Below are 57,671 nucleotides of genomic sequence, written 5' to 3' on the forward strand. Positions count from 1 at the left end.
GTGGCAGATGTGGAGGAAGAAATTATGATTTCTCAAAACACAAAAATAAATACTCCTGCCTATAAAGCGGGCCTTGAAAAAGGCGATATTGTACTAGGCATTAATGAAACTTTTGTAGAGAACTCAGCTGCGTTAGCAATGCTTTTAGATTCTTATAAGGTGGGGGATACTATTTCAGTTAACTTTATAAGAAATGGCACAAAACGCGCTGTAAAACTTCAATTAGCTCAGAATCCTGCTTACCAGATATATTCAATAGAAAAAGAAGGTAAAACCTTAACAAGGCAACAGCAAGAAGCCAGAGCTGCTTGGTTAGATGCAAAATAAAGTTGGTATGCAAAAGACACCTTCCGTTTGCTATAAATGCGTTTCTATTGCTGACGAGATTCAGCAAATTCTAGATCTTCAAAATGAGAATCATTTTTCATCTGTTTCTTCAAAAGATAAAGAAGAAGAAGGTTTTTTAACTGTACGGCATGATTATAGGTTGTTGGACGATATGAATAAATCTTGTCCACATATTATTGCAGTTACAAAAGAAAAGGTCATTGGATATGCACTTTCCATGCTTCCATCTTTTGGTAATCAAATTCCAATTTTACAGCCAATGTTTAATCAATTAACTTCCTTACTTCCAGACTATAAGATGGAGGTTGCTGATTTTGTGATTATGGGACAAATATGTATCGCAAAGGAATATAGGAAACAGGGTGTTTTTAGGGGATTATATAATCGTATGATTGAAGAATTAAATGGAAATTACCTCGGACTTATTACAGAGGTTAATATGAAAAATACGCGTTCACTTAATGCACATTATGCAGTAGGGTTTAAAACTCTTTTAAAACATCATGCTAACGGTCAAGATTGGAATCTGATTTGGATGCGGTTTTAGTAGTATTTATCCATTTGTGATTGTTGGCATTAGTAGCATCCAGTAAATCAAGCTCTAGTTTTCTAGCAATGTCTTTTGCAGTTTTAATTGCCAACTCTTTAGAATTCTGACGTATCACTCTAATTTTTTTATTAGTGTTGTACCAAACATTAATATCAATAGATGAACTGCCATTTGATAAAGGTTGTTTAAAAACAGAAACATAGTTAAAATCATTAATTGAGATCCACTTTCCATATTTTATAAACCCTAGAACATATGCAATTTTAAATTGTTTTTGAGAAATGTCAAAATGTATAAGCTTATTCATGGAGAAAGCAGTACCAAATACAATAAGTGTAGCTGCGGGGGCAAGCATTTGTAGATGCTGATTTAATTGTTTGCCTTTAAGGTCTGCATGCAGGTTTGATACAAAAACATAGAAAATATAAAAGGCTACGGTAAAACATAAAGATGCGATAAGCAATTGCCATATCGGGCGTCTCCCTGCCAATGTTATTACTTTTGAACCTTTCATTAGTCAATAATAAAAAAAGTATCAGAATTTTCCAGCACTTTTTCTGTATTTTTATAAGAGTAATTATTTTAATCTGCTGCAATAATCAACTTGTTATCTTACGATCTACTATTTTTTTAAAGAGGGGTATGTTTTTACAAAGCATCAAGGTCGTTTCAAAGTTTAAATTCGGATAAGATTTGCTTTCAGACGCCAAAGAAAAGTGTAGCATTTGATAAAATCTAATATGCTCAGATCTAACCGCTGCAACTATAGCACTTGCACATATTCGGTCCGCCTCTTTAATAACATTCTTATATAAATGAAACCTCGCTTCTATACCTCCCCTTTTTTGAAAGTTGGGAGCGATAACAAACTTGTTGGCTTCTATTAACGGGGTATCGTAACCCACATGATTACCTATTTCTTTCTCAAATATTTGCATAGCGGGTAAAGGAATGTTTCCCCCAGGTATGGTTGTGCATGCTCGAATGGATCCTATTAATTCATTTCCATAATAAGTAAGGAATCAGCTATTGTGAGGCATAGAGTCATATGAATCCATAAATTTGCTAGACTCGTTTTCTTCAATATACCCTTTTGCCTTATAGCTTTGATATCTCAGCTTAAATACTTGGTCAAGTAAGTGTTTTTTTGTGGCTCGTATGCTATGATATTTTTTCAAAAATGGTTTGGCTTTCTTTGGAGGTTGTATTTAGCTTTAAATCTGGTGGGGAAATGTAAGGATGAGATTTATTGGTCAGAAATATGTTTAAAAAAAAGTGCCGGAATTTTCCAGCACTTTTTATATATTTTAATAAGAGTAGTTGTTTTAATCTGCTAAAATAATCACCTTATTATCTTTCATTTCAATAGTTCCGCTTTGAATAGCAAGTAGGGTAAGATTTGCATCTACTTGTTGAAACTTAGCAGCAATATCTTTTTTCAAAGAAATAGCTCCGTATATTTTCACGTTTCCAGCGCCTAAAAGTGATACAATGGGAGCGTGATTATTTAACATTTGAAATTCTCCATTAATGCCAGGCACTGCTACTGATTGTACTTCTCCGCTAAAAAGTGTTGCTTCTGGTGTTACTATTTCTAACTGCATATTCAAAAGATTTAAAAGAATATTCTTATTAGGCTTCTGCTAACATTTTCTCTCCGGCTTCTATTGCCTCTTCAATAGTTCCTTTAAGGTTAAACGCTGCTTCTGGAAGGTGATCTAATTCACCATCCATAATCATATTAAATCCTTTAATAGTATCTTTAATATCTACTAAAACTCCTGGAATACCTGTAAACTGCTCAGCTACATGAAAAGGCTGTGACAAGAAACGTTGTACACGTCTAGCGCGGCTCACAGCAAGCTTATCTTCTTCAGACAGTTCTTCCATACCAAGAATGGCAATAATATCCTGTAGTTCTTTATATCGTTGTAAAAGTTCTTTTACGTTTTGAGCACACTCATAATGTTCTTTACCTAAAATCTCGGCTGAAAGAATTCTAGATGTAGAATCTAATGGATCTACCGCTGGGTAGATACCTAATTCTGCAATTTTACGAGAAAGTACGGTGGTCGCATCAAGGTGGGCAAAAGTAGTTGCAGGAGCCGGGTCAGTTAAATCATCCGCAGGTACATAAACCGCTTGAACAGAAGTAATAGAACCATTTTTAGTAGAAGTAATTCTTTCCTGCATGGTTCCCATTTCTGTGGCAAGCGTAGGCTGATAACCTACCGCCGATGGCATACGACCAAGAAGTGCAGATACTTCTGAACCTGCTTGGGTAAAACGGAATATATTATCTACAAAGAAAAGTACATCTTTGCCTTGTCCATCTCCTGCTCCATCACGAAAATATTCTGCAATGGTCAATCCTGAAAGTGCTACACGTGCTCTTGCTCCAGGAGGTTCATTCATCTGTCCAAATACAAAAGTAGCTTTAGACTCTTTCATAGCCTTTTTATCTACTTTTGAAAGATCCCATCCACCTTCTTCCATAGAATGCATAAAATCGTCTCCATATTTAATAATACCAGATTCAAGCATTTCTCTCAAAAGATCATTTCCTTCACGGGTACGTTCTCCTACACCAGCAAAAACAGACAAACCACCATGTCCTTTAGCAATATTATTAATAAGCTCTTGAATCAATACTGTTTTACCTACACCAGCACCTCCAAAAAGACCAATTTTACCTCCTTTGGCGTAAGGCTCAATAAGATCAATTACTTTAATACCTGTAAATAATACTTCGGTAGAAGTTGATAAATCTTCAAATTTAGGAGCTTCTCGGTGAATTGGTAATCCATCTTTCCCAGATTTTGGAAGGTCTCCAAGACCATCAATAGCATCTCCAATTACGTTAAATAGCCTCCCGTAAACATCTTCGCCAATAGGCATCTGAATTGGATTGCCAGTAGAAAGCACTTCTACACCCCTACTTAAACCATCCGTAGAATCCATAGAAATAGTTCTTACGGTATCTTCTCCAATATGGGATTGTACTTCAAGAATTAGCTTGGTGCCATCTGCATTAATAATTTCAAGGGAATCGTAAATTCTAGGAAGATCTTCACTGGAAGTAAAAACAACATCTACTACCGGACCTATAATTTGAGCAACTTTACCTGTAACTTTTGACATTACTTAAGTATTTAATTTTTAGCTTAATGAATGCTTAAAAATGTATTCGTTCAGAGTACCTGATACGCTTCTTTTTAGCGGTGCAAAGATATGTTTTTATCTTTAATTTTAAAGTTCTTTTTTCTTTTTTTTGTGAATAAAAAAGACCTCTGGAAGTCAAAGCTTTCAGAGGTCTAATATGCGTTTTATGTTTATTTAGCTATTGCAGTGTTACGGGATAGACTGTATTGTAATCTCCTGCTTTTACAGCTGGTAAATTAGATCCGTAGGTGGTGTTAATAGCGTCCATAAATTGGTTGGCTATAAATGCATAGCCTCTGGCTGTAGGGTGTACACCGTCTAAAGAGAAAGCGTTTCCAAAAACCAAACTTCCATTTAGATTGAATTCGTCAAAAGTGATACCGGTAGTGCCAATGGCCTTAAGAAGTGCATTTGCATCTACAAAAGCAAGTCCAGCTGCATCTGCTTGACTTTTAATAATTACATTATAGGCGTCTATGGCAGTTGTTACTGCAATCTGCTCAGAAAGAAGTAAAACATTTTGATCTTCTAAAGGATATGTTACACCAATAGTATTAAAGGGTGCAGGGATACCTGGTTGTGTACCTCCAATAATTGAAGAGGTTGGTAAGGTAATTAAATCTGTAGCTGTTGCATGGCGAGCACGACCGTATAATGCACCCATAAGTTCTGCCTGCTCTTGAGGTACACCATTTTGTTGTAAAGCACCACTTATTTGTTGTCCGTAGTCAAATAAGGTTTTATCTGTAATAAGCAAAGGATTAGGCTCAGATGAGCTTAACAGCATTAAACGATCTCCTTCTCCTAATTGGGTTAATATACCCATTACAGGCCCTAGTAACTGTGCATTTAATTGTCCTGCTGTGGCAGCATCTACAGGTACCGGATTGAAGGGAACGGTGGTGAAATAAGGTATAGTGCTTACGTCTGGTACATTCGCTACTACTCCGCCAGCACCATTTGCTGTAAGTGCCGTAATATAACCGGCATAAATCTGACCAAACACTCCGGGATCTGTAATATCATTAGACCCATATGCAGCTACATTTATATCACCAGTTCTGTCTACTCCAGTTCCTCCGGCAGTAGCATATCCTAGCACATCATTATTACCAGTCCATAATGAAAAGAAGCTTGGGTTTTGTGCAAGGGCATCTGCAATAATCGTTGCATCGGGAGTAGAAGCAAACCTAACGAAATAAGGATTTGCAGTGTTTGCTAAAACCCCTGAAACATTTCCATAACCAGGTGCGCCTAGGTGATAACTCTTAGAACCAGGAACCCCCATATTATTAAAGGGACCTGTTAATACATTGAAAACATCTGTACTTGGGCTTCCTGGAAGGCGTTGCGGTCCGGCACCATTAAAAAACAATCTATTTTCTAAAATTTGCGTACCATTAATAAGAACTCCTCCAGTGTTATCTGCCATTAAAGGCTGTATAAAACTCCCGCCTCCAGCCAAGGCAAACTGCGCTGCCATAATACTGGGCATAGAATTTTGTTGTCCGGCTATAAAAAGCGCTCCATCTGTGTAACCAGCTGTTAAAGAATTACCTATGGCAATAAAATTTGAGAAATCTGCTGTACCAGCAGTTATAGGCTCTTCCATAATGGTATCTGTACCATCATCATCAGATTCGCAGGCTATCATCCCAAAAAAAGCGAGAAATAACCAGATATAATTTTTATTCATCTTCATGTGTTTTTGTATTGTATATCTTTAAACTGCTATTTAGTTATTGATAGTGAGTGAGATGTAAAACTGTGAACCAATACTACCTGTACCAAATGCGGTAAAATACTCATCTCCAGTAATATTAGTTGCACCAGCTTTGATAATAGACTTAAGACTTGGGATAGTATAATTAATTTGTGCATCAAGTACCGAAAAAGAAGGTACATCTCCATCAGCAAAGGTAGCTTGCCAGAAATAGCTGTCACTCCATCTATAGCTTAACTTAAAGCCAAAGTTTTCAAATAAAGCATTATTTCCAAAACTTGCTTTTACCTTGTGTTTAGCAGTATTGAAACTGGTTCTGAAATCTGGAGCAGAAGCCTGATCAAAATCTTGCTCCGTAAACGTATAATTCGCTTCCAAATCAAAATTATCAAAGATTTTAGTGCTCACTCCAATAGTGGCACCATACGATTTTACATCTGCATCAGAATTGGTATAGGTTTGATACGCTCTAAAATCCCCTTGACTCAAAGCTAATAATGACAAACTATTATCCCCAACAGTACCATAAAGTGGCACAAGAACGGTTTCGTTAGCTATAAAATTATCGTAAATATTATAATAGGTACTAAAGTCTATTATTACTTTATTGAACTGTCCGCGATACCCAATCTCAAAAGATTGTACTTCTTCTGGTTGCACCAAGCCTATGTCTGAGGCTACTGGAGCTCCCGTACTTACAGAATTTAGTGTAAAAGAATTTTCATATGCAGCTCTACCTAAGATAGTTGCTGTGGAGTTGCCTCCGTTTGCCGCCACATTGTTTACCGGAAAAGTTCTTACATCTCTATCTAAATTAGATTCTGCAGAACCTACGAGTATAGCTCTACCAGCATCAAGGCCAATAAATAAATCTTGAGTAGTAGGATTTCTAAAACCTGTTTGATAGGAAGCACGTATATTATGATTTTTCTTTTCTCCAGCTGTATATCCAAGAGACATACGTGGTGAAACATTCCCATCAAATAATTCAGATTTATCATATCTAATAGATCCCGTAAATTTTAAGCGATCTTCTAAAAATTTCTTCTGTATTTGAGTATATGCACCTATTTCAGAATAGGTAATAGGGCCATCTCCATCTGTGAAAATTGTTCCAAAGGAATTAAGGGAATATTCTCTAAATGATCCCCCAACCTGGATATCAGCAAAATTTTCTGTTAGGTAACTAAAGTTATAATTAACATCCACATGTTTTAACTGCGATGCATCCTTAAATTGAGATCCTCTTGATAAGTCTGGATCTGTGGTTACTTGATTAAATACTTGATTAAATTCTGTTGTTCCTGGTAATAATCTTCCAGTATCTGCAGTTTGACGTGCCAGTGCATGTGCCTGCTGAGGAGACGCTCCTCCCAAGGTAGATTGAATGAAGGCGCCGGCATATTCTCCAAACCAAGTATTATCATCCTTCCAAGATCTATTGATATTAATTCCGGTAAATCTCATATCGTAAGAGTCACCTGCATCTTCATCCGTAATATATCCCCTTACAAAGAAATTATCGTTCTTAAATTCTAGTTTGTGTTGCTGAAGGAAAAAATTCTTGATATTATATCTGTTAGCACCTTGATAAAGTGTAGACCCTCTACCTATTTTACCTACATAGATAATTTCAAAATCATCAGCGAATGGTCTGTAATGCAAAGCAAAATCTGCTTTAACACTTTCTGCATTATAATTAGTAAGATCTGTCTCTGCATACCCAGTACGACTCACATTTTCATCAGGTAACAAATTGGAAGCTCCGGTTGGAATAAGACCAAGGGTTTCTATTGCCTGTCCTACGGCTCTAATATTGGTACTTACTTCATCACCATAAATATTTAGTCCGTCATAATTTGGATTCTCTCTAGTAGCACCTGGATTTAAAACATCAACTTCACTAACTGCAAACCAATCTGTTCCTCTTAAATAGGAGAAGTTTGCTTTGGCAGCGAATTTGTCTGAGAATTTATGAGCAAAACGAACTCCTAAATCCCAAAACTCATTATCCCCGGCTGCTTCTTGTGAAGTTAAACCTGTCTTTGCATAAGCACTTACGCCTTGAAAGTCAAAAGGACTTTTACTACGCATAAATAAGATTCCGTTAAAGGCATTCGCTCCGTACAAGGCAGAAGATGCTCCTGGCAGCAGTTCAACACTACTAACATCCAGCTCTGTCATACCCAGTAAATTTCCAAGTACAAAATTCAAAGCGGGTGCTGCGTTATCCATTCCATCTACCAGTTGTACAAAACGGTTGTTTGCAAAAGTGGCAAAACCTCTAGTGTTTATAGATTTAAAGGTTAAACTATTGGTGTTTATGTCAACGCCCTTAAGGTTTTCAAGTCCATCATAAAAATCCACCGAAGATGTATTTTTAATTTCTCTTAAACCAAAACGTTCTACAGAGACCGGAGATTCAAAAATTCTTTCTGGAGTTCTGGAAGCAGATACTATAATTTCATCTAATTGTGTCTCTTGCTCATTTAGGGTTATGTTTAAACTTTGATTATTACGGGTAACCTCTGCTGTTGCAGAATTATACCCTAAACTTGTTATGCTAAGTGAAAAGGGAGGTACCTCAGAAGTGCTAAGGGTAAAAAGTCCATCAAAATCAGTTACAGCCCCAACTGCTTTGCCGGTAATCACTACATTAGCTCCTGGGACAGGCTGGCCATTTTGATCCACTACCTTACCGGTTATGGTTGTCTGTGCGTAGGAAAATAATCCTGTAAACAAGACAAAAGCAAATAATATTGTTCTCATCATTTTATTCGATTAGTAAATTTGATGTGACAATATACTGAAATTTACGAATCGTATAACAGGAATATCAAAAAAATATGAAAATGATAATTATTCTACGGTCACTGATTTTGCGAGGTTTCTAGGTTGGTCTACATCACACCCTCTCATTACGGCAATATGGTAAGACATTAATTGTAAGGGAATTGTAGTAACTAATGGGGTAAGGGATTCTAAGGTTTCGGGTACTTCTATTACGTAGTCTGCAATCTCTTTAATAGTTATATCACCTTCCGTTACAATCGCAATTATTTTCCCTTTTCTGGATTTTATCTCTTGAATGTTGCTTACTATCTTATCGTAATGCCCTTTTTTAGTGGCAATAACCACTACTGGCATTTGCTCGTCTATGAGGGCAATAGGGCCATGTTTCATTTCTGCAGCTGGATAACCCTCTGCATGTATATAAGAGATTTCTTTAAGTTTAAGGGCACCCTCTAGTGCTACTGGAAAATTATATCCTCTGCCCAAGTATAAGAAATTGGGAACATCTTTGAAGATAGCAGCTATAGATTTAACATGATCATCAAGGGTAAGTGCTTTTTCTATTTTATTAGGAATTGCTTCTAAGCCTGAAAGGTAGTTGTGAATTTCTGATTTTGAAAGTGTACCTTTTGCCTGAGCCAGTCTCAAAGCAATTAGTACCAATACTGTAATTTGCGTAGTGAAAGCTTTGGTAGACGCTACACCAATTTCAGGACCTGCATGTGTATATGCTCCTGAATGTGTTTCTCTAGCAATAGAAGAACCTACGACGTTGCATACACCAAAAACAAAAGCCCCTTTTTCTTTAGCGAGTTTTATAGCAGCTAGGGTATCTGCTGTTTCTCCAGACTGTGAAATGGCAATGAGTATGTCTCCTTCTCCAATAACGGGATTGCGATATCTAAATTCTGACGCATATTCCACTTCAACTGGCACTCTTGCAAGATCTTCAAAAATGTATTCTGCTACCAAGCCTGCATGCCAGGAAGTACCACAAGCAGCAATAATAATTCTTTTGGCGTTGAGGAATTTTTCAATATGGTCATCCATTCCTGCCATTTTTATAATCCCTTGATTAGCCTTAAACCTACCTCTATAGGTATCGCGAATAGCATTTGGCTGCTCAAAGATTTCTTTTAGCATAAAGTGGTCAAAACCACCCTTTTCAATTTGCTCTAAGTTTAATTTTAGTTCTTGGATGTATGGATCTACTAAGGAATCATCCTTAATTTTTCTGATTTTAATTTTTCTTCCAACGCGAAGAATCGCCATTTCTTCATCCTCCAGATAAATAGCATTATTAGTATATTCAATAAATGGTGAAGCGTCTGAAGCGATAAAGAATTCATCTTCACCTATTCCTATTGCTAGAGGACTGCCTAATCTTGCCACTACAATTTCATCCGGCTTAGATTTGTCAAAAAGTGCAATCGCATAGGCGCCAACTACCTGATTAAGGGCAATCTGCACTGCTTTTCCTAATTTTACCTTTTCATTTTTCTTTACATCCTCAATAAGATTCACCAAAACCTCTGTATCTGTGTCAGACTTAAAGGTATAACCACGTTTGGTAAGTTCTTTTTTTAAAGGCTCGTAATTTTCTATAATTCCATTATGAACAATGACAAGGTTCCCAGAATTTGAAAAATGTGGATGAGAATTTACATCATTTGGTACACCGTGGGTAGCCCAGCGGGTATGCCCCATTCCTAAACTTCCCGAAATAGGCATATTTTTCTCTGCTAAATCTACCAAGTCTTGAACCTTACCTTTTGTTTTTGATAATTGAATGGTATCATCTTTGTAGATAGCTATCCCGGCACTGTCATAACCTCTGTATTCAAGACGTTGAAGACCTTTAACAATTAATGGGTATGCTTCCCTATGGCCAATATATCCTACAATTCCACACATATTGTAATTGGTTTAAATTATGATTTAGCGATTTAGTTTTCTATCTCCGTGTAATAGATTTCTAACTTAAGCTTTTTGTCTTCATCTTCGGGTTCTGTAACAGCACTTCCAAAAAGTACGGTTCCAAAAGGATTAATAACAGAGGATTGCGGAATCCTGATATCTTCATTAGGGTTTACTGTAGCATTTGATAAAGTTGCTACATTAATATTAGAGGTTACAGAAAGTCCTAGCCTCACATTGGTTGAATCTTTTCGCACTACATTATTAATGTGTTCGGTAAGCCTGATTTTGTATCGAACACCATCGCCTTCATCATTTTTTTCAAGAATACCACCATAAGTAGTTCTAGATCTAATTGGGTTTTGATCTTGTGTTAAATCAAACTGATAATCTAACAAAGGTAAATTGTCATCAAGGTTGTACAAATAAATTCGGAAGGGTTCATTTACACCATTTACGGCATCTAAAGCTTCTCTATCAACATAAAAGATAAGATTCGCCTCATTAATCAACCAATTATTCTGTCTGATGGCCTCTAGATTTTCGGTCCCTTCATTATCAAATAATCTTATTTCTGCGATATTGCCGGCACCTCCTCTTAAAAATATTTGAGAAGCTTCTTCGGTTTCATCAACTGGAAATGGATCATTTTCAAAAATATTTACCCTGTTTCCCGTTAGGCTTAGAGAAAAAGAGTCTTCTGCAGTCTCAATTTCGTCATCTGTGGTTTCAGAAGTTCCTTGGGTAACCACTCTATCATATTCATATTGAATTTCTACGCTGGCAGAACCTAAATCAAAAAGCGCCAAAAGATCATCTGTATTGACTGTGCTAATTACCAACCCTCTTAAAAACTCCCGAAAGTTTACATTGTTGTCTAATTCAATATCACCTTCCTTATCCAAAATATTTTCTTGAAAGAACTGTGGGTCTAATTCTACACGAATTCTGGGACTTAGGCGCGCTTCTACCGTAAGAGACTCATCTACGTCTTCTGTATCTGGATCATCTTCGTTAAAGATTAATATTTCTTCTGGGTTAAGCACATAAGAATCATTGTATAAATTAGCTCCTAAAAACCCAGAGAATTGCATATTAGAAAAGTACTCCTGTGGGTTTTCAAAATTACTAGATGGATCTAAATCACGCAGGTAAAAGGTGAGCTCATCTACTTTTAAAGTAAATGGAGTCTCTCTTTCTCCGTAAATAGAGTCTATTTCAAACTTTCTGGGAAAGATATCTCTAGGGGTGTCATCATCTTCCGCATCATTAATACCATCACCGTCGGTATCTGGATTTAATGGGTCTGTTCCATTACGACTTTCTTCAATATCTGTAAGACCATCACCATCTGAGTCAGAATCTGGGTCGTCAGGAATAGTATCAAAACGATCTATCAATCCGTCTCCATCACTATCATTAAGGGCACTATTTTCTGTAAAAAATGGTAGATTTAAATATACCTTAGTTACCCGTTCATTCTCATCTATTGTTAAAGGGTCTGAGTCTGCTGCATTTTCATCTTCTTGATCTTGCCTTATTCTTCCAAATAGAGGATTCTGAGTTGAAAGAGATAATTGAGATACAATAGAAGAAGAAGCCTGTTGATAAAAATTATTGCTCAATCTACCTAACTGATATACTGGTAAACCGTCTGTTCTGGAAGCGATAACTTCCTTATTATATGCATAGGCCTCAAAAACAGCTTTATCTGTTTCAAAATTACCGCCACCTATGATATTCGTTCCAATTTCATTGAAATCATCATCACAGGAAAACACCACTCCAGCCAACATTAACACAGGTAATAACCTGAGCGCTCTTTTGCCAATTAATTTCATAAGAATCACTAAGATTTAAACTAAGACTTTACTATCGTAGAATTGAGTATACGCATCTTCAAACTCATAAATAGAAATGAAAGGTAATACTGGTTTATCCAACCCAGCAATATGCGTTCCTAATTCTTCTGGGATTTCTTCCGCAGCCAGAATAATGCCGTCAGAGTTATTCACAGCCATTTTCATAAGATTGGCATAGTCAGGAGTTTCTAAAGCCTGAATATCTTCGGTATCAATACCGTCAAATTTAATTTTATTCATCATTTCTTTATCCAAAGTACCATCAAAATCCTTGCCATAAACAGAGGTTACGATTTTACTTTCGGCAAATAAAGGTTCATCCTTGTAATATTTTTTTAGGTATAGAGGTACCAAGGCTGCCATCCATCCATGAATATGAATGATATCTGGTGACCAATTTAGTTTTTTTACGGTTTCTACGACACCTTTGGCAAAAAATATGGCTCTTTCGTCATTGTCGGGAAATAAATTTCCGTCCTCATCAGAAAAGGTAGCTTTGCGCTTGAAATACTCTTCGTTATCAATAAAATAAACTTGTATTCTTTCTTTAGGAATAGAAGCCACCTTAATAATTAGTGGCATATCCATGTCATTGACTACCAAATTCATTCCAGATAATCTAATTACCTCGTGCAGCTGATGCCGTCTTTCATTAATATTTCCAAATCTAGGCATAAAGATTCTAATCTGTCCACCACGATCATTAACCATTCGTGGACTCTCGTATGCCATTAAAGAAACCTCATTTTCGGGTAGATATGGCACCATTTCTGATGCAACAAATAACACCTTCTTATCCGTCATATAATTCAGTTTGTATTATTCACTCTTAAACTTAAAACATGCAAAATTACAAAAATAATGCCTAATTACTTTAAATTATATAAGTTTGCACGCTGTTAATTTTTCGTGAATGAAAATTATTCAACAAAAGCACATACTCAACGAAGCCTTAAAAGGCTATAGATCACAAGAACGTTCTATTGGTTTAGTCCCTACTATGGGGGCTTTACATGAAGGGCATGAATCTTTAATACGTACCTCTTTGTCTAATAATAAGGTAACGGTTGTGAGTATTTTTGTAAACCCCACTCAATTTGATAATAAAGAAGATTTAGCGAAATATCCGCGCACATTGGAAATTGATGTGAAACGAATTCATCAAATAGATCCTAATATTCTGGTATTTGCACCAAGTATTGAAGAGATTTATGAGGATGATGTAGTTTCTAAGGCTTTTGATTTTGATGGGTTGGAAAATGAAATGGAAGGTAAACACAGAAAAGGGCATTTTGATGGAGTTGGAACCATTGTAAAAAGCCTTTTTGAAATTGTACAACCAGATGTTGCCTATTTTGGTGAAAAAGATTATCAACAATTGATGATCATTAAAAAAATGGTCGCTAAACTAAAAATGCCAGTTACCGTTGTTGGATGCCCTATTTTAAGAGAAAAGAACGGCCTTGCCATGAGTTCTAGAAATGAAAGGCTCTCTAAAGATATTCGTGAAAAAGCAGCACTAATTTACCAGACCTTACTAGAGGCAAAGCAGCGTTTTGACAAAAACAGTATATTGGAAGTGTTAGAATGGGTTAAAAACCAGTTTAATACTTTTGAAGATTTTGATTTGGAGTATATAGAAATTAGCAACGCGGAGACCTTGAAACCTGCCAAATACAAATTAGAACGGCAGAAATACCGTATTTTCATAGCAGTCTATGCAGGGAATATAAGACTTATTGACAACTTAGCACTAAATTAATTAACTTTGCGCCATGCAAATAGAAGTAGTAAAATCTAAGATTCACAGGGTTACCGTTACGGGAGCCGACTTGAATTATATTGGTAGTATTACCATTGACGAGGCATTAATGGAAGCCGCTAACATTATTGAAGGAGAAAAAGTACAAATTGTAAACATTAATAATGGAGAACGACTAGAGACCTATGCTATAAAGGGTAACAAAAATAGTGGTGAAATTACACTTAACGGACCCGCAGCCCGAAAGGTGCAGCGAGGTGATGTTGTAATCATTATTTCTTATGGTATTATGGATTTTGAAACTGCCAAAGAATTTAAACCCACGTTGGTTTTTCCAAACGAAAAGGACAATTCTTTAACCTAAGCTTGAAGAAAAATATAAGTAAAATTGCAAAAATTGTACTCCCTTTATCTTTGGGAGTTTTTTTAATTTGGTACTCTTACCACAATACCTCGCCAGAAGACAGACAACAAATTTATACCTCCATTAAGAACGCGGATTATCTATGGGTATTTCTTTCTTTATTATTAGGTTTGTTAAGTCATTTATCCAGAGCTTATAGATGGCATTTTCTTTTAAAACCTTTGGGATATGAACCCCGATTTTTAAACAGCCTTATGGCAGTTTCTATAGCCTATTTTGCTAATTTAGGGATTCCAAGATCTGGAGAAATTTTGAGAGCTACCACCCTTACTACCTATGAAGGTGTTCCGTTTCAAAAAGCATTTGGAACTATTGTAGCAGAACGTATTGTAGATTTATTAATGCTTCTGCTCATCATTTTTGCAGCTTTAATTATGCAAACAGATACCATCATTAACTTCTTTATGGAAAGAGGCTTTGATTTTAAATTTCTGTTGCTTCTTGCACTCTTAGGGTTGCTAGGCTTGTTTATATTTTTCAGGTTTATCAAAATTTCTGAAAATATACTGGCAGTTAAACTAAAAGCTTTTATCAATGGACTCATTGAAGGCGCTCTGAGCATTTTTAAAATGAAAAATAAAGCGCCATTTATTTTGCATACCTTTTTTATCTGGGCTATGTATCTATTAATGTTTTGGGTGATTAAATATAGCGTGGCCGGAACAGAATCTCTTTCTTTAGACGGAATCTTCACTGCGTTTATAGCCGGAACCTTTGCTATATCTGCTACTAACGGAGGTATAGGTGTTTACCCAATCGCAGTAAGTAAAATTCTTGTACTTTACGGTATTAGTGCTACTGCCGGAGATGCTTTTGGTTGGATTATGTGGTCTGCACAGACACTTTTAGTAGTAATTATAGGGGTTTTGTCATTTCTTTTTCTCCCAATTTTTAATGCTAAAAAATAATTTTATATCTTTGGGATGGACCCAAATCTAAAATACCCATGAAATCCTACCTTTCAATGGCACTGTGTTTGTGCTTTTTTATCTCTTTTGCACAGATAAAAACCGAAACTTTTGAATCTTTCAAACTTAATGAAAGAAGACCCATCAAGATTTATGTACCCGAAAATTACTCTGAAGAAAAGAGCTATCCTCTTTTGGTAGTAATGGATGCAGAATATCTATTTGACCTCACCGTATCTAATGTGAAATTTTACAGCTATTGGCAGGAAATGCCGGAAGCCATCGTAGTTGGCATAGATCAAAATTACAACAGTATCCGTTTTGAAGATGCAGACTTTAGTGACCAGGATGGTTTGCCAAAAGAGAAAGGAAATGAGTTCTTTGAATTTATTGGTAATGAGCTAGTTCCTTACCTGCAAAGTAATTACACCATTGCAAATTTTAAAGGCATTGTAGGTCATTCTATTACCGCTAACTTTAGTAATTATTATTTGTTCAAAGAAAATCCACTTTTTGACGCTTACATTGTTTTAAGTCCGGAGCTAGCGCCTATGATGGAAAACCGCGTTCCTGAAAGATTGGCTGTATTTGAAGATAAGAAATTCTATTATCTAGCAACATCAGATAGAGATAAGAAGCAATATAAGAGTCGTATAGCAGATATGAATACGGCCATTAAAACCATAGAAAACGAAAACCTGCATTATTACTTTGATAATTTTAAAGAAGCAAGTCATCATTCCATCGCATCTTATGCCATCCCTAAGGCATTAGACCAGATTTTTAATGTGTACAAGCCTATCTCAAGAGAAGAGTATAAGAATAAAATGCTGGCATTAGAAACTCCGGTATTTGAGTACTTGACTGAAAAATATGAGACCATAGAAACACTTTTTGGTTTCAAGAAGCAGGTAAGTCTTAATGATATCATGGCAACCTATGCGGCAATCCAGAAAAAGGAAGACCTTCCATCTTTAGAAAATTTATCTAAGCTTTCTAAAAAGGAATATCCAGATACTATGCTAGGTTTCTTTTTTGAGGCAGAATACCACGAGCAAATGGGAGAGCCAAAAAAAGCACTTCGTACCTATGAAAAAGCTTTTGGAATGCCAGAAATTGATTTCTTAACCAAAGATATGATGTTAGATAGGATTGATTCTTTGAAGGCCGATTTTGGCTGGTAGTTCAATCGTAAAATTTAAGCAGGTTAATCTGGAGTAACTTTTTGAAATTGTTAAAGGCATCGCTTATCTTTAGCACTCAGGAGAAACACAAGATTAACCTGTTTTTTTATGGCCAAAACCAAAACAACTTTCTTTTGCCAAAACTGTGGCGCGCAGTATTCTAAATGGCAAGGACAATGCAACACCTGTAAAGAATGGAACACCATAGTAGAAGAGGTGGTGCAAAAAGAAGAAAAAACTGCCTGGAAACCAACAGCTAGTGAAAGCAAACGAAGGATTTCCAAACCACTTCGTGTAAAAGATATTGATACAGCAGTTGAAACCCGTATGGATACCAAAGATCAAGAGCTCAACCGCGTGTTGGGCGGGGGTATTGTACCAGGATCTTTAGTGCTGTTAGGCGGTGAGCCGGGTATAGGAAAAAGTACTTTATTACTTCAAATCTCGCTTAAACTGCCCTATAAAACCCTGTATGTTTCTGGTGAAGAAAGCCAGAAGCAAATAAAAATGCGGGCAGAACGTATTGCTCCAGACAGTGAACATTGCTATATTCTTACAGAAACCAAGACCCAAAACATCTTTCGTCAGATTCAAGAATTGCAACCAGATATTGTAATTATTGATTCTATCCAAACCTTGCATACAGATTATATAGAATCTTCTCCCGGAAGCATTTCGCAAATACGCGAATGCACCGCAGAGCTTATTAAATTTGCCAAAGAAAGCGCCACGCCCGTAATTCTTATTGGGCATATTACCAAAGACGGTACCATTGCAGGGCCTAAAATCTTAGAACATATGGTAGACACGGTACTTCAATTTGAAGGCGACAGAAACCATGTATACCGTATTTTAAGAGCTTTAAAAAATAGATTTGGTTCCACAGCAGAATTAGGGATCTACGAAATGCTAGGTAATGGTTTACGGGAAGTTACAAATCCTTCAGAAATACTAATCTCAAAAAAAGATGAAGACCTTAGTGGTACTGCAATAGCGGCTACCTTGGAGGGGATGCGACCTTTAATGATTGAAGTACAGGCATTGGTAAGCACCGCAGTATACGGCACTCCTCAAAGAAGTACTACTGGATACAATGCGAAACGATTGAATATGTTACTAGCTGTATTGGAAAAAAGAGCCGGATTTAAACTAGGCGCTAAAGATGTCTTTCTCAATGTTACGGGTGGAATAAGCGTAGATGATACGGCAATTGATCTTGCGGTAGTTGCCGCCATATTATCTAGTAATGAAGACATTCCTGTAGAGAAAAATGTGTGTTTTGCCGCAGAAATAGGACTCGCAGGCGAGGTGCGCCCGGTTAACAGAATTGATCAACGTATTTTGGAAGCAGAGAAATTAGGTTTTGATACTATTTTTGTGTCTAAACACAATAAAATTTCTTTGAAAAACCCGGGAATTGAAGTAAAACTCGCGGGCCGCATTGAAGATGTGGTTTCAGAATTATTTGGATGATGAAGAATATACTACACAAACTATGCTTTGTTTTATGCCTTCTGATGATTACCGGAATGGCTGCTCAAAAAACCAAAAAAGTTTTTCTGGATGAGAATGATTCTGTGATTACCAGACGTGTTTTCAAAAAGAAATACAAGAAGGCTAACGCCAAAATGCTGGATCTCCTTATTGTAGATACAGATAGCTTAAAGGTTTGGAAATTGTTTTGGCGAGAACATCAAGGTGTTTTAAATGCAGTTGCCTTAGAACAACTAAAAAAATACCTGCAAAAGCTATCAGGCAAAGAAATCCCGGAAGCAAATTACGTAGTGGTAAACTATTATCCGGGCATTGACCGTTGTAATAAAAGCGATTATACCAGTTTCCGTTTGGAGATGCTAGAAGGGTATGAAACCGCCGTTGATATTTTAGGCACTACCTCGCAATTTTACATTCATGAAAGGGATGCGGATTCCCCTTTTGAGACCGAAAAAAATAGAAGTTTGAAAGATCAGACCAATTTGTTTAAGCATGTCTTTTTTCCTTACCCTTTTCCGTGTGACAGTTATGTAGTGATGCATCCAGATGGGCGCTATATTAAGTATTATGGGGAGCACCACCTTCAAACGGTGCTAGACATACTGCAAGCAGACTGGGATCAAGATTTCTTTTGGGAATAAGAATTGAATAATCATCTTTAAACAAAAAGACTTCTTATCGTAAATAGTTTACAATGTAAAGTATACTTTATGTTTGAATAGATTTTATTTCTATCGCAATTCAATAAATGACAGCTAAGGAACTTTAAAATTTCAATCTAATCTTAATCAGGTATCGTAAATATACTACAGTATAAACTATAATTTACACGGTGTTTTTAAAATCAGCAGTACAATAATTTTATAGAATCCTGTTACTAGAAGTTTAATCAAAAATAGTTGTTACATCCTCCCAATGGTTCAAAGGTGAGTGAGCGAAGTCCAACCCCACCTTTATGCTATTGTGCAAAAGAATGTTTATTCAAAACTGGTTGTTGTACCCTTGCGCCGATTATCGGTGGGTGAGCGAAGTCGAACCCCACCCTTAAGCTCCTGCGAGGAGGAATTTTTGATTGAAAATTGACAGGAGCAGTTCTGGAATTTAATAAGTACTTATTATAGACCTATGTAATACGCTCTCTATTGTCAATATTAGGATTTATAATGCATCAAATATTCCGCTAATAAGTTCTCCAATCCCTTCAAAAACACTTCCAAAATCCAACCAAGAGTCATCAATATCTATAGCAGTGATATCTGTCCAGTCTGTGGTAGAAGAAGCGGATAAACCTTGTAACATTTCTGTTTTCATCTCTGTATAATTACAAGTCTCGCCAATTGCTTGATGATAAAGGTCAAAATCAGTATGAGAGCTAAAAGTACTCATTGCCCAACAAGAGAAATCAAAAGTAGCATACCATTTACTTTCTCTATGCGCTTTTTTTACTTCTTCTGGTTTATAATATCTTTTTTTACCGTGCTTTTCAACTAATATTTTTCCAATAGCTGTTATGTATTCTTTCTTATCACTTGGAGCGGGTGCACAAGACTTGTCCATAGTTTTTTTATTGATTATTAACAATTTTTACAACGGAATCCTTAAGGTGCCGGATTTGGAATCTCTTCATGAACAGCATTGATTTCTTCAAGAATGGCATCGCTTAACTGAATATCTATACTGCCAATATTTTCTTTGAGCTGTTCCATCGTGGTAGCTCCAATGATGTTACTAGTAACAAACGGACGGTCATTCACAAATGCCAATGCCAATTGCGTAAGTGTAAGTCCGTGCTTTTGTGCAATCTCCAGGTATTTTTCCGTGGCGCGGGTTGAATTTGCTCCGCTGTATCTTGAGAATGCTGGGTATAAAGTAACCCTTCCTTTTTTAGGTTTTTTCCCTCCTAGGTATTTTCCAGACAGAACCCCAAAAGCCAGGGGTGAATAGGGTAGCAATCCAATGCCCTCACGCATAGCAATCTCTGCCGTACCCGTTTCAAAGAGGCGGTTGAGTAAAGAATACGGGTTCTGAATACTCACCATTCTAGGTAAATTGTTGTATTTGCTTTCTTCCAGAAAACGCATGGTTCCCCAAGGCACTTCATTGGAGAGCCCTATCTGACGTATTTTTCCAGCTTTGATCAATTCTTCCAGACCACGAAGCACCTCGCCTATATTGTCTTCCCATTGCTCATCTGTAGTATGCTGATAGCCTCTTTGCCCAAAAAAATTGGTATTTCTTTCGGGCCAATGTAATTGATATAAATCTATATAATCTGTTTGTAGCCTCTCTAAACTTTTGTTGACGGCATCTTGTAATTCTTCTTTTTTGAAGCCGCCGGTTCTTATGTGTTTCGTATATTCTCCCGGCCCCGCAATTTTAGAGGCCAAAACCACCTTATCTCTATTACCGGTTTTTTTAAACCAGGTGCCAATAATGGTTTCTGTAGATCCATAAGTTTCTGGCTTGGCGGGTACGGAGTATAACTCGGCAGTATCAAAAAAGTTCACCCCTTGATCTAAGGCATAACTCATTTGTTCGTGGCCTTCGGCTTCTGTATTTTGCTCGCCCCAGGTCATAGTGCCCAGGCATATTTTACTTACTTCAATGTCTGTATGTGGAATCTTATTGTATCTCATAATGTTTTTTAATGAGTGTTTTTTTGATGAAAACTGAAGTCAAAATTTTTAGAATTAACTTTTAAATATCATTCAAGAGTTTGGTGACTTCATCTAGTTTAGGGGTTAGAATAATTTCAATACGTCGGTTTTTAGAGCGTCCTTCCGGATTAGTGTTAGTGACCAAGGGTGCATATTCACTTCTTCCGGCAGCTGTTAAGTTTTTAGGACTTATATTTTTGTTCTCTCGCAAAATCTGCACAATAGCCGTCGCTCTTTTGGTAGACAAATCCCAATTATCTTTTACCGGTCCGTTGCCACTAAAAGGGACATTATCCGTATGTCCTTCAATTAATACAGCGATCTCCGGATTCTCTGCCAGTACTTTCCCAAGTTCTACCACCGCTCTTCTACCTTCACTGCCTACCGCCCAGCTTCCAGACTGAAACAGCAGTTTATTCTCTAAGGATACGTACACTTTACCATCTCTTTGTTCTACGGTGAGCCCTTTTCCTTCAAAGTCCAATAAGGCCTTAGAAATGGCATCTTTTAGGGCTTTCATTGCCGCATCTTTGGAGGCAATGAGGTTTTCCAGCTCCGTAACTCTTGCCGAACGGTTGTCTAATTGTTTTTTAAGTGCCGATAAACGCTTGTTCTCTTCCGCCAAGGCGGTTTCTTTTGCTTCCAATTCTGCTAACAAGGCACGATTGGCTTTCAGGTTTTCCATCATGGCAGCACTGCTATTCTTTTCCAAGGCATTGTAAGACGCTTGCAGATTGTCGTAATTAGACTTTGTAGCCGCATAATCCTGTTTTAGTTGCTCACGGGAAGCTAGCATTTCTTCATATTTCTTTTCTAGGGCTGCTACCTCATTTTGCAACTGATTGCGCAGGGTTTCTAATTCCTGATTCTCTTCGGCTAACTGATTTCGTTCTCCTTTAAGGGTTGCATATTTCTCTTCTAAGTCTTTGTATACTTTGGCAGATACACAAGAGCTTAAGCAAGCTACAATCCCTATTCCTATAAAAAATCTTTGTAACATCTTCTTTCTATTTTGTATGCAGTTCAACTAATATGGGACAATGGTCACTATGTTTGGCTTCCGGTAGTATAACGGCTCTTTTTAGCTTTTCTTTTAAAGGTTCGGCTACCATATTGTAATCAATACGCCATCCTTTATTGTTATTTCTGGCATTGGCGCGGTAACTCCACCAAGAATACTGATGTGGCTCCTTATTAAAATGGCGAAAGCTGTCTATGAATCCGCTTTTTATAAAACCATCAATCCACTCTCGTTCTACCGGAAGGAACCCCGAAACTTTAGCATTTCGCACCGGATCGTGAATATCTATGGCTTCATGACAAATATTGTAATCGCCACAAATCACCAGATTAGGGCGGGATTGCTTGAGTTCATTCACATACTCCTGAAAATCGGCCATATACTTTAACTTGAGATCTAGCCTATCCATATTGGTGCCAGAAGGCAGGTAAAGGCTCATCACGGAGATTCCGTTAAAATCGGCTCGCAAATTACGACCTTCATGATCCATATAATCGATCCCCGTACCATAGACCACTTCATCCGGTTCATTCTTGGCTAAGATAGCAACCCCGCTATAGCCTTTCTTTTGAGCACTATACCAATAGTGGTAGCGATAGCCCGCTTCTTCAAAAATACTAAGGTCTAATTGCTCTTTAAGCGCTTTAATTTCTTGGAGGCAGATGACATCTGGCGCGGCGGATTGCAGCCATTCTATAAAGCCTTTATTCACTGCTGCTCTTATACCGTTTACATTGTATGAGATTATTTTCATGTAGGGAATGTAGAATTTTTTACGAAGTTACGGAATATGCAAAAATGCACAAGAGGGAAATGGGTTGGATTGTTAAGCAATTTGTGATAGTAATGATGACTTCCATAAACTAAAGTTGTCTTTTAAAAACGAATCACCCAGAGGCGTTTTACCAAAGGTTGTTAAGGGAGCATATTATACTAAGCAAGTGGTATAAAAGCTTGCTAGAGGAGTTTTGGGAGGGTTTGAGAGTTGTTTTATCAAAAAATGCTTGACTTTAACTATAAGAAAACCATTCATCGAAAATTACAAAAATTTATATCCCAATTGCAACAAATTCTTTTGGATTTATAAAAATTCTCTTAGATTTATAAAAGAGATAATTAATATTGGGATTATTTAAGTATACGTTTAATGCATTTATAAAACAGGAAGCTGTCAGAGTAAATTCAAAGAAAACAACGAACAAGTGAATCTTATTAAACAAACATTTCCAACAAAAGCAAATCAATATACTGCATATGTTGATTTTTACAAACATTATTCGATCCTGATGTTTAGGGCAAGAATTTCAATCTTCACACTGATATTTGTATCAATAGGCTTTATAGTCAAAATAATTCCTACGTTAAAAGATAAACCTATAGTTTTAGAAGTTTTTGGTTCAAAAATAAGTCAGAATGCTGTTGTTGCTTATATTACAGCCTTTCTAATTGGAATATTGTTTTTACTTGAAACGGCTTATTACAGAAGGTTTCTTGGAATTATAACTTGTTTAAATCAAATTGAATGGCAATCAAAATTGTGTTCAAGTGAAGCTGATAAATCTTCGTTTTTTCGACAATACAATAGGAAACACCACGAATATAGTATCTTTTATATGGTTGCATGTATATTTTTAGTTTCATATTTTATTTATGAAAATAATGATAATTTATTGTTGTCATTTGGTTTAGGGTTTATCCCTGTTGGATTATTAATGTTTATATATTACCGAATTTTGGCAAAAATATTTAGAAATTTTAAAGAGAATATTCGTCATTCAGAAGAAGAAAAGACGAGTGTAGAAAAATCACTATAATATCAAGACCTTCCTATTAAGTCTGCCTTTATAGTATACGGGTCATTGGGTGTAAGTAATAGAACATTGAATCCAAACGAATGAAATCATATATAAATTTGGTTTTCAGTTTACTAATTCAAATTGAATATAAGGGAAATAGATGTAATTGCATTAGTTTATGAGTTGTACTATATTTAAAAATTGTAAATGGAAAAAATATATTTAAAAAATTACAAAGGATTTCCTAATCAGTTTATAGAATTGGCTGATATGAATTTTCTAGTCGGAGAGAATAGTACTGGAAAAACTTCTTTTTTGAAAATTATAAATCTTTTATCGAGTTCAGAATTCTGGTACAATTATGAATTCAATAATAATGAAGTTGAACTAGGATATTTTGAAGAAATTTTGGACAAAACTACAAAAGATAGTTTTTTCCGCCTTGGAATAGAAAAGCCTATTGAAGATATAGAAGTTAAGTCAAATGAAAATAGCGATTTTCGAATTATCTTTGAATTTAGAGAACAAAAATCTGTGCCACAGTTATATTTCGCCAAAATAGAAATTGATAAATATGATGTACTTATAAAGTTCACAAAAAAACAAATATCCTATCAGTTAAAGGAGTCCAATGGACAAAATTTTGAAGAGTGGGCTTTAGATTTTGATTTTCCAAAGAAATATAAGCGTTTTAACTTTCCACCAAAACAACTACCTCTTTCTTTACTTTTTATTGTAATTCAAAGAGAAATTGGAATGAAAGAAGACTTTAAATTAAAAGGACCTTTGGGTCAAGAATTACTTTATACAAATTATAAATGGTTAGCACCTATAAGAGCCAAAGCTAAAAGAACATATGAATCTTATAAAATTAAATTTTCTCCAGAAGGTGATCATATTCCATCAATTTTAAGACAAATATTAGGAAATAGAAATAGTAATGAAAAAGCAAAAATTCTATCAATTTTAAAAAGTTTTGGCAGAGACAGTAACCTGTTCGATGAAATTTTAATTAAAGAACTTGGAAAAAAGGATAGCTCACCTTTCGAAATAATGATTTTGTATAAAGATGTGGAAATAAAATTACCTAATGTTGGCTATGGTGTTTCTCAATCTCTCCCAATTATAATTGAGATTTTATCTTCTAAAAACACCTGTTTTTCAATACAACAACCAGAAGTGCATCTTCATCCAAAAGCCCAAGCAGCGTTTGGTAGCTTCCTATTTAATGCAGTAAACAATGATAATAATAAATTTATAATTGAAACTCATAGTGACTTTGCAATTAACAGATTTAGGCACAAGCTAAATCAATCAAAAAAAGAAATTAATTTTAAATCAAAAGTATTATTCTTTGAAAGAACAAAATCGGGAAATAAAGTTTCTTCTATTGATTTAAATAATGATGGATCATATGCCAAAAAAGTGCCACTAGGTTATAGGGATTTTTTTATTGATGAAGAACTAAAATTATTAGAAATTTAGAAGATTATGCCTATAATAATTGATACAAATTGTATAGCCAATGTGTTCTCCTCTAAATCTAAAAAGCACTCAGATTTCGAACCTGTTTTAAAATGGATTATCAAAGGGAAAGGCATAATGTTATATGGAGGATCTAAATACAGAAAAGAGTTAGCAAGTACGCCAAAATACTTACCAATAATAAGACTTCTGAAAGAAGTTGGGAAGGCAATAGAGGGGAACAAGGATAAAATTGATCAATGCCAAGAAAAAATCGAGAAATTGATTAACGATGATGATTTTGATGATCCTCATATACCCGCTATATGTATCGTAACAAAATCAATATTAATATGCTCAGAAGATACTCGGTCAATTCCTTTCGTTACGGATAATAGATATTACCCCAAAGGATTTATAACACCTGTTTATTATACATCCATTAAAAATAAGAATATCTTATCTGATAAGTATATTGATAAATCTTTAAAGCCACTTTGTAAACTAAATAAACTTGATAAAAATCGTATAGAACGAATTCTAAAATAACCAAGCGTTCCCTGTGTTCCTGAGACTGGCTGTGGTTGGTACTACCCAGCATGAATGCCCCCAATGCCTCGGGGTTGAACCGGTTGTTGATTGGTTTGCCTACTCTGATTTTCAGCTCTTATGCCTCATGAGGATAGACTTCCAGGTATGGTTCTGTCACAGAGCTTGGGTAAAATACATCTTGTTTATGAGACCATAAACAGCTTGCGCAACATTAGGAAAACCAAACTAAATTTTGGATATTTAAACTATAAATAGAATGTAATGGCAACAGTAGATAAAATACGAAACGGATTGATTGAAAAAATCCTTTCAATAAAGAACAAAGATTTTCTAATAGCGTTGGATAAATTAATTACATCAAGTGAATCGGCATCAGAAATTATTGAACTGACTGATGCGCAAAAACGAATGTTGGAAATGAGTGAAAAGGATATCCAGGATGGTAAACTAATATCTCAAGAAGCTATGAATAAACGAAATCTTGAATGGCTAAACGCAATGTAATCTGGACTAGAACTGCGGATATTCAATTAATAGGAATTCTGGAATATTGGGTAAACAGAAATAAGTCAAATATATATTCTATAAAATTATTGAAGTTAGTTACCGAGAGAACCAATCAAATTGCTAAAAATCCAGAATTATACAAAAAAACTGATTTTAAAAATATACAAGTAGCTTCATTAGGAAACTATAGCATTTATTACAAAACAACTGAAAACGAAATAATTATTTCGGCTTTTTGGGATAACAGACAAGATCCTAAAAAACTACTAAAAGCTCTAATAAGAAAAAAATAAAGTTGCCTACTAATAACCATTGCACCGAAACCCTTAGCATAAATAAAAACGTATTCATTTAAACCGATCCAACACCTTGGAATAAGGGGTTTTCTCTATACATACAGTAACTACAGATGTTAAATTTACGATTCCTAAAATAGATTTACAGGCACCTAACAAGCCCTTTTTAGACTGTAAAATAAAGCAAGCAGGCTTGCCCCACTTTTCACCTTATTTTGAGTGAATTTTAAGTAATTCTAAATGATTATTGAATATTGGAAAGTTAAACAATATCTCTGGAATGCTGTTTTAGCCGTGGAAATATAGAATAGCTAAAAATTTACTTTTTCCCACGATCAAAAGTAGAAATACGTATTTTTAATGGAAATCTTCGGTAGTTTTGAGACAAACTGCCCCGGTAAAACATTATCCCAAAACTTAGAAATACACCAAATATCTTGAATAACCTGTTACAATGTGTTATATTTGAATGTGTTTTTAACACGTTTTAACATGAAAATTGAAAACCCACCAAGCGTTAAAGACTTTGATTTCAATAAATATATTGAATGCTTAAAAAAAGATGGAATGGATTCTTTTCTTGCAGAAACTGATAAAAGATATTTTTATTGGTCTGAAATAAAGCATCGTTCAAATCTGCCATTTGAAAGCCCAGAAAAGGCCTGGGAAACTATTAAAACACATAGATTTATAGGTGCGAAAAGATTGTTCTTCGGAAAACATGAGTTCTTATATAACCTAACATCTTTTATCCAAGAAGATTTACACAATTTTGATTTAAAACTAATTGGTGGGCTTTATAAAAATTCAATAACACCACAAGAGCAACAAGAATATTTCAAAAACTCTTTAATAGAAGAAGCAATTGCCTCTTCTCAAATAGAAGGTGCTGCAACAACAACTGATGTAGCAAGAGAGATGATTAAATCTGGAAGAAAACCAAGGACGGAGTCTGAACAGATGATAATTAACAATTTCAGAGCCATCAGAGAAATAGAAAATAGATTAGATGAAGATTTATCAACTGAATTGATATTGGATATTCATCAAATAATGACTGTGAAAACTGATGCTGCTAAATATGCTGGAAAATTTAGAGACCATCCAATTTATGTTAAAGACCATATTGATGGCGAAATTGCTTTCACCGCACCTGAATATTCTGAAGTTAATCAATTAATTGAACAGCTTATAAGTTTTATTAATTCTGAAAAGGAATTTTATCACCCAATAATAAAAGCTTCTATTCTTCATTTTATGATAGGATACATTCACCCATTTGGAGACGGAAACGGTAGAACAGCGAGAGCTCTTTTTTATTGGTATTTAATAAAAAAAGGATATTCATTACTAAAACACATTTCTATTTCTAAAGCAATTTTAAATTCAAGAACAAGTTATGACAAAGCATTTTTAAAAACAGAGCATGACGACAATGATTTAACGTATTTTATTATGTATTCAATGAAAAGCTTAAGAGTTGCTTTTCAAAGCTTGATAACATATAGAGATAGAAAAAGAGAGGAAAGGCAAAAAGCGTCTGAAATAATCTATGAATTAACTCAAAAGGGTTTTAATAAAAGACAAGCTGATTTACTAGGCTATTTATTTATTAAGCCAAAAGCTAAAATAACTGTTCCAATATATTCCAAACGGCATGAAATTGTTAGGCAAACTGCAAGCAGAGATTTAGTTGATTTGGAAGAAAAAGGAATAATTAGTAAAAGTAAAGATGGTAAAACCATGGTTTATGAATTGATTGATATTGAAAAAATTGGAAACTATTTGAATAAATAACGTTTCACAACAACCGTAGCCGTTGCATAAGCCACTAATTAAAAAAGAACTCTCTTCTTTTAAGCCCCATTAAGGACTTTTTTCAATTTATTTCTCTTACTGTAGGTTAAATTTAGAGGCTTTAAATGAAGCCAAAACCAACCTTTGAGCAATGATCTCATAGTTTGCAGAAAAGCGATGTTTTCCACCCCACTTTTCACCTTATTTTGAGTGAATTTTAAGTAGTTTTAAATGGTTATTGAATATTAGAAGGTTAAACAATATCTCTAGAATGCTTTTTTAGCCGTGGAAATATAGAATAACGTCAGTTCGACGTAAACAAGAATTAAAATCGATTTCGAAATTGTCTTTTTCCGCAGTATAACAAGGTTTTCCGTTAAGAATTTTCGAAGCCTTGGAGGAAATTTAGGAAAGCTTTGTGGTTTTGTCCACTTTCTGGACAAAAATACCTTGGAAATCGAAGATTCATGAATACCTTTATGCAAAATAGATATGACATGAACTAAAAAGTGTCTTTTCTTTTGGTTCGTTTTCTTTGGACAAGCAAAGAAAATGAACGTAATGATCTAAAAATAAGATTTTTAAATTAAAATAGTGTAAAAAATTTTGAAATTATATTTTATGGAGGTTATATCATAGAAATCACGTTAGAATAGCTAAAAATTTACTTTTTCCCACGATCAAAAGTAGAAATACGTATTTTTAATCCCAATCTTTGGTAGTTTTGAGACAGACTTACGTTATGCTTAGTTTGAAAAATATGGAGAATGAAAAGATATTTAGGAATATTATTATGGACTCTATTGTTTATTTCTTGCAAAGGACAATCAAACTCTAATGCTGAAAGAAATGTTGGTGGACCTTGTCAAGATTGCGAAGCGGTTTTGGATTTTAAGGAGTTGAGTATTAAACCAAAAGCAACTGATACTTTACCTGGATTTGAAAACAACGAGCCTAAAATCAAAATAACAGGAACTGTATTTCAGAAAGATGGTAAAACACCAGCAGAAAATATTCTACTCTACGTATATCAAACAGACAGAAATGGAATTTATCAGCCAAGTAAAAAACCAATTGGTTGGGAAAAAACGCACGGACAATATCGTGAATGGTTAAAAACAGGCAAAGATGGAAAATTCACTTTTTACACTTTCAGACCAGCACCATATCCTGAAGTTCAAGAACCTGAACATATTCATATTTATGTTAAAGAACCTAATTCGATTCCTTATTATTTAGACAGTTATTTTTTTGAAAGTGACCCAAAACTTACCACAGAAAAAAAACAATCCCAAAAAAATAGAGGGGGTTCTGGAATTGTAAAACTTGAAAAGAAAAATGGAATTTGGACAGCTGACAGAAATTTGATTTTGGGCTTGAATATTCCTGATTATGAATAAAAATAAAGGCTGCAGAACAATATGTAAGCTAAATAACGGCTGAATTTCCTAATTGGAAATTCGTCTCGTTTTCCTAAATTAGTTGCGTTAGTGCAAAGTACTCAAACACTTTGCAGTTATTATCGCTTGTAAAAAACCGTTCGCTTCCATTAAAAAGAACTAATGAAACTAACTGATAAATTGAATTATAAAAAGTACGTTTTAAAAGGAGCGTTAGAAAGGTATGTAAAATACATTTGGATAATGAAATGTCAAGAGACCCTATCAGAAAAAGATTTGCTTATTCCTGATGGTTATCCTGAAATCATTTTTGTAAAAAATGGAGCATATCAAAAGGAGTTTTTAATTCCTAATACAAAGCCTCAAATCATCAAAAAATCTTGCATCATCGGTATTCAAACTCAAACTGTTTTGGCAAGTAGGATGAATCAATGCTTTTTAATTGGAGTGAAATTAAATCCTGTTGGGGCTTATGCGTTATTCGGGAAACAGCTAGGAAATATTTCAACATCTAACCTTTATATTGAGGACTTTGGTGAAATTTGGCTGTCTCAATTGAACCAAAAAATACAGAAATCTAATGATAAAGATTCAATAATCCATTTATTAACTGCTTCTTTATTACTTCAATTAAAAGACAAAAAACATCAAAGAAAAATAAAATTAGCTACTTCTTATTTAGAAACCATTTTATCTATTGACAAAACCATACCTATTCGAGAGTTAGCCGCAAGGAATTTTGTAAGTGTAAGACAGTATCAACGGAATTTCAAAATGTTTTTTGGGATCTCTCCAAAAACTTTCCTAAATATTATTCGATTTAAACAGCTTTATAAATCAAGTATATTAGAGCAAAAAGAGCCTAAGGATTTTTTAGATTATGGCTACTATGACCAAATGCATTTTATCAAAGATTTTCAAAAGCGCTTAGGAATTAGCCCTTCCAGAAGTTTAAATGGTCAATTCATTCAAATGAATGAAATCGCTCGCACAAGTTTATAAAGTCGCTTTTTTACTATCATTTCTTTTGCCGGATTCGCATTTTTGCCCTAAAACAATATGAATAGAGCTTATTCTGTTATTTATTTACTGTTAACCATTTTAATTATTGGTTGCGAACAAACAACAAAAAGAACATCAATACTTTCAGAGGAAAGCTATGAATTGGAGAAAAATGCAATCCTCGAAACCTTACTAAATGAAACCAATGCCGCTTTTGGTAGAGACTATCAATCTTGGAGAACCAACTGGGTACATCGTTCTAATGTTTCTAAGACCTACATGAATTTTCCCGACGATACTTATTCAGAAATGACCAGTTGGGAAGATATTGATGATTTTGTTAGGACTTATATAAAAGAACATCCTGAGCCAGCCCCTCCGCCCGCACAACCAGAAAATATCAATATCAAAATATACGGTACGGGAGCTTGGGTGAGCTATGAAATATTGGATGAAGTATTTGGTAAAAAAAGAGAAACTAGATTGATGGAAAAAGAAGATGGTATATGGAAAATTGCAAGAATGCATACTACTATTTATGGATTTAAAAAGAATAAAAAATGAAATACAATCAAATAGGAAAAAGTGGTTTAATCACCTCAAACCTTACTTTAGGAACCATGATTTTTGGAGAAGAATCCAATCGCTCTACTTCAAAAAATGAAGCATTGAAAATAATTAGTCAATATTTTGATGAAGGTGGAAATCATTTAGATACAGCAGATGTATATGCCAATGGACAGTCCGAAATAATAGTGGGTGAAGCAGTCAAAAGCAAGAGACAAGATGTAATTATCTCTACAAAGGTTAGATTCAGAACACACCCTCATGTCAATGGGGAAGGGCTTTCAAGACTTCACATTGTGGAAGGTGTTCACGCAAGTTTAAAAAGATTACAAACAGATTATCTTGACTTACTGTATATACATTGCTTTGACCCACTCACACCGCTTGAAGAAACGATTCGTACTTTAGAGGATCTTATTAGAAGTGGAAAGGTTAGATATATTGGAATTTCAAATTTTAAAGCATGGCAATTGATGAAAGCCCAAGGGTTGACTCATCAGTTGAATACCAATTGTTTTATTGCAGCACAATACCAGTATAGTTTGGTTAAAAGGGATTTAGAATATGAATTTTTTGATTTATTAGAATCAGAGGGAATAGGGTTATTACCTTGGGGCCCACTGGGTGGAGGATTTTTAACAGGAAAATACAAAAAAGAAAAGCCCAATTCTGGTAGAATTGCCACTACATCAGATGAAACAGAGGAATCATGGACAAGGAGAAATACACAGGTGAACTGGAATATAATTGAAAAAGTGAAACAGTTAGCTAAAAACTATGAAGCGACGCCTTCTCAAATCTCTATTGCTTGGATTCTTTCAAAACCTGTTGTTTCATCTGTTATTCTAGGTGTTAGGACGCAAGGACAGTTAATTGATAATTTAAAAGCTGAAAATTTAAACTTATCTGGGGAAGATTTATCAGCATTAGATGAATTAAGTAACTTACCAGAATTGTATCCATATAGAATGATAACAGCCTATGGTAATAGAAATTTAAAATAAAAACGGAAGCGAATAACTAAGCGTTCCCCATATTCCCGGGGCAGGCTGTGGTTGGTACCACCCAGCATGAACATCCCAATGCCTAGGGGTTGAGAACCGGTTGTTGATTGGTTTGCCTACTCTGATCTTCAGCTCTTATGCCTCATGAGGAGAAACTTTTATGTAGGGTTCTGTCACAGAGCTTGGGTAATAAGTCTTGTTTATTAGGCAAAGAACGGCTTGGGTAACCTTAAACAACATTCTTCAATAATTAAGATTTTAAGGTGATACTTAATTTAAGTGCATTCTAAGTTTAAATTTTTTTAAAGAAACAGAATGTTATATGAAGGCTATGCTTACTTCGTTGAACTCAGCACAAATACTTCAGCAAGTTTTACATTGCATTATTAAAAACATGATTTTTTCTATCTTTAAGGAATAGTTGTACTTCATTTGATTTTTATGGAAGAAGAATTATATTTTTAAACGATAAGAAATGAAACAAATTTTAACGATTGTATTGTTTGTATGTTTGCTATTGGTTTTTAGTTGCAAAGACGACAATAAAAAGAGTAAGACAGTTGAAAATATGACGAATACTTGGATTACAGATTTTCTTGATGATTTTGATACATTTAATCCAGATAATTGGCAGGATCAAAGAATTTGGGTGAATAATGAAAACCATTGCTATGTACCCGATGGTGAATTTGGTACCCGAGAAGTAAGTAATGGTACTTTAAAGATTAGAGTGGTTAATATAGGAGACAAGAGACCCTGCGATAATATGGATAAGCATGGCAATCAGCACCCTGAAACTGAATATGTGGCGGGTCGAATCTGTTCTAAAAACCGTAAGGAATTTGTGAAAGGCAAGTGGACAGCCCGCCTTAAATTATCGAGTAATGGAGAGCCAAGCATGTTTCCAGCTTGGTGGTTACTGGGTGCTCAAAATAACGAATCTCCTGTACAGGAAGCAGATGAGAATATTTGCTGGCCTTTAACCGGGTCTGGTGAGATAGATATTTTTGAACATCATGGAGACCATATGAAAGATGAGTTTACAACAGGTGCTATTGTTAGTTTGGGTGAGTGCGACAAAGGAGACTGGGAAAGTCAGCGAAGAAATTTTCCAGCAACGCTTAATGAGTTTCATGAATACTCTGTGGAATGGGAAAAAAGTGACCTAGTTTATAGACTGGATGGCAAAGAAGTCTACCGTAATGAAGGGGAAGGAGATAAGTATCCTGAGCCTATGTTTGCCATTTTAAACTTTGCCAAAATTACAGATTCACCTATGAAGGGTGAATGGGTGATGGAAGTAGACTGGGTAAAGCATGAATATAGAAAGTAATGGAATAGCTAATTATTACAGAAACAGGAATTGAGAAAAACTGTCCAATCCTAAAATAAAAAAAGTAAAATGATAAAACACCTATACCAAGTATTAATGGTCTTGCTGTTAGTAAGTTGTTCAAGTCCTAAGAAAGAAGAAGTTAAAATTTCCACCGAAAAAGGCACTTGGTGGAAGGAGGGTATTCTTTACCAAATATATCCCCAAAGTTTTAAAGATACAGATGGTGATGGTTTTGGTGATTTTAAAGGGGTGATAGAAGAACTGGATTATATTCAAAGTCTTGGGGTTACCATTGTTTGGATGAACCCGTTTTTTGAGTCTCCTTTAGTAGATAATGGCTATGATGTTAGCGATTATAGAGCCGTATTATCCCGATATGGAACAATGGAAGATTTTCAAAATATGCTGGATGGGATGCATGAACGAGGAATTAAGTTTGTACTAGATGTGGTAGTTAACCATAGTAGTAATGAACATGAATGGTTTAAACAATCTCGTAGCTCAAGAGATAATCCATATCGAGATTATTACCATTGGTGGCCGGCAGAAAAAGGAGAACCTCCATACAGACATAGTCTTTTTGACCCCGAAGGAGGATGGGATTATGATGCAAAAACCAATGCCTATTACCTCCATACTTTTGCAGAAGAACAGCCAGATTTGAATTGGGAAAACCCCAAATTACGTCAGGAAGTATATGACATTATGAAATTCTGGGCAGAAAAAGGAGTTGATGGATTCCGTATGGATGCCTTTCAATTTGCGAGTAAAGATACTACCTATCCCAAATTTCCTGAAGGACACGAAAAAGAATTTATTAAATGGTACGGACTAAGGCCACAGCTGCATGACTACCTGAATGAAATGTATAAAGAAGTTATTGAACCGTATGATGTTTTTGCAGTTGCAGAAGGTGCAGGAAGCACCTTTCAAGATGCACACGATTTGGTAGATGCAGACCGTAATGAACTCCAGGTGGCCTATCATTTTGAAACGGTGGATATGTCTAGAACTCCAGACGGATATAAATTAGCAGAGTTTAAAGAAGTATTTAGCCGTTGGGATAGTGCATTTGCTGAAAAAGGTTGGATAGCTGTTTTTCTATCTAATCATGACAATTCTAGATTAGTGAACCGTTTTGGAAATCCGAGTCCGGAATTTAGGACGGTTTCTACTCAAATGCTCAACACTTTTTTGCTTAGCATGAAAGGCACCCCTTATACGTATTACGGGGATGAATTGGGGATGACAAATATTGATATGCCTAGTATAGAAGAATATGTAGATATTGATGCCATTGGGAAATACAAAACTGCGTTAGCGGCTAATGAGGATATGGATGAATTCATGGAGGTGCTTAATTATAGTTCTCGTGAAAATAGTCGTACACCCATGCAATGGGACGATTCTAAAAATGCCGGATTCACAAAAGGGATTCCTTGGAAAAAGGTTAATGAAAACTACAAGGAAATTAATGTGGCCGCGCAAAATAAAAATCCGAATAGTGTATTAAACCATTTTCGGAAGATGACAAAAATAAGAAAAGACAACCCTGTTTTAGTTTATGGAAAGTACCAATTACTTCAAAAGGAGCATACAGAAATTTATGCGTATACCAGAGAGCTAGGGGAAAGCAAGATGCTTATTTTGCTCAATTTTTCTCAAGAAAATGCAGCTATTAATCTTCTTGAAATTGGCGACGTTCAAGAAACGATCATCAACAATTATGATTCCTATGCAATAGAAGGTAATGAGGTGAACCTGCTGCCCTATCAAGCCGTAATCTTTAAAATGAAATAGAAATAAGCAACCGTCCTAAAAATGGTGGATACGCTTATTTATAGTAGCGATGCAATGATTAAAAAGTAAACATGCGTATGATTACCACCATACAACAAAGAACTTTTGAATTTTCCCTTCAGGAGATTTCATCCAGCAAAGAGGCGATTTATGGGAGGCGAGTAGTGCCGAAATGGAACGCTGAAAAGTTTGAGCAGAAATCCAAGTAACCGCTAAGTGAGGCGCTACTACCCAGTCTAATTTAGAGGGTATATAGTAGGTGTGATTTTTAAAAAGTTTTAGGTCACTAGGTTTCATATAAAAACCGTTTATGCAGTCTCTATTGACAAACTTAAATGATGACTCCAGAAAATTGAAAGGCACGAAAAGCTGCGCTTTAAAAAATACTCTTTGCTTGAATTCAGTCAATTTAATATTCAGTTTATTTAATAGTTTTGCTGTCTCTGGATGGTAGAGCAGTGGTAATTGCTTTTCTTTTAATTTGTGAAGCTTTAGCACTAAGCTATCGTTTCTATTGGGACCTACCCATCTATGCAACTCAGTAGAGTTAGAGGGGTCATATAGATAGAATTTATAAACAATTTCTAGGTGGATAGGTGCCTCTAAATGTTTGATTAAACAATCTAGTTCACCTATAGTGATTTGATTACTAAAAATTTGAATGTTTGATTTTAAGATTTGGGTAGATTCATCTTGCTCCAATTCAAACAAAACAAATTGTTCTATCAGTTTCCCTAAACGAATATGAGATGAGGAATCTATCTTAGGGTAGTCTGTTATGGAAGGTTTGGCGGTCTTATACATCTTTAACCCTTCTAGTAATTCTTCCCATAGAAAGGGCGTATTACGAAAACCATCAAATCGCCTGTTTATTTGAGATGTTTCAGTTGGAGACAAGATCGTTTATTTTTTTATGCTTTCTTCAGAAATAATGAAAACTAACTTTGATCTGATATTTGTTTTATTCATTAGAGAGAATTAATATTAAGTACGAATGTACTATTTATATGATTCATGAGTGAAAAATGAAAGAAGATCATGCCTCAAAATGAATATGTCTTAGAAGTATCCGATAAAAAGTACCTGAAAGTAAGTTATAGTTCGATTCATATCTATGGTGCAATATATAAGATGAAAATAGGAACCAAAACAGGAACCCTCTTTTTGGTCTATAAAAATCTCTTAGATTTATAAAAGAAATAAATGCCATTAGCTTTGTGTGCGTATATCTCATAACCAAATTGAAAACCAAGATGATAGATGGAAAAAACAATATTTGAAATTATCAAAATGGACTGTCCTTCCGAGGAAAATCTTATCCGAATGAAATTGGATGGGATTTCAAGTATTGTGAATTTAGACTTTGATATTCCAAACCGAAAATTGACTGTTTTTCACAGTGGAGAAATAGACCAAATTGAAAAGTCAATAATTGAACTGAATTTAGGAGGAAAGATAATCTCAACTGAAGAAACCGATAGAATGGATTTTGAGGAAAATATAAACCAGAAAAAGCTACTGGGAACTGTTCTTACAATCAATTTCATCTTTTTCATAATCGAAATGACAACAGGTTTGATTTCAAAATCAATGGGACTTGTTGCAGACAGTTTGGATATGTTGGCTGACAGTTTTGTTTATGGAATTAGTCTTTTTGCCGTTGGTGGAACTTTAATTAAAAAGAAACGAATTGCAAAAATTGCAGGATATTTTCAAATTACACTTGCGATTATTGGGTTTGTAGAAATTTTAAGACGATTCTTTGGAAATGAGAAATTTCCAGATTTTACAACAATGATATTGGTCTCAATTTTTGCTTTAATCGCCAACGGAATTTGTTTGTATTTAATGCAAAAGTCAAAAAGCAAAGAAGAAGCACATATGAAAGCAAGTATGATTTTCACTTCAAATGATGTAATTATTAATTTAGGAGTTATAACAGCAGGCGTATTAGTGAATTGGCTAAATTCAGCGAAACCTGATTTAATTATTGGGACAATTGTTTTTGTTTTGGTAATTCAAGGAGCATTCAGAATACTGAAATTAAGTAGGTAGTAGAAAAAGTACTAACTACAATGTATATAAGAAATAGTAGAATAGATGCTTAAACGAAAGATTGTTATGAAACAAAATTAGTGACGAATTAAAAAAATCAATGATCCAAAACCCACTACCTTTACTATACTAAACAATAGTAGCAGTTATAATAATAACTATACCAATACAAGATGCATCGCTTACGAAGAGTGTAGTTAAAATAAGAAAACATACAAATGGCAGAACAGAAAGATTTAGATTTTACGTATACCACTATTGACGAGATATTTCGTTTGAGTATGGGGGAATCAGGGGATTACAGTGGAGCGAAATATGATGGTGATTTTTCGATGTCATTAGAAGAAGCTCAAAAACAAAAACACAAATTCATCGCAGATAGTCTCTACATTAAAAAAGGCAGCAAAGTGCTTGATATGGCTTGTGGCTGGGCGCCCTTTATGCGATATATTACGCATGAAAGAGAGGCAGAAAGTATAGGTTTAACCCTCTCACAAGGGCAAGCAGATGCCTGTAAAAAAAATGGGTATAATGTGATGGTGAAAGATTGTCGTTATGTAAAACCAGCAGATTTTGGAACCTTTGATGCTATTACATGCATTGGAGGATTGGAACATTTCTGTTCTGTAGAAGAATGGCAGGCAGGCAAACAGGAGCAAGTATACCAAGATTTTTTTAAAACACTTTATGATTTATTGCCTATTGGCGGGCGGTTTTATATGCAGACGATGACTTTTAGCAAGAATATGATTGAATTTGAGGAACTAGATGTGAACGCTGAAAAAGGATCTGCCGCACACATAATGGCACTCATGGTAAAACAGTTTCCCGGTTCTTGGCTTCCGTATGGTCCAGAAATGGTCATTAAATGCGCAGAACCCGGGTTCAAATTAATTTCACAAAGTAGTGGAAGACTGGATTATATTGAAACCATCGCCCAATGGCGGAAAAAATTCAGAAAATTTCATCTTAAAAAATATTGGCTATACCTTTCACTTATTCCAAGATATTTAACCGATAGGGAATTTAGACATCTAGTGGCTGTTTTTAAAGTAAGTCCCAACAAGGTTTGTTTTGAAAAAGAGGTGATGGATCATTACCGATTGGTTTTTGAGAAGGTTTAGTGAAGACAAAAAATAACTACCACAGCAAAACGTAAAATAGAAAGGCATTAGTTAAACACAGAATAGAATAACTTCCCTATATTTAAAATAAAGAAAACGGTGAATGTCAAGTCTTGAAATAGTTTATGAAAACAAAGATTATATAGTTGTAAATAAAACGGCTGGACTCATAAGTGAAAAAAGCCGTTATGAAAATTGTACTGTTGAAGATCAAGTTCTTAATCACCTTTTAAAAAATAAAACAAAGCCTTATTTAGGCGTAATCCATAGATTAGATCGGGTGACAAGTGGTGTATTAATTTTTGCTAAGAAAAAAAGTATTCTGGTGCAATTTAATGAGCTGTTTAGTAGCCGAAAAGTTCAAAAAACGTATTTAGCCATCGTCAAAAAGAAGCCACTAAAGAGCAAAGGAAACTTAATTAATTTTCTCGTAAAAAATAATATGGAAAAAAAAGCAGAGATCGTCCAATCAAAATCAAAAAAATCTTTAGAATGTGTTCTTTCCTATCAAGTTATTGACAAAAACGACTTTGGTTATCTTTTAGAAATTAAACCAAAAACAGGCAGGTTCCATCAAATAAGAGCGCAATTAGCAAATATAGAGCTCCCCATTATTGGAGATGAAAAATATGGTTCAGATGACGAATATTTCCCACTATCTATTTGCCTTCATGCGTGGAAATTGACCTATCAAGTCTCTGGCGCTAAAGAATTCAAAACCTTTGAGGCAGCTTTGCCAAAAAACGATTTTTGGAAATTCAAATCAATTTAAATTTTGAAGTTAAAATGGGAATAGTTTAATACTACTCAGGGAATAAGTTACCAATTACGTTAGGTATCAGTAATCAAGTTCTTATAACTATTTTCTCTTCTATTTCACTTGTAATACAATTACCAAGTATAGCTTCTGTAATGAGTAATGCTTTTTTATTATCTTTCAACTCATATAAAAGGAAGTAGTTTTTGCTACATTTCATTTACAAAATCGTAATCCCTCAAGTCTAATCCTATTTAATAAGTAATAAAATGAAAAATCAAAATAAACGAATGCGAGTAGGAGAAGGAAGAATTAGTGGAGCCATATCCATATTTCTTGGTTCTTTATCTTTAGCGGGTATTTTGTGTTTTAAATTCCCAGAACAGTTAACTACCCCAGAATTTCGTGAATTGTATACGGCAGCGATGGTAGAGAACCTTCTGCTAGGCGCAATTGTCGCCACCTTTCTTTTTGCGTTAATCAGCATTTTACTGAATAAAAATAGGAATAACGCGGTTATTGGAATTGTCTTGGGAGTACTTGCTATTGCCGTGGGAGGATTCACGGTAGAAGGAAGGGCAGTAGAAAAAGTAAACTGGAGTGTTGGTTTAGATTGGCTTATTTTGGATTTGTTAATTATGGCTTTGCTATTTGTACCTATAGAGCTTGCATTTCCAAAAAACAAATTTCAATCTAAATTTCACGATGAATGGAGAACAGACCTTATTTATTTTGGAATAAGTCATTTAGCCATTCAATTGTTTGGAATTTTAACTAAAAAACCTGCTGTGGCATTTTTTGGTTGGATGAATTTAGAGCAAGTACATGAATGGGTTTCAGGTTTGCCTTTTGTAGTTGAGTTGTTCTTAGCCTTACTGGTGACCGATATATTTCAGTATTGGGCACATAGGTTTTTTCATTCTCATCATTACCTATGGAGATTTCACTCCATACACCATTCCACAGAAAACATGGATTGGCTTGCAGGTTCGCGTACCCATTTTATAGATATATTCTTCACTCGAAGTATATCATATATTCCACTTTATGTATTGGGTTTTTCTACCTTGACATTCAACGTATATATTGTTTTTATTGCAATTCACGCGGTATTGATTCATTCTAATACAAGCATCAATTTTGGTTTCTTAAAGTATATTATTACCACCCCACAATACCATCATTGGCATCATTGTGAAGAACCAGAGCACTATGGAAATAATTTTGCAGTTGTGTTTCCTTTTATTGATAAGCTTTTTGGCACCTATTATCTTCCTGGCAAAGAATGGCCCAAAGGAACTGGATTGGTAGATGCTTCTTTCCCAAAAGGATTCGCTAAACAACTTATCTTCCCATTTACTAAAAATCCATTTAAAAATGATCTTTTACCAGAAGAGAGGAGTAAACGATAAATAAAAAGCAAACGGGTATCATTATTAAAAGCTTCTAAGAAACAAATACGATGAAAAGAACCGATGTAGTTCTTTAAAATTAATTTATCTTCCAATATAGAAATTTCCATTCTTGTTTTAATATAATTTATCACCTCTCATTTGAGTATTCTTATCTTACCGTTAAAGTAGCGTCCATTTTGTGCGATTTCCATAAAAATGAATCTGTAGAACCATCTATCTTTTAACGTTGCTTGTGAATATCACCACCAATGAATAACTTTGGTAAGACAGCATTTGAAATACTAAGTATATGAGATTTAGGTATTATTTATACATTACTTGAGTCCTAACTTTTTTATGGATGCTAAAGAATAATATGCTGTTTTGAGCAAGGGGACACTTTTGTCTTTGCTGTTATAATCAATAAAAAATATGAGTGCGAAAATGAACGTAAAAGGATTTGATAAAATATTGGAAGACAAAAAAAATATTCTCTCCTGTTTCCAAGAGATGTTAGTAAACATTAACGAAAACAATCTTAGTAATTTCATTGAATCATTGAATGAAACCAACGAAGATGGGAGTAAAATATCTGATGAAAAAATAATACAATCCTTTGGGATCTATTTCCAACTGATGAATCTTATTGAAGAGAATGCCGCGATACAATTTAATAGACAGTTGGAGAAAAATTCTGGGATATCTGCCATACGAGGTTCTTGGGGAGAAACTTTTAAAATATGGGAAGAACAGGGTATTGATAAAGATAAAATGATTAGCGTGATATCCTCAATTCAGGTTTGTCCGGTGCTTACAGCACACCCTACAGAAGCAAAGAGAGTTACCACCTTAGAAATACATAGAGAATTGTATTTATTATTAGTGCAAAATGAAAATTCCTCTTATTCACCAACAGAAAAAAAAGCGATTCGTGATAAAATAATAAGTTTATTGGAGCGATGGTGGAGAACGGGTGAAATTTATCTGGAGAAACCAGATTTAAGAGATGAACGAGCTAATGTAGTACATTATTTAAGCAAAATATTTCCTTTGATATTGGAAGCTAGCGACTTGAAGTTAAAATGCGCTTGGTTGGAAATGGGTTTTGATCCTCATAAATTGAAACAGGTGGAACACTTTCCAAAATATAGTTTTGGGAGCTGGGTGGGAGGAGATAGGGATGGACATCCTTTTGTTACTCCCCAAATTACAAAAGACACACTTCTTATTCATCGTAAAGCGTCTTTAAACATCATTTATCATCATGTTTTAAAATTGGGAGCTGAACTGTCTTTATCTTCCAAACTCAATCCTACCCCTGAAATATTAACTAGCACTATTACTAAGTATGCGGAATTATTAGGCGATAAAGGGATAAAGGCAATAAAACGCAATCCTTATGAACCATGGAGACAGTTTGTTAATTTGATAGCCATCAAACTTGAAAACACCATTTCGGGAACCTATAGTGATTCTAAACTTTTCTATAGAAGTAGCAGAGAATTGCAAAAAGACTTGAAATTAATCAGGGAGCTTTTAATAGAGATTAATGCAGATAAAATTGCCGAAAATTTGTTGTTTCCTTTAGAACGAATTGTACAGAGTTTTGGATTTCATTTAGCGAAACTGGATATACGCCAGAACAGCGAGTATTATGAAAAAGCAATTACTCAAATTCTGCAAAAATCAACATTAGAAAAGACCGATTTTAAAAATTGGGACGAAGATACCCGCATGGGGTTTTTGAATAAAGCAATAGAATCACCAGAGCTATTAACAAATATTACGATATCTTATGGAGAGGAAGCAGATAATGTATTGGACTATTTTAGAGTTTTAAGAGATCATAACATTCTCTATGGTTCTGAGGGAATTGGTTCTTTGATTGTTAGTATGACAAGAAGTCAAAGTGATTTGCTTATGGTGTATCTGTTTATGAAAGAGACCCAGCTTTTAGAGACTAGTTTGCCAGTGGTGCCCTTATTTGAAACCATAGAAGATTTAGATAATGGAGCGCAAATTTTAGATAAATTTTTAGATCATCCAATAACGAGAAAAAGGCAAAGACTATTACAAGACTCTCAAGAGGTGATGGTGGGTTATAGCGATAGTAATAAGGACGGTGGAGTACTGGCCAGCAAATGGAATCTCTACAACGCCGAAAAAGCGCTTTCAGAAATAGGGAGAAAACACAATGTTAAAGTATTTTTCTTTCATGGTAGAGGAGGTACTATTAGTAGAGGTGGAGGTAAGTATCATCGCTTTATAGAGAGTAAACCGCTTGGTTCGGTTAACGGTAAAATAAAGTTAACAATACAAGGAGAGTCCATATCACAACAATTTGGAAATCTTTTGACAGGAACCTATAACTTAGAAATGTTAGCTTCTGGAGTAGCGCTGCATAGTTTACCTCCTGCTGCTCGTACTGAAGAGAATAACTATCCAATAAAAACATTAGAATGGTTATCTGCTAAATCAATGCAACATTATAAGGATTTAATTAAAGATAGCGATTTCATGCAATTTTTTAGCGAAGCAACTCCTATTGATATTCTAGAACAAAGTAAAATTGGTTCACGACCAGCAAGAAGAACGGGAAAAAGGTCGCTACAAGATTTAAGAGCCATTCCTTGGGTATTTAGCTGGAATCTATCGAGATTCACACTTACTGGATGGTATGGAGTAGGAGCCGCTTTAAAAGAATTAAAAGAGCAGGATAATAACAAGTTTGAAGATTTAAAAAAATCAATTTCTTCTTGGCCCTTCTTAAAGTATTTACTTATCCAAACAGAAACCAATTTGTTAATTGCCAATCCTGAAATCATGAAAATGTATGCTGAATTGGTTACCGATGAAAAGGTGAAAGGCAAATTTTTAAACCTGATCCTGTCTGATTATGAAGAGGGGAAACGCCATATTGAGTATTTGCTGGGTGATAGCGTAAGTGTTAGAAGAACAGGACAGCTTAACACCTTAAATATTAGGGAAAAAGAATTAAAGGTTTTGCACAAACTACAGATAGACTCCATCAAAAAATGGAGAAAACTAAAAGAAAAAGACGATCCTGAAACGGGCAAAATGTTGCTAAAACTATTACATATTATCAACTCATTGTCTGGAGGATTAGGAAGTACAGGATAAAAATAGCGCTTCAAAAAGTGAATAAAATTACATGTATATTTTTTAGAATTCTTTTTTGATCTGTAAAAAAACCTTAGATTTAGTAAGTAAATAAAAAGTATATCTATCATTGCTAGGAAAATTATAGGTGAAAATCAAAAACCTGAAATAAACAAAATATGAATTCTCCCGCTAGTAAAAGGCTAAAAAACAAGAGTCTATTAGTTTCTAGTGAGCCTTCTCAATTGCAGAGTGGGAGTGAATTTCCTTTTCAGTTTGTAGATAACCGCATTGCTGCCCAGCAATTGAAAAAACTAGAGGTCATAGCAAATAAAAACCCTAAGACATTACAGTTAAAAGCCTTTCAAGAAATAGCTAACAACAGTCCAAAAGCCAAGCAACTGGCTCAGTTGAAGATTAGGGTAGCTAATTTGTCTAATCAAGAACACCAACCTATTCAGAAAAAGGAAAGTCTGGAGTCTACTGCGAAGGAAAATAGAACGGGGCTTCCAGATAATTTGAAATCTGGTATAGAAAATCTTTCCGGCTATGCTATGGATGATGTGAAGGTGCATTACAATTCTAATAAACCAGCCCAATTGCAAGCACATGCTTATGCACAAGGAACCGATATTCATTTAGCTTCGGGTCAAGAAAAACATTTACCTCACGAGGCTTGGCATGTAGTACAGCAGAAGCAAGGAAGGGTAAGACCAACACTACAGATGAAAGGTAATGTAAATGTGAATGATGATAAAGGGTTGGAAAAAGAAGCTGATTTAATGGGTACAAAGGCTTTTCAGTTTGTAGAGAACCAAACTCAAACTATTGCACAGAGAAAACTGAAGGAGATCGCCAATAATAGCCCACAAGTTAAACAAATGGCTAAATTACAGCTTGTTGCTAATAATCATTCCGCTTCTAATTTTTCACATAAAACATTTTCTCAGGGAGTAATTCAGTTAGCAGCCTATATAGATGTAGATTCAGGAGGTACTATTACTTCAGTGAGTTTAGATGAACGTCCTAGTAAATTTCGGAAGTCTACATTGAGCGCTTTAGGACCTGCCCCTAGTAGTGGAATGCACCGCTGTCATGAAGAACCATCAATGGGAATGCAGGCAAGAATTATATACAAGTACACGAACAAACAATTAGCTACTGTTGCTGCTGGGTTTGGAGTATCAACACAGGCCGAAGTTGAAAAGGCAATTTGGAAAGAATATCTAGATGATTATCATGAACCGGACAATCTTCATTGGGGAGGTGGTTCAGCAAATAGCAGTGATGGAGCAAAAGCAAGAGCGCTTAGAGATGCCCTGTTTAAAGATGATCTTGGGCAAGTTACATATCCGTTAACCGTAGGAAGCAATACATTTAATGATAGGACAGAACTTGAACAAGAAGCTATTACTTTTGGTATTGATACTACAGATCCAACAAAGAAAGCCGCAATAGAGGCTAGCTATCGTAGTGAAGGTTGTACAATTCTTTGAGGCAAAAAGGAGTGAGCTTTTGAAGCCAGAGTGATGTGCAAACAATTCATAATTGGTATAGATTTAAGCAGTGCTAAAATATACAAGACAAACACCATTAAAATAGGTGTTGATTCCTATATAGATTTTATCCCTCGCAGTTTACTTTAATTTTTTTTGGATAAAATAGATAAAAACGCCCAAAATTTAACACCATGAATCTTAAACAAATCATGAAATGAAAAACATACTAGTTGTAGGAGTGCTATTTTTATTTTTTGCATGTGAGAAAAGAATGTTGAAGAATAATCAATTACCAATTTCACCTAAACAATGGGAATTTGCTAGTTTTGAAAAGGTAGATAGTATTAACCCTATTTTAAAACCCACACCAAATTTGAAATTTGATTGCCCAATATCTAAAAGACAAATGTATTGGGAAGAGCGTAATGTATTAAATCCGTCTGCTGTAGTAAAAGGAGATAAGATTTACCTATTTTATAGAGCACAAGATTTAAATGGGACTTCCCGAATTGGTTTAGCAACAAGTTCAGACGGTCTTCATTTTAACAAATCTCCAAAACCTGTTTTCTATCCTGATAACGATTTCATGAAAGCATACGAGTGGAATTATAAGAAACTCTTGAATGACAATTTTTTAGCAGACTGCACAAACTGTTATTTTGATGGGGTAGAAGATCCTAGAATCATAGAAACTATTGATCATAAATATATAATGACATATACCTCCTATGATGGGAAAACCGCTAGGTTAAGTATTGCCTCTTCTACAGATTTAATATCTTGGACTAAACATGGATTAGTCTTTAAAGATGAGAAATATAAAGACAAATGGTCTAAGTCTGGTGCCATCGTTGTTGAATCTATTGGGGGCAAGAATATTGCAAAAAAGATAAACGGAAAATACTGGATGTATTTTGGGGATACTGATATATTTTTAGCTAGCTCCGAAGATTTGATTAATTGGAAAGTTAGTGAAAATGAAGAAAATCAGAAAATGATTTCGGTTTTACATCCGCGAATGGGTTATTTTGACAGTAGATTAGTGGAGCCAGGTCCATATGCCTTATATAAAGAGGAAGGAATTTTGTTAATATACAATGGGAGTAATGCTGCTAATTTTAACGATCCAGATTTATCTAAATTCACCTATGCTGCGGGTCAAGCTTTGTTTGATAAAAACAAACCCTATAAGTTAATTGATAGAACCAAAAGCTATTTTATACATCCTGATAAAGACTATGAAAAAGTGGGAGAGGTAAATGAAGTTTGTTTTGTAGAAGGATTAGTTTATTTTAAGAACAATTGGTTTCTTTACTATGGGACTGCCGATTCTAAAATTGCTGTTGCGGTAAGTAGGGAAAATAAATAATTAAAAATGGTGACTTCAACGTGTAAATTGACCAAAACTGTCAATACCTTTTGTACAAAGCGTTAATTACCTTTAAAGAATGAAAAACTGAATTTATTACTATTTTGAATTTACGAATGATAAAAAATAAATTTATATTTATTATAATTTTCATGATAAATCTGACCAACGCTCAAAATAGTGCTGATATCATAGGCATGTATAGTTTGGGAGCCTCCTCTCCAGAAGGAGGAAGTCATTTATTAGTACTGGAAAATAACAACTACGCTATTGCATATTTTGGAGGGATACAAACTGGGAAGTGGAAAATCACACAAGAAAATACCTATAAGTTTACCCCTGATAATAAAGAAAGTAGGTTTGAACTATTTGGACGACATAATAAAGTTTTGAAAAATGAAACAAAAATCTTTTTTAGCGGTTTTGAAGATGACCAAACATTTATCCAATTAAGAACAACAAAAGAAGATGAATATATTATGCAACAAGTATTTAATACAGATGCTAATTGCTTTTCTTTTCCTTATGTTCATACGTTTAAAACCATTGCAAATAGTATTTCGTTACTATTTAAGAGGTATCAAGAAGAGGCTAGTCCAATATTTTCATTTAAAAACCCGGAAGGCTACAATGATTTTGTAGCAAATTTCATTCAAGTAGATAGATATGATTCCCAGCCATTTTTTACTGTATTTAAAGACGATAAACTTTATTTTAACGATCATAAGTTTGCGCAACGAAAACCTTTAGATGAAAATCATGAGGATATTGAATTTATAAAAAATATTATGGATAAAGAGCTTCATAAAAACACCATATATCTCAATCCATTTTATAATACTTTTAAAGAAGATATTCATGAATACCATATATTCAATGAACAGAAAAATGCCTTTATTGATAAGGAATACTATGTGGAAGATGAAGAATATAGCAATACGGATGATTCCTTTGAAAGCATGTCTATAATTTATGCTTATAAGCTTTTAAAAGAGTTCACCAAAGAACCAGTAGAATATAAAATAAATAAAAGTTCTCTGTTCCAAGCTAATTGCGACTAAAGAAAATTGGACTATAGTTTTTGCATCATATAAATAATAATTTTAAAGCTGTAAAAGGAATGACAAAGGTGTTGTTTACATGCATATTGAGTTCTTAGAAAACAGTTATTTTAATTCATAACAATACGTTGGTTGGCTATAGGAATCTTAAACAACGTTTGAATTGTAATTTCATTGGAAATATTGCTAATGAACGTCAGTTCTACATAAACAAGAATTAAAATCGATTTCGAAATTGTCTTTTCTTTTGGTTCATTTTCTTTGGACAAGCAAAGAAAATGAACGTAATAATCTAAAAATAAGATTATTAAATTAAAATAGTGTAAAAAAAATTTAAATTATATTTTATGAAAGTTATATCGAACTCACGTTTATGAAATTAAAATGGATATTTTTAAAAACATTAGATAAAAATAGCGTCTTAATTAATGGTGGCTTACGGTTTTATGCCAATCCCCTTTTATGATACTTAACATGAAAAAGAAAACACAAATCCTGAAAAATTATTTTGAATTTATAGAATCTAAAATTTTATCTGTAGAAGTTGACACGGAAATCATAGAAGAGATAAAAAAAAATTTAAAAGAAGGCTATGAATTTATAAAGAATCATGAATGGGAAATTGCATTTGAGAATCTCTCAGCTGTTCTTGTAGAACACTCAATAATTCTTGATAAGAAGGGCATTGAAATTGCTAAAGAAATTATTAAAGAGTGTGGGTTAGATAAAAAATGGGAGTTTGATTTAAGAAGAATAAATTCGCTAGGCTATACCACTAATAGTTGGAAGTTAATTGATGCTGAAGAACTAGCGAAAGAATACAAGTATACATTTTACAAGCCCAGTAAAGAAATAACTCAAAAGCTTAAAATTGGAAATTTAGTTAAATTGATTTTCTATTTTGAATCTATTAATGAAGAACATCCTTCAGCGGAAAGAATGTGGGTTAAGATTACAAAAATTAATGATAATCAATTTGCAGGGACTCTTGACAATCATCCTTTTTATATACATGAATTACAGGCTGGTGATATCATCAACTTTGAACACAAACATATTATAGACCACGATTTGGGTATATCTGAACCTAATCTTGCAGATAAATATTTTGATAGGTGTTTTGCTACTAATAAGATTCTTTATGAGAATGCACCCATAAATTATTTCTACAGGGAAAAACCTCTTGAGAAAGATGAAAAAAAGGATTATATAGATACTGGTTGGAGGTTTTTGTCTGGTGATGAATCTAAAGAATATATGAGTAACTTAGATAATATAAGTCTAGTTTCCATAGGTGCTGTTTTATCTAATGATGATTCGTTTATTCATCTTTTAGAATCTGAGATAGGCACAAGTTTTGAACGAAATGAACAAGGAGAATTTGAAAAAATTGAAGAATAAGTGTCTATAAACAAACGTAAGTTTGGTTGTAAATACATTTTATACTAAAATTAGTACCTTTAACTAATAGTTTATGGAGTTTTCTATTAAAATCTGAGTAAACAACTTTCAAATCGTCAGCATAACACAAACCTTTTTGAATTATATGAAAAATCTTTCCTTCGTAATCATAATCATATGTATCGTTTCGCTTTGCTCCTGTCATAAAGAACTAACTTGTGAAGATTTTAAAATAGGTACTTTTATTATTCCATCAGATTCTATTAGTGATTTTAAACATACTATAATTAGAACAAGTAAATATCAATTAGAATACCCTAAAGGAACTGAGGACAAAGAGGTAGTTTACGGAAAACTAGAATGGATTGATGAATGTAGCTATAGAATTACCTATGACGAATCGATGGGCAAATTGAATGAAACACAAAGAGTGATAAATAGAAATAACGGAATCCTTATTAATTCTATAAAAATAGAAGAGAATTGTATGGAAATTATGATGACTTTAAGTCTTTCAAATGGAGAAAATATAGAACAAATAGGTAAAATTTGTAAAGAGTAATATTCTTCAGTTTAAGAATTATGGTATAAGCATTAATTTCTGTGGTTTCCAGTGAACTTTGTATATTTTATTGGCAAACTTAATGAAGGTGAAAAAAACAAAAATCTTCTCTGTTTACTATTCAAAAAGAAATGAAGTAATCATAAAAGATTTTTGTTTATAAATGTTTCAAATACTAAACCACAAGAAATTAAAAACTTTTAGTTCTTCTCAGGGGTTTTTTCTTATCTTCTTTAGTTTCAAAATTGGGAAGATTGCGTACTTCTGCTTTAAAAGAATCTGTAATTCCTAAAGCAGGAATCGGTCTGGATTTTTGACGATTTAGAGGCTCTAAAAATCTACCTAAAGTTCTAGGCATTTTCTTAGCCTTTTCTACGGCTCTTCCAAATCTATCAAACATAGTAAGTCTCTCCCGATGTTTATTTTTTGGAATTAGTAAAGTTTTAATGTCTTTTGGTGTAAGTTTTGAAAATGATTCCTTGTCTAGATTCGTTAGCAATTTATTCATATCAATATTGCTCTCAGCAAAAAGAACAGATAAAAAGGTAAGATGGTCAATGCCCATATCTGGGTCTTTTATAAGCTGCTTCATCTTTTCATCATTTCTGGCAAGGTCTGCCATTTCCTGATCACAAGACTTAAGGTGGAAATCTATAAATAGTTCTTTTATGGTATCATTTAACTGATCCTCGGGCATTTCCGTTTTAGCATTCTCAGGTAAATTTGCTAAGATATACGTGCCTACCTGAGAATTATAAAGAGAACTATTCTTAAACTCTTTTGAGAGATCTACCAGAGAAACCCCTGAAGTATTTACAGATATTTTGGGTTCAAAATCAAAACTAGGACTAGATAGTGCAACTTTCGCACTAAGATCTATGTCTACACCCCTTGTTACGTTTAATACTGGTTGAACTACTTTTTCTTCTGTATTAGTAATTCCAAATCTTTCTTTAACTTCTGTTAATTCTTTTGCTGTTTGAGTTACTCGTTCTCTTTGCGCTTTAAACATTTTTGAGTTGGCCTGTGCAAAAGCAAAATTGGCAATGGGAAGATACTTTTTATTAGCCTTTGAAAGTTTTACAGTAGAAATTCCTGTTGCCAAAAGTCCTGCAACGCTCCCTGCCATTCCAAGTACTCCCATTCCTAATCCTATGGCTAGTGGAATTCCAACAACGGTAGTAGCCAAGCCAGCAACTCCAAGTGCGGTACCCATTAAAAAAAGTCCCATTAGTGGTTTTAGTGCTCTTACACCAGTTTTGGTTACTTTACGGGTTTTATTTGATGTCTCCAGTCCTAAATCTCTCCAATTGTTGGCCCCGCTAGTACCTCTTATTAATTCTTTAATAGTCTCATTATTTTTTTCTACTTTAGTATATGTTTTTACAGTTTCTATAAATGCTGTTTTGGTAGCTTCTGTTTCAGATAGGGTTCCCTGTTTAATAAGTGAATCCCTTAAATCTTCAAAAAAGCCTTTGTAACTATTCTTTTTATCCAGATCTTCTTTCACCAAATCATTTCCTCCATCCAAAGTCATTGAGCTAATGGCAAATTGTACCTCAACGGCTGCAGAAACAGGTCTTTCTACCAAATTCCATTTTAAAGAATCGGCTACTTTTGTTCCTGCCATCGCTCCTAATTTTGAAGTGGCTTTGGAAATGGTTTTAGTGATCGCTTTAGGGCTTGTGTTGGCAGGATACAAGGCCTCTTCAAATAATATTTTTCTAAAAAAATCGAGGTCTTTTTGGTCTATATCATTTGATAATGGATTAGTAGGATCATCCATTTTCTCCTTAAAACCATTTATTTCAAATAGCTGTTGAAAAGTAGGTGATAATGTAATGTTTTTATATCCTATTCCTTCTTCTTCTCCTATAAGCTCCGGAGCAGATTTTCCAGAAGTGATTCCTTCAAGAAATTCGGAGCTATCTTTACAAGCGCATTTCCATAACCCTTGATCATGTTCATGGAAAGGATCTGCTTTTACAGAAAAGACAGGAACTCCTGATTGTATTTTTTGACCTAATTCTCCTAAGTTTTGAACAAGTTCTGTGCTATTCCCAAAACATAATACTTCCTCTATATTAACATCAAACTCTCCAAAATTTTCTCTCATAGTCTCGTAGCTTGTATCCAGATCTGTTTTAGCCAAATGAGGCCCCAGTAATTCTGGTAAAGTGCGCTCTTCTATGAGTTCGTCTATATTCATTTCTTGATTAGCTTCTGTTCTAAAAGTTTTTTCAAACTGTTTCTGGTTTTCTTGGGATTTAGCTAATCTTTCCTTCCATAGTTCCTGAAGTTCTGTTTTTAAAGCCTCCTGCTTGGCATCAGAGTCTAAACCCGCTACTACAACCCGCTCTAAAGGACTGGCGTTAAAAGTTACCTTGGCAAGTTGCTTAATATTAGTTTCCGAAGCTTCTAAAATAACCAATCTTGCTCTATTAGAATACGAGTTAATCCAAGCATTAATATCCATTTTATATTCCTCATTAGAACTAATTTTAGCTCTGTTTGCTTGATTTACAAAAAGATCCATGGTATAGCCTAACTGCGCACCTCTATTAATTTTACCTTCCGGTACCCTTCCATCGAGTTTTACATCATCTTCCATTTCCATAGAACTCATTTTATTCAGCATTTTTCTCTTTGCAGAACGAGTCACTCTATTTCCTGTAGGTAAGTTTTCCTGAATAAGCTGTATTTGATTTTGTCGATTCTGTTCTCGAAGACCATCAATTCCATTAGATTTTAGCTTTTCTTTAATTTTATTTAAAGCAACGACTACTTGTGTATCTCGTTCTCTTTGTGCGTAAAACATTTTTGCATTAGCTTCTGCAAATGCTGTATTAGCCCTAGGCAAATGTTTTTTATTAGCTTTTATTTGAAAATACATTGAAATAGCCGTTGCAGTGGTTCCAAGAGCACTACCTCCCAAACCAGCAATTCCCAAACCTAAGCCCACAGCTGCTGGAAGTCCAACTCCGGTTAAAGCTAAGCCTACAATACCTATAGCAGCTCCAGTTAGAAAAAGTGGCATTAAAGGTCTTAAGAATTTAATCCCTAAGCTATTTGCTTCTTTAACTCTATTTGTAGATTCAAGACCTAAGTCTCTCCATGCTTCGGCTCCTGTTTCACCGTGTACAAGTTCTCTTATAGATTTATTGTGTTTTTCAATAGCGGTATAAGCATTCACCGTTTCTGCAAATGCTATTTTAACAGCCTGTTCTTTTTCAATACTATTCTCTACTAGGGTTTGTAACAAATCTTCGAAAAATAACTTATAGGAGTTTTTCTTATCCAGATTCTCCTTAATCAAATCATTCCCTCCATCCAAAGTCATTCCTCCTATGGCAAATTCAACCTCAACCGCAGAAGATACAGGTCTGTTGACCATATTCCATTTTAGTGCCTGTGATACTTTGGTAGCTTTCATTGCACCCAGTTTTGAGGTAGCTTTAGAAATAGTCTTTGTAATAGCTTCCGGACTAGTACCTGCCGGATACAAAGCCTCATCAAACAAGATCTGTTTGAAAAAATCCAAATCTTTTTGCGCTACTTCATCAGCACTTGAAAATTCTTGATTGCGCATCTCTTGTTGCATTCCATCAATAGTAAATAAATTTTGGAAGGTAGGTGAGATAGTTATATTGTCATAGCCTGTTTCATTACTTGACCCGATTAATTCTGGGGCAGATTTTCCGGAAGTGATTTGCGCTATAAATGCTTCTGCATCTTTACAAGCGCATTTCCACAGCCCTTCATCGTTATCTTGGAAAGGAGTGGCTTTAACAGAAAAAACTGGAACACCTGCTTGAATATTTTTTCCAAGTTCTCCTAATTTTTCAACTAACTCATTACTGTCTCCAAAACATAACACTTCCTCAATATTTACCTCAAATTGAGGAAATTCCTTTTGCATTGTTTCAAAGCCTACATCTAAGTCTGATTTAAATAAATGAGGGCCTAACAATTCTTCAAGACTGCGTTCTTCAATTAATTGGTTCAAATCAATATATTGGGTGTCTTGTGAACCAAATATTTTTTTAAACTGTTCTTTATTATCCTCAGCAAACTCTGAATTTTCTAGCCGGTCCTTCCATAATTTTTGTAATTCTTTTTTTAGTAATTCTTGCTTTTCTGAATCCAATCCGGCTATTACAACCCGCTCTAAAGGACTTGCGTTAAATGTGGCTTTAGCCAAACTGCTAATGTTGTTTTCAGTAGCTTCTGTAATTACCATACGCGCTCTACTAGAAGAAGAATTGATCCAGGCATTTATATTTCTTGAAAATTCCTGCCGGTAAGTTTCTATATCTTGATCTGCTTGGTTGTTAAACAGATCCATAGTGTAAGATATTTGTTTATCTCTATCTATAAATCCATGTACTCTTCCATCTATCGCTCCCTCTTTATCTTTAATGGATTTCATTTCCTGAATTAATTGATCTTTAATTTCGCGGGCCAACATAATAATAGTTTTTAGTTAACAATTTTTTAAGTTTTAAATTTGATACATTCGAGAAGAAGTAAACATATTTCTACTTTACCCCCATGGGTGTTTTAGCCAAATAACAATAGAAGCCTAAATTGTTAAAATTTACGGATTACCGTATTATATCTAATTCAATAAAAGATCATTAGTTTTATTGAATTGTTAAAATTCTTTAACACTATTACTGTATTCGTAATTCTGAGGCTGATTGACCGTTTTTAATTTTTTTTAAAAAAGTTTGCTATAATTTTACGCGCTTAATTGATAAATAAAATAAAATGAAACACCTAATTAAAGTGCTTTTTATATGCTTTATAGGAATGGGAGCAGCACTTGCCCAGACACAAATTTCGGGTACCGTAACAGATCAATCTGGAGAGCCTCTAGCAGGGGTTAACATTGTAGAAAAAGGAACTAGCAATGGTATCTCTACAGATTTTGATGGTAATTATTCAATCACCGCTAGTAGTGATGCAACCTTAGTATTTAGTTATATTGGGTTTGTTACACAAGAAGTTTCGGTGGATGGAAAAACAACTATTAATGTATCCTTAGTAGAAGGAATGCAGTTAGACGAAATTCAATTGGTAGGGTCTAGAAGTCCTAAAAGAACAGCAACGGATACTGCGCTCGCAATAGATGTTATTGATGTGCAAGAAATAACAACACAATCTGGACGAATTGAAATAAATGAATTATTACAATATGCGGCACCTTCCTTTAATGCCAATAAGCAATCTGGTGCAGATGGTGCAGACCATATAGATCCAGCAACTTTACGTGGATTAGGACCGGATCAAACATTGGTTCTTATTAATGGAAAAAGAAGACACACTTCTTCGCTTATTAATATATTTGGTACTCGTGGACGAGGAAATTCAGGAACAGACCTTAATGCAATACCTGCTTTTGCTATTAAGCGTATTGAGGTATTAAGAGATGGAGCTTCTGCTCAGTATGGTTCTGATGCAATAGCTGGTGTTATTAACATCGTGCTTAAAGACAATACAGATGTAGTAAATGGATTGATAAGCTATGGAGCTTACAATACGAATGCTAAGGGAGATTTTCCAGCAGGCACACCAAATACAGATGGAAACCGACTTGATACAGATCAAGATGGAAATGTAATTGGAGATGATAGAAGTTTTGATGGAGGTTCTTTGAAAGTAGCGGCCAATTATGGTATTAAAATTGGAGAAGAAGGCTTTGGTAATTTCACCATGGAATATATAGACAAGAACAAAACCCTAAGACCGGGATATGATTTTAGAAGAGGTTTTGGTGAAGCCGCTATTGTTGGCTTTAATTTCTTTGGAAATGTTGGTATTCAGGTAACCGATAACACACAAGTGTATGCTTTTGGTGGACGTAACTATAGAGATACAGATGCATATGCGTTTACAAGAAATGGGGGAGAAAGAGTAGTTACTTCTATTTACCCTAATGGATTTACTCCAAGAATTACGTCAAATATTTTGGATAATTCTATTTCTGTAGGAGTAAGAACTTTAACTGCCGGAGACTGGAATATAGACATTAATAATACATGGGGTAAAAATAGCTTTCATTATTTTATAGAAGGTACTTTAAATGCTTCTTTAGAAGAGGCTTCTCCAACAGAATTTGATGCTGGTGGGCACAGTTTGAGTCAAAATACTACCAGTGTGAATTTTTCAAAGTATTATGATGAGGTTGCTAGCGGATTCAACCTTGCATTTGGTATGGAATACCGTACTGAGAATTTCATCATATTTGCTGGTGAACCTGGTTCGTATGGCACCTATGATACCAATGGTTTAATTATTACAGATCCAGCAAACCAACAACAGCCTACAGATCCAGATTCAGGAGAGTTACGTCCAGGAGGTTCTCAAGGTTTTCCAGGGTATAGCCCAGCTAATGAAGTAGATAGAAATCGTTCTAATTTATCACTGTATGTAGATACGGAACTTGATATTACAGATAATTTCTTATTAGCAGCTGCAGCAAGATTTGAAAATTACAGTGATTTTGGAAGTACTTTTAATGGAAAATTAGCCACTAGACTTAAAGTAACAGATAATTTTAATTTAAGAGGATCTGTAAGTACGGGTTTTAGAGCACCATCACTAGCTCAAATTTATTATAACTTAAGATTTACAGATTTTCAAGGTGGTGTAGCTACCGAAAGTTTGTTGTCACCAAATAACAGTCCTGTTACTGCAAGTTTTGGTATAGGTAGGTTAAAGGAGGAAACTGCATTTAATGCGGCTGTTGGATTTACAGCTACCTTTGGTAATTTTACCGCTACCGTTGATGGATATCATATAACGGTAGATGATAGAATTGTTCTTACTGGAACTTTTGACGCGAGCTCTCTTGGAGTGAATGTAAACGAAGCGCAGTTTTTTGCAAATGGTGTGGATACAGAAACCACTGGTCTTGATGTAGTTTTATCTTACAAAACCGCACTTGGCGAAGGAAATTTTGGAGCGACTTTAGTTGGTAATGTGAATAATATGAGCATTACATCTGTTAATAATGGGGCATTAGACGAGCAAACTTTCTTTGGCGAAAGAGAAAAAGCATTTTTACTAGCTTCAGCTCCTGATTATAAGTTTGGATTGAACCTAACTTACGCAATTAATAAATTTGATGTAGCTTTAGGAAGTACACATTTTAGTGAAGTGGTTCTTGTTGATTTCGCAGATACGGAAGATGTGTATGATCCTAAGACTATTTTTGACCTTAACCTTGGCTATGCCTTAAGTGATAATTTAAAACTTAGTATTGGAGGGAATAATATCTTCAATCAGTATCCTGATCAGCAAAATGATTTTGAAACAGAATCTGGTGGATATTGGGACGCTGTTCAAATGGGATTTGGAGGTGCTTATTACTACGCTCGTTTAGGGTTTAGCTTCTAAAAGTAACTTTTCAACATTATTTTAAAGCCATTGGAATCGCTCCAATGGCTTTTTCATTAAATAGAAGACCAAATAAATTAGAAAAATAGAGGTACTTCAACCTATTCTAAGTATAGAGTTGGATAATTTTTTCCTGCAATTATTCAAATTCTTTTTATCTTTCAATTAATTTAGGTAGATGTACCCAAGTGTAAAAAATCATTCAAAAATTGGTAGCTATCCCGCTCTTGTGAAGACAGGGGGAGGTTATGTATGGGATGATGTACTTGAATACAGAGTCTGGTGTCATCCAGAAAATGGCGCTGAGGATTTGGAAGAGGGTAATGACTATTATTATATGTTTGCTGATTTTGAGGAAGCCTTAAAATTTTCAAAAAATACCAAGGGAGCAGATCGACCGATCGCTCTAATTTTGCAAAAAGAATACATTGACGAACCCAAACCAGGAATATTTATTCATAAAAAAGAGGAAAGGTTAACGGAATGGCCTGTGGAATTTTTAAAACGTCCAAGACGGACTAAAACCACAATTCCAGATTTCTTGGCTCCAGATGCCCCAAAAAACAGATTAGATATTATTAGGGGGATACAATAGTTCAGTC

46 protein-coding genes and 1 pseudogene (1 of these 47 running past the window's edge) are annotated in these 57,671 nt (G+C 34.6%); 32 read left to right on the forward strand and 15 right to left on the reverse strand.

Annotated elements, in window-relative coordinates:
- Together WBG07_RS05835 and WBG07_RS05840 are read left to right on the forward strand one after the other, a co-directional pair.
- Nucleotides 1–327, forward strand: partial view of a M61 family metallopeptidase gene (locus WBG07_RS05835; protein WP_340199583.1) — the 3' portion only. 1,479 nt of this gene lie to the left of the window's left edge; only the last 327 of its 1,806 coding nucleotides appear in the window; the start codon falls outside the window, past its left edge; it ends in the stop codon at nucleotides 325–327.
- Nucleotides 328–334: 7 nt separating this feature from the next.
- Nucleotides 335–895 (forward strand): GNAT family N-acetyltransferase, encoded by a 561-nt coding sequence (locus WBG07_RS05840; RefSeq protein WP_340199584.1) that lies wholly within the window; start codon nucleotides 335–337, stop codon nucleotides 893–895.
- Here the strand turns inward: WBG07_RS05840 and WBG07_RS05845 are convergent.
- From WBG07_RS05845 to WBG07_RS05880, 9 genes and pseudogenes are all read right to left on the reverse strand, one after another.
- Complete coding sequence (locus WBG07_RS05845; protein WP_340199585.1) at nucleotides 855–1,412, reverse strand: hypothetical protein; 558 nt, start codon at nucleotides 1,410–1,412, stop codon at nucleotides 855–857. The genes WBG07_RS05840 and WBG07_RS05845 overlap by 41 nt on opposite strands.
- Nucleotides 1,413–1,497: 85 nt before the next feature.
- A pseudogene (locus tag WBG07_RS19445) lies at nucleotides 1,498–2,076 on the reverse strand (N-acyl amino acid synthase FeeM domain-containing protein).
- A 147-nt stretch (nucleotides 2,077–2,223) separates the two neighbouring features.
- Nucleotides 2,224–2,502, reverse strand: a complete 279-nt coding sequence (locus tag WBG07_RS05850; RefSeq protein ID WP_340199586.1) for a FoF1 ATP synthase subunit delta/epsilon — start codon at nucleotides 2,500–2,502, stop codon at nucleotides 2,224–2,226.
- 28 nt (nucleotides 2,503–2,530) lie between these two features.
- On the reverse strand, nucleotides 2,531–4,039 hold the full coding sequence (atpD, locus tag WBG07_RS05855; protein ID WP_340199587.1) for a F0F1 ATP synthase subunit beta: 1,509 nt from the start codon (nucleotides 4,037–4,039) through the stop codon (nucleotides 2,531–2,533).
- A 199-nt stretch (nucleotides 4,040–4,238) separates the two neighbouring features.
- Nucleotides 4,239–5,756 (reverse strand): G-D-S-L family lipolytic protein, encoded by a 1,518-nt coding sequence (locus WBG07_RS05860; RefSeq protein WP_340199588.1) that lies wholly within the window; start codon nucleotides 5,754–5,756, stop codon nucleotides 4,239–4,241.
- A gap of 39 nt (nucleotides 5,757–5,795) precedes the next feature.
- Nucleotides 5,796–8,552: a TonB-dependent receptor gene (locus WBG07_RS05865; protein WP_340200072.1), complete on the reverse strand. Its 2,757-nt coding sequence runs from the start codon at nucleotides 8,550–8,552 to the stop codon at nucleotides 5,796–5,798.
- A 90-nt stretch (nucleotides 8,553–8,642) separates the two neighbouring features.
- Nucleotides 8,643–10,490, reverse strand: a complete 1,848-nt coding sequence (gene glmS / locus WBG07_RS05870) for a glutamine--fructose-6-phosphate transaminase (isomerizing) (RefSeq protein WP_340199589.1) — start codon at nucleotides 10,488–10,490, stop codon at nucleotides 8,643–8,645.
- Between the two features lie 32 nt (nucleotides 10,491–10,522).
- Nucleotides 10,523–12,334 carry a DUF4270 domain-containing protein gene (locus WBG07_RS05875; RefSeq protein WP_340199590.1) on the reverse strand — a complete coding sequence of 604 codons (1,812 nt, stop codon included), beginning with the start codon at nucleotides 12,332–12,334 and terminating at the stop codon, nucleotides 10,523–10,525.
- Nucleotides 12,335–12,349: 15 nt separating this feature from the next.
- On the reverse strand, nucleotides 12,350–13,159 hold the full coding sequence (locus WBG07_RS05880) for a glycogen/starch synthase (protein WP_340199591.1): 810 nt from the start codon (nucleotides 13,157–13,159) through the stop codon (nucleotides 12,350–12,352).
- Nucleotides 13,160–13,268: 109 nt separating this feature from the next.
- Here WBG07_RS05880 and panC point away from each other — a divergent pair, with 109 nt between their 5' ends.
- The 6 genes from panC to WBG07_RS05910 all read left to right on the forward strand — a co-directional run bounded on the left by panC (nucleotide 13,269) and on the right by WBG07_RS05910 (nucleotide 18,768).
- Nucleotides 13,269–14,117 (forward strand): pantoate--beta-alanine ligase, encoded by an 849-nt coding sequence (panC, locus tag WBG07_RS05885; RefSeq protein WP_340199592.1) that lies wholly within the window; start codon nucleotides 13,269–13,271, stop codon nucleotides 14,115–14,117.
- A 13-nt stretch (nucleotides 14,118–14,130) separates the two neighbouring features.
- Entirely contained in the window at nucleotides 14,131–14,481 is a 351-nt protein-coding gene (gene panD, locus WBG07_RS05890; RefSeq protein WP_340199593.1) for an aspartate 1-decarboxylase, read from the forward strand.
- 2 nt (nucleotides 14,482–14,483) lie between these two features.
- Nucleotides 14,484–15,449, forward strand: coding sequence for a lysylphosphatidylglycerol synthase transmembrane domain-containing protein (locus WBG07_RS05895; RefSeq protein ID WP_340199594.1), 966 nt, complete (start codon nucleotides 14,484–14,486; stop codon nucleotides 15,447–15,449).
- 38 nt (nucleotides 15,450–15,487) lie between these two features.
- Nucleotides 15,488–16,633 (forward strand): alpha/beta hydrolase, encoded by a 1,146-nt coding sequence (locus WBG07_RS05900; RefSeq protein WP_340199595.1) that lies wholly within the window; start codon nucleotides 15,488–15,490, stop codon nucleotides 16,631–16,633.
- A gap of 108 nt (nucleotides 16,634–16,741) precedes the next feature.
- Nucleotides 16,742–18,106: a DNA repair protein RadA gene (gene radA / locus WBG07_RS05905; protein WP_340199596.1), complete on the forward strand. Its 1,365-nt coding sequence runs from the start codon at nucleotides 16,742–16,744 to the stop codon at nucleotides 18,104–18,106.
- On the forward strand, nucleotides 18,103–18,768 hold the full coding sequence (locus WBG07_RS05910; RefSeq protein WP_340199597.1) for a hypothetical protein: 666 nt from the start codon (nucleotides 18,103–18,105) through the stop codon (nucleotides 18,766–18,768). Before radA ends, WBG07_RS05910 begins: the two co-directional genes overlap by 4 nt.
- A gap of 517 nt (nucleotides 18,769–19,285) precedes the next feature.
- On the opposite strand, the gene WBG07_RS05915 is transcribed toward WBG07_RS05910, so the two are convergent.
- The 4 genes from WBG07_RS05915 to WBG07_RS05930 form a co-directional block, all read right to left on the reverse strand.
- A complete protein-coding gene (locus tag WBG07_RS05915) occupies nucleotides 19,286–19,684 on the reverse strand; it encodes a hypothetical protein (RefSeq protein WP_340199598.1) in 399 nt (132 codons plus the stop codon).
- Nucleotides 19,685–19,725: 41 nt separating this feature from the next.
- A complete protein-coding gene (locus WBG07_RS05920) occupies nucleotides 19,726–20,763 on the reverse strand; it encodes an NADP(H)-dependent aldo-keto reductase (RefSeq protein ID WP_340199599.1) in 1,038 nt (345 codons plus the stop codon).
- Between the two features lie 61 nt (nucleotides 20,764–20,824).
- A complete protein-coding gene (locus tag WBG07_RS05925; protein WP_340199600.1) occupies nucleotides 20,825–21,784 on the reverse strand; it encodes an OmpA/MotB family protein in 960 nt (319 codons plus the stop codon).
- A gap of 7 nt (nucleotides 21,785–21,791) precedes the next feature.
- The gene (locus WBG07_RS05930; protein WP_340199601.1) at nucleotides 21,792–22,559 is read right to left on the reverse strand and encodes an exodeoxyribonuclease III; all 768 of its coding nucleotides are present in this window, start codon (nucleotides 22,557–22,559) and stop codon (nucleotides 21,792–21,794) included.
- 448 nt (nucleotides 22,560–23,007) lie between these two features.
- On the opposite strand from WBG07_RS05930, the gene WBG07_RS05935 reads away from it, so the two are divergent.
- From WBG07_RS05935 to WBG07_RS05990, 12 genes are all read left to right on the forward strand, one after another.
- Nucleotides 23,008–23,619, forward strand: a complete 612-nt coding sequence (locus WBG07_RS05935; protein WP_340199602.1) for a hypothetical protein — start codon at nucleotides 23,008–23,010, stop codon at nucleotides 23,617–23,619.
- Between the two features lie 189 nt (nucleotides 23,620–23,808).
- Nucleotides 23,809–25,086: an AAA family ATPase gene (locus WBG07_RS05940; protein ID WP_340199603.1), complete on the forward strand. Its 1,278-nt coding sequence runs from the start codon at nucleotides 23,809–23,811 to the stop codon at nucleotides 25,084–25,086.
- A gap of 6 nt (nucleotides 25,087–25,092) precedes the next feature.
- On the forward strand, nucleotides 25,093–25,614 hold the full coding sequence (locus WBG07_RS05945) for a hypothetical protein (protein ID WP_340199604.1): 522 nt from the start codon (nucleotides 25,093–25,095) through the stop codon (nucleotides 25,612–25,614).
- Between the two features lie 264 nt (nucleotides 25,615–25,878).
- A complete protein-coding gene (locus WBG07_RS05950; RefSeq protein ID WP_340199605.1) occupies nucleotides 25,879–26,121 on the forward strand; it encodes a hypothetical protein in 243 nt (80 codons plus the stop codon).
- Nucleotides 26,103–26,417, forward strand: a complete 315-nt coding sequence (locus WBG07_RS05955) for a type II toxin-antitoxin system RelE/ParE family toxin (protein ID WP_340199606.1) — start codon at nucleotides 26,103–26,105, stop codon at nucleotides 26,415–26,417. Before WBG07_RS05950 ends, WBG07_RS05955 begins: the two co-directional genes overlap by 19 nt.
- 495 nt (nucleotides 26,418–26,912) lie before the next feature.
- Nucleotides 26,913–28,217 (forward strand): Fic family protein, encoded by a 1,305-nt coding sequence (locus tag WBG07_RS05960; RefSeq protein WP_340199607.1) that lies wholly within the window; start codon nucleotides 26,913–26,915, stop codon nucleotides 28,215–28,217.
- Between the two features lie 767 nt (nucleotides 28,218–28,984).
- A complete protein-coding gene (locus tag WBG07_RS05965) occupies nucleotides 28,985–29,617 on the forward strand; it encodes an intradiol ring-cleavage dioxygenase (protein WP_340199608.1) in 633 nt (210 codons plus the stop codon).
- A 162-nt stretch (nucleotides 29,618–29,779) separates the two neighbouring features.
- Complete coding sequence (locus tag WBG07_RS05970; protein WP_340199609.1) at nucleotides 29,780–30,619, forward strand: DUF6597 domain-containing transcriptional factor; 840 nt, start codon at nucleotides 29,780–29,782, stop codon at nucleotides 30,617–30,619.
- 57 nt (nucleotides 30,620–30,676) lie between these two features.
- Entirely contained in the window at nucleotides 30,677–31,183 is a 507-nt protein-coding gene (locus WBG07_RS05975) for a hypothetical protein (protein ID WP_340199610.1), read from the forward strand.
- The gene (locus WBG07_RS05980; protein WP_340199611.1) at nucleotides 31,180–32,190 is read left to right on the forward strand and encodes an aldo/keto reductase; all 1,011 of its coding nucleotides are present in this window, start codon (nucleotides 31,180–31,182) and stop codon (nucleotides 32,188–32,190) included. The genes WBG07_RS05975 and WBG07_RS05980 overlap by 4 nt, the downstream gene beginning before the upstream one ends.
- 475 nt (nucleotides 32,191–32,665) lie before the next feature.
- Nucleotides 32,666–33,523, forward strand: coding sequence for a glycoside hydrolase family 16 protein (locus WBG07_RS05985; protein WP_340199612.1), 858 nt, complete (start codon nucleotides 32,666–32,668; stop codon nucleotides 33,521–33,523).
- A gap of 69 nt (nucleotides 33,524–33,592) precedes the next feature.
- A complete protein-coding gene (locus WBG07_RS05990; RefSeq protein ID WP_340199613.1) occupies nucleotides 33,593–35,326 on the forward strand; it encodes a glycoside hydrolase family 13 protein in 1,734 nt (577 codons plus the stop codon).
- 81 nt (nucleotides 35,327–35,407) lie between these two features.
- Here the strand turns inward: WBG07_RS05990 and WBG07_RS05995 are convergent, their stop codons facing one another.
- The gene (locus WBG07_RS05995; protein ID WP_340199614.1) at nucleotides 35,408–36,223 is read right to left on the reverse strand and encodes a DUF1853 family protein; all 816 of its coding nucleotides are present in this window, start codon (nucleotides 36,221–36,223) and stop codon (nucleotides 35,408–35,410) included.
- Nucleotides 36,224–36,586: 363 nt separating this feature from the next.
- On the opposite strand from WBG07_RS05995, the gene WBG07_RS06000 reads away from it, so the two are divergent.
- From WBG07_RS06000 to WBG07_RS06045, 10 genes are all read left to right on the forward strand, one after another.
- Nucleotides 36,587–37,381, forward strand: coding sequence for a cation transporter (locus WBG07_RS06000; protein ID WP_340199615.1), 795 nt, complete (start codon nucleotides 36,587–36,589; stop codon nucleotides 37,379–37,381).
- 218 nt (nucleotides 37,382–37,599) lie between these two features.
- Nucleotides 37,600–38,505: a class I SAM-dependent methyltransferase gene (locus tag WBG07_RS06005; RefSeq protein ID WP_340199616.1), complete on the forward strand. Its 906-nt coding sequence runs from the start codon at nucleotides 37,600–37,602 to the stop codon at nucleotides 38,503–38,505.
- A 103-nt stretch (nucleotides 38,506–38,608) separates the two neighbouring features.
- On the forward strand, nucleotides 38,609–39,277 hold the full coding sequence (locus WBG07_RS06010) for an RluA family pseudouridine synthase (RefSeq protein ID WP_340199617.1): 669 nt from the start codon (nucleotides 38,609–38,611) through the stop codon (nucleotides 39,275–39,277).
- Nucleotides 39,278–39,531: 254 nt separating this feature from the next.
- On the forward strand, nucleotides 39,532–40,674 hold the full coding sequence (locus WBG07_RS06015; RefSeq protein ID WP_340199618.1) for a sterol desaturase family protein: 1,143 nt from the start codon (nucleotides 39,532–39,534) through the stop codon (nucleotides 40,672–40,674).
- A gap of 426 nt (nucleotides 40,675–41,100) precedes the next feature.
- A complete protein-coding gene (locus WBG07_RS06020; RefSeq protein WP_340199619.1) occupies nucleotides 41,101–43,797 on the forward strand; it encodes a phosphoenolpyruvate carboxylase in 2,697 nt (898 codons plus the stop codon).
- Between the two features lie 158 nt (nucleotides 43,798–43,955).
- Nucleotides 43,956–45,272, forward strand: a complete 1,317-nt coding sequence (locus WBG07_RS06025) for an eCIS core domain-containing protein (RefSeq protein ID WP_340199620.1) — start codon at nucleotides 43,956–43,958, stop codon at nucleotides 45,270–45,272.
- Nucleotides 45,273–45,489: 217 nt separating this feature from the next.
- Nucleotides 45,490–46,644 carry a glycoside hydrolase family 130 protein gene (locus tag WBG07_RS06030; RefSeq protein WP_340199621.1) on the forward strand — a complete coding sequence of 385 codons (1,155 nt, stop codon included), beginning with the start codon at nucleotides 45,490–45,492 and terminating at the stop codon, nucleotides 46,642–46,644.
- Between the two features lie 152 nt (nucleotides 46,645–46,796).
- A complete protein-coding gene (locus WBG07_RS06035) occupies nucleotides 46,797–47,705 on the forward strand; it encodes a hypothetical protein (RefSeq protein ID WP_340199622.1) in 909 nt (302 codons plus the stop codon).
- 474 nt (nucleotides 47,706–48,179) lie between these two features.
- Complete coding sequence (locus WBG07_RS06040) at nucleotides 48,180–49,106, forward strand: immunity protein Imm33 domain-containing protein (protein WP_340199623.1); 927 nt, start codon at nucleotides 48,180–48,182, stop codon at nucleotides 49,104–49,106.
- A gap of 145 nt (nucleotides 49,107–49,251) precedes the next feature.
- Nucleotides 49,252–49,668 (forward strand): hypothetical protein, encoded by a 417-nt coding sequence (locus WBG07_RS06045; RefSeq protein ID WP_340199624.1) that lies wholly within the window; start codon nucleotides 49,252–49,254, stop codon nucleotides 49,666–49,668.
- 190 nt (nucleotides 49,669–49,858) lie between these two features.
- Here the strand turns inward: WBG07_RS06045 and WBG07_RS06050 are convergent, their stop codons facing one another.
- Entirely contained in the window at nucleotides 49,859–54,136 is a 4,278-nt protein-coding gene (locus WBG07_RS06050) for a hypothetical protein (RefSeq protein ID WP_340199625.1), read from the reverse strand.
- Nucleotides 54,137–54,438: 302 nt separating this feature from the next.
- Between WBG07_RS06050 and WBG07_RS06055 the strand changes: the two genes are divergently transcribed.
- Together WBG07_RS06055 and WBG07_RS06060 are read left to right on the forward strand one after the other, a co-directional pair.
- Entirely contained in the window at nucleotides 54,439–57,069 is a 2,631-nt protein-coding gene (locus tag WBG07_RS06055) for a TonB-dependent receptor (protein WP_340199626.1), read from the forward strand.
- A gap of 178 nt (nucleotides 57,070–57,247) precedes the next feature.
- Nucleotides 57,248–57,664, forward strand: coding sequence for a hypothetical protein (locus WBG07_RS06060; RefSeq protein ID WP_340199627.1), 417 nt, complete (start codon nucleotides 57,248–57,250; stop codon nucleotides 57,662–57,664).
- The last annotated feature ends 7 nt before the right edge of the window (nucleotides 57,665–57,671 follow it).

Source organism: Ascidiimonas meishanensis (assembly GCF_037782385.1).
Taxonomy (GTDB): domain Bacteria; phylum Bacteroidota; class Bacteroidia; order Flavobacteriales; family Flavobacteriaceae; genus Ascidiimonas; species Ascidiimonas meishanensis.

Coding starts and splice junctions, on each gene's coding strand:
- WBG07_RS05880 (WP_340199591.1), bottom strand. CDS start 13,159: ATGACGGATAAGAAGGTGTTATTTGTTGCATCAGAAATGGTGCCATAT.
- WBG07_RS05980 (WP_340199611.1), top strand. CDS start 31,180: ATGAAATACAATCAAATAGGAAAAAGTGGTTTAATCACCTCAAACCTT.
- radA (WP_340199596.1), top strand. CDS start 16,742: ATGGCCAAAACCAAAACAACTTTCTTTTGCCAAAACTGTGGCGCGCAG.
- WBG07_RS06060 (WP_340199627.1), top strand. CDS start 57,248: ATGTACCCAAGTGTAAAAAATCATTCAAAAATTGGTAGCTATCCCGCT.
- WBG07_RS06015 (WP_340199618.1), top strand. CDS start 39,532: ATGAAAAATCAAAATAAACGAATGCGAGTAGGAGAAGGAAGAATTAGT.
- WBG07_RS05960 (WP_340199607.1), top strand. CDS start 26,913: ATGAAAATTGAAAACCCACCAAGCGTTAAAGACTTTGATTTCAATAAA.
- WBG07_RS06040 (WP_340199623.1), top strand. CDS start 48,180: ATGAAAAAGAAAACACAAATCCTGAAAAATTATTTTGAATTTATAGAA.
- WBG07_RS05860 (WP_340199588.1), bottom strand. CDS start 5,756: ATGAATAAAAATTATATCTGGTTATTTCTCGCTTTTTTTGGGATGATA.
- WBG07_RS06045 (WP_340199624.1), top strand. CDS start 49,252: ATGAAAAATCTTTCCTTCGTAATCATAATCATATGTATCGTTTCGCTT.
- WBG07_RS06030 (WP_340199621.1), top strand. CDS start 45,490: ATGAAAAACATACTAGTTGTAGGAGTGCTATTTTTATTTTTTGCATGT.
- WBG07_RS06035 (WP_340199622.1), top strand. CDS start 46,797: ATGATAAATCTGACCAACGCTCAAAATAGTGCTGATATCATAGGCATG.
- WBG07_RS06010 (WP_340199617.1), top strand. CDS start 38,609: ATGTCAAGTCTTGAAATAGTTTATGAAAACAAAGATTATATAGTTGTA.
- WBG07_RS05840 (WP_340199584.1), top strand. CDS start 335: ATGCAAAAGACACCTTCCGTTTGCTATAAATGCGTTTCTATTGCTGAC.
- WBG07_RS05940 (WP_340199603.1), top strand. CDS start 23,809: ATGGAAAAAATATATTTAAAAAATTACAAAGGATTTCCTAATCAGTTT.
- WBG07_RS05955 (WP_340199606.1), top strand. CDS start 26,103: ATGGCTAAACGCAATGTAATCTGGACTAGAACTGCGGATATTCAATTA.
- WBG07_RS05900 (WP_340199595.1), top strand. CDS start 15,488: ATGAAATCCTACCTTTCAATGGCACTGTGTTTGTGCTTTTTTATCTCT.
- WBG07_RS05950 (WP_340199605.1), top strand. CDS start 25,879: ATGGCAACAGTAGATAAAATACGAAACGGATTGATTGAAAAAATCCTT.
- WBG07_RS05970 (WP_340199609.1), top strand. CDS start 29,780: ATGAAACTAACTGATAAATTGAATTATAAAAAGTACGTTTTAAAAGGA.
- WBG07_RS05925 (WP_340199600.1), bottom strand. CDS start 21,784: ATGTTACAAAGATTTTTTATAGGAATAGGGATTGTAGCTTGCTTAAGC.
- WBG07_RS06025 (WP_340199620.1), top strand. CDS start 43,956: ATGAATTCTCCCGCTAGTAAAAGGCTAAAAAACAAGAGTCTATTAGTT.
- WBG07_RS05975 (WP_340199610.1), top strand. CDS start 30,677: ATGAATAGAGCTTATTCTGTTATTTATTTACTGTTAACCATTTTAATT.
- WBG07_RS06055 (WP_340199626.1), top strand. CDS start 54,439: ATGAAACACCTAATTAAAGTGCTTTTTATATGCTTTATAGGAATGGGA.
- WBG07_RS05965 (WP_340199608.1), top strand. CDS start 28,985: ATGAAAAGATATTTAGGAATATTATTATGGACTCTATTGTTTATTTCT.
- WBG07_RS05910 (WP_340199597.1), top strand. CDS start 18,103: ATGATGAAGAATATACTACACAAACTATGCTTTGTTTTATGCCTTCTG.
- WBG07_RS05990 (WP_340199613.1), top strand. CDS start 33,593: ATGATAAAACACCTATACCAAGTATTAATGGTCTTGCTGTTAGTAAGT.
- WBG07_RS05930 (WP_340199601.1), bottom strand. CDS start 22,559: ATGAAAATAATCTCATACAATGTAAACGGTATAAGAGCAGCAGTGAAT.
- WBG07_RS05865 (WP_340200072.1), bottom strand. CDS start 8,552: ATGAGAACAATATTATTTGCTTTTGTCTTGTTTACAGGATTATTTTCC.
- WBG07_RS06020 (WP_340199619.1), top strand. CDS start 41,101: ATGAACGTAAAAGGATTTGATAAAATATTGGAAGACAAAAAAAATATT.
- atpD (WP_340199587.1), bottom strand. CDS start 4,039: ATGTCAAAAGTTACAGGTAAAGTTGCTCAAATTATAGGTCCGGTAGTA.
- glmS (WP_340199589.1), bottom strand. CDS start 10,490: ATGTGTGGAATTGTAGGATATATTGGCCATAGGGAAGCATACCCATTA.
- WBG07_RS05875 (WP_340199590.1), bottom strand. CDS start 12,334: ATGAAATTAATTGGCAAAAGAGCGCTCAGGTTATTACCTGTGTTAATG.
- WBG07_RS06000 (WP_340199615.1), top strand. CDS start 36,587: ATGGAAAAAACAATATTTGAAATTATCAAAATGGACTGTCCTTCCGAG.
- WBG07_RS06050 (WP_340199625.1), bottom strand. CDS start 54,136: ATGTTGGCCCGCGAAATTAAAGATCAATTAATTCAGGAAATGAAATCC.
- panC (WP_340199592.1), top strand. CDS start 13,269: ATGAAAATTATTCAACAAAAGCACATACTCAACGAAGCCTTAAAAGGC.
- WBG07_RS05915 (WP_340199598.1), bottom strand. CDS start 19,684: ATGGACAAGTCTTGTGCACCCGCTCCAAGTGATAAGAAAGAATACATA.
- WBG07_RS05850 (WP_340199586.1), bottom strand. CDS start 2,502: ATGCAGTTAGAAATAGTAACACCAGAAGCAACACTTTTTAGCGGAGAA.
- WBG07_RS06005 (WP_340199616.1), top strand. CDS start 37,600: ATGGCAGAACAGAAAGATTTAGATTTTACGTATACCACTATTGACGAG.
- WBG07_RS05945 (WP_340199604.1), top strand. CDS start 25,093: ATGCCTATAATAATTGATACAAATTGTATAGCCAATGTGTTCTCCTCT.
- WBG07_RS05920 (WP_340199599.1), bottom strand. CDS start 20,763: ATGAGATACAATAAGATTCCACATACAGACATTGAAGTAAGTAAAATA.
- WBG07_RS05845 (WP_340199585.1), bottom strand. CDS start 1,412: ATGAAAGGTTCAAAAGTAATAACATTGGCAGGGAGACGCCCGATATGG.
- panD (WP_340199593.1), top strand. CDS start 14,131: ATGCAAATAGAAGTAGTAAAATCTAAGATTCACAGGGTTACCGTTACG.
- WBG07_RS05985 (WP_340199612.1), top strand. CDS start 32,666: ATGAAACAAATTTTAACGATTGTATTGTTTGTATGTTTGCTATTGGTT.